The following is a 57,671-nucleotide window of genomic DNA, read 5'->3' on the forward strand; positions in this document are numbered from 1 at the left end:
CTAACGTAGTATCCTTTTCTATCATAGAAAAGAGTATAAAATTACACATTCTTACATACAGTTATAGGATTATTTTTTTCCTAATTAACTAAAAAACTATATAACACATCTGTAACATAACATTCTAAAAAAACCTTGCAGAAAAATTCTACAAGGTTTTTGTCTATACATCCAAATGAATCATTATATTAAAATGAAAGGGTTTATAATTCGTCACAATCGTATTAAATATAAGCTGCTTTAAAGGCTTGTTGAACAGCTTGTACTTCTAATAAATCTTTACCATATAAGTTCGTTGCTACACGAATACAAGCTTCTTTTAATTCTTTAAAATCAGAAGTCATATTTAATTCATCCGTATTTGCATAATAGAAAATATCAAACATTTTATCTTCTCCAATGCCATGTACGTTTACTCCATTATGATTTCCACCACTAGCAATCAAATAAGCTACTTTATTAATAATGCTAGAGTTCGTGTGTACACCACCATGATCGTGGTCAGCATCAATAGGTAAGTTATTATAATGTCTATAATCCTCTGGATATCTAGAAGAGATAGATGATGGGTTTTTCATATCTCTAAATATACGACCAGATTGTTCTCCCATTGTCCAATTGAACTTTCCGTTATTAGCATACTTCTCAACTGCTACCCCTAAAATATCAGATAACGCTTCATTAATTGCACCAGCTTCTCCTGCATACTCAAGTCCAGACTCATTTCTTGTAACCGCATGTGTAAACTCATGACCTGCCACATCAAATGCTCTAACAATTGGATCTCCATAAACCAGCATAGCTCCATTACTAAATGCATTAAACCACTGCTTAGGATTTCCTTTATTCGTACCATTTGTGTTCCAGCCATGAACGACAGAAATTACTTTTTGTCCGTTATTATCAAAGCTGTTACGGCCATATTTTTCTTGATAAAAATCATATACTTTCGTTGCTAAATAATGTGCACTAACCGCTTTAGGATCTGTAAAATTTGTAGAATTACTTGTTACTAAATCATCCAAATAACCCCATACATTTCTTCTATAATTGTTATAATCTTTATAATTAGCAGTATACGTTTCAATCCCCTTACCACGAGAATAATCTGCAAGCATGTACGTTCCATCATTTCGTTGTGAAATTCCAAACGTACGATTCATACCTAAGTCATCTTTTCCTGTTCCTGTTAATTTTGAAGGATCTTGTGATTTATTTGATGTCGCGGATTGGACAATACTACTATCTACTTGTATACCCAATTTTTGAACAAGTTCTTTTAATAGATTACCTCCAAAAGCATCAATTAATACTGTACCAGATACATATTCAGGTGTAGATGCACTAAAAGTAATTTGGTATGCGTTTGTAGCTTTATTTGTATCTTCATCTACATATACCACTTGTTTAATTTCTGGTTCTTCAATAAATGTGAGATCATCCCCATAAATGTTAAAAAGCTGTTTCTTTGCATCCTCTTCTGATAGAATGATAGGTTGTTTCAAATCTTCCTGTTGTTGTAGGTCTTGGGCACTATCTCCCGAAACACTCGTAAGTACACCATCATCATTAATATGTGCTGTTAGTTGATATCCGTATACATCACGTCCTTCATATGTTTGTTGAAGACGTACCAATGTAGTACCATCATAAGATTTACGACTTTGCGTAACATTATAATTAACTTTGGATTCCGTATTAACTTGCTTTGATGATAATGCTTGTTCTGTTTTTCCTTTTAGTGCATCTTTTGCTACACTTTCTGCTGATTTTTGAGAAGGTGCTGTTAAATTACCTGTTCGGAACGTATCTTCCTTTGTTTCTACTTCTAAATCTTCTGTTGCCGCATGTACTCCTCCATAAGGCATAATCGCCGATAACACCACTCCTGTAGTTAAACCTACCTTTATGAAATTCTTCATATTTTTACCCCTTTACAATCGTATTATTAAATTAAATAAATGTATTTTAGAATTTTAAGCATAGATAAAAATTTTAACTATAGCCAATTGATTTTACATACCTCTACATACATAGGTTAATAGATTGGTTTGCTACTTTTTTAAATTCAATTCATTTCTCAAAAACTACTCATTATATAAGCTATCTTTATATTTATTCATATACGTTATTTTTTGTGGTTCTGATAACATATGTATTGCCATCCACACATTCTTTTTCATTTCTAATTTTTGCATTGGTATCTCTTTTAAAACCGGATTACTTATAATTCCTTCCATTTCCTCATCAATTCTTTGCATAAGATTTTCTTCTGGATTATTTTGCAAATAAGTATTTTTCAATCCCCATTTGGTCATTATAAATTCATTCGTTTTATTTATAGAATTAATAATAGTAGCTTTACTAGTTAATCGTTTTTTTATCTCATCATGATAGATTTTAATTCTATATCCTTCTTTTAGTGGAATGGTATCTTTTACTATCGTTACATTTGTTCCTTCCATTTCCTTCGTATAAATTTTTTCACCTTTTTCATTAAAGACCTCTATCGATGCATATTTTTCACCTGCATAATAGCTATGAGGCGTTTTAGTAGTAACCGTAAAAATAGCTCGATTTTGCTCTACATCCGTATTTAATTCAGCGAATTGGTCATCTCCTAATCCTAGGAATTGAATCGTTTGATTTGTTAACTTGCTCACTTTCATTTCGTTAACATCAATCGTTAGACTATTATCTTTTTCTTTTACATAGGCATAATACGAACTAAAATTGTACATACTATCCGTTTCCCCACCTGAAATTTCAACTGTATAAACCCCATTTGGTACGTCTTGTAAATTGATATCTTTTGTTTCAATTGTTTTCTCCTGAATAACTGTATTCCCCTCTTTTAATTTAATTTTTCCTCCTTTCAATGTATCTATTTCATTTGTATGTAAATGAATATGCAAATTCCCTTTTAGCCCAAGTGAAGCAATTTGCTGATTCGTAACTATTTCAAAATTGGAGTTTATCGGAATATCAGGATCAACTAAAGATCTCGCTTTAGCTAATTGTGATTCAGGCACTATATAAGCTAAAGAAGTAACAGCTGGATAACCTTTCGCACTATTCATTTCTATTTGTTTATTATTAAGCTTAAAGCCCCATCTTTCAAAAACGGGTGTGAAATCAACTTTTGCATTCTCACTATAATATTGATTCATTAAATCTGGTAAAGAATGGTCACCTTTTTTGAAAGCAGCATTGCTAGCTAGTTTTCGATAACCTTGATACATTTTTACAAAAGCTTCATCGCCAGCTTTTTGTTTCGCCATCGTTAAAAGAATAAGTTTTTGTCGTAAATCTAAGTCATCATAATTTTTATTTTCTTTCATTAAAGCATTGTATAAATTCCGTTCTACCTGTTCCTTTTTCCCGAAATTAAACAACCAACCAACTTGATCTGCTTTTTTTCCGTATTTACTATATTGATATTGAACACCAAATAGATTATTAGAAACTTCTCCTGTAAATATTCCTTGATTATCAAAGCCAGCTTGGTATCCATGAGCGATTTCATGTAAAGTTCCCCAACTTAGTTTATCTAACCACATTTTTGTACTATCTGAACTATTCGCTGTCCAATTTGAGCCATAATAGGCACCGCCAGCACCAGATATATCTGCTTTTAAAAAATAACGATTTTGACTTTTTTTATTTTCAACCGCTGAACCATCTAAACCAATAATTGAATTATACATCGCAAAAATATCTTCATAATACGCAATTAACTCATCCAATGATTGAAAATCTTTTAAAGATCTTACTAACTCTTTATCTTTTTTAGGTATAAATAATTGGAAACTCTCCCCTTGAAGTAATGCATACTCTCCATCAAATTGATCCCATGTACTAAAAAATTGAGATACGCTTCCTTGTTGTTTATAAATGGGAAGAGGTTTAGTAGCACTTTTATTCCCTACTTGGTACTCAAGCATAGCGTGCTCTTCACCATACGGAGTATCTATTAAAGGAACTAAAGGCGTATCACCTTGAATCGTAACCCATTCATTTCCTACTTGTATGGATTTTTCATTTTTTGAGTCATTAGACAATAAACGTAATGTTAATTTGTCTTTAAAATTAGGATTCGTTTGTCTTACCTTTAATGGTGTATTTCTCTGCAAAATAAACCCTAAATCTTGTCGATCGTGATATTTCCCCTTACTTATGCCCGCCTGAAATATCCAAGTAGGCTCTTCTAAACTAGTAATTTCTTTTACATTTGTTCGTTCATCAGCATGTAAGTGTATATTTCCTATGAGGAAAAACATTGTATACATTATGCCTATAACAAGTAATCTTTTCATTTGCATATCTCCTTTTCTATTTTTTATATACAAAATACAATAAAACCCTCCTTCTTCACTTATAACTGTCGTCAGTAAGTTACTTATCAGTGTAATTATTATAGTTACATTAACTCGTGATTATCAATCATTAAATGTATGTAATTTTACATATATGAATATCCAAAAACAATTCCCGAAGTATCGTATAATTATCAATATTTTTTCAGACATTATTCAAAAAAAACACGAAGACCCTTAAGTCTTCATGTTTTTTTATACATGTTATTAAACTTGTGATTGAATTAATTACTAAAATCTTTTTAATCGCGAAAAATCAATTATTTTTAGGCTGATAGCCATACGTAAACTTTTATGATTTACTCATCTTTTTTGTTCTGTAATATTAAATTTTGAAACCAATTCCGTTAATTCTTCCACCTTTTCTTTCATTTTGTTGGATTGGATTGATATTTGTTCAATTGATACGGCCTGTGATTGAATTGAATTTACTGTTTGAAGAGTCTCCTTTTTCACATCCGTTGCAGTTTCAGAAACTAGCGAAAGAGAAGCATTTACTTCTTCTGTACCAGCAGTCATCTCTTCTGTCGCTGCGGATACTTCTTGAATTTGACCTGTAATCTTATCAATATCTCTCATAATAGACAAGAAGGTTTGGTTCGCTTTGTAAGCAGCTTCTTTTCCTTCTACTGCCTTTTGTTGTCCTTTTTGCATGACATTAACTGTATCTTGGGTATCTTTTTGAATCGATTTTATTAAATGATTAACCTCTTTCGCAGATTCTTTAGATTGTTCAGCCAAATCTCGAACTTCTGTGGCAACCACTGCAAACCCTTTCCCATTCTCTCCAGCACGTGCCGCTTCAATAGCGGCATTTAAGGCAAGTAGATTCGTTTGTTCGGCAATATTAGTAATTGCAGCGAGAGCTGTATCAATCTGTTGTGTACGTGTAACAAGTTTATTTATTACTTTTGATGTTTCCTCGACAACATCATGCACACTATTCATTTGAAGAATAGAGTGATTTATCACTTCACTACCAATATTTATTCGTTCTGTAGTCGTTACTGCTACCTCAGCGACTACAGCTGAAGATTCAGCTACAGTTTGCACCCCGGTTGTAATTTCTTCCATTGAGGATGAGCTCTCTTGAATACTAGTTACCTGTCCTTCTATTTTTGTTTTTACTTCTAAAACAGTCTGTACAACCTCATTTGAAATACTAGACGCTCGATTTGTATCTTGTAATACGCCCTCCGTAGTAGAAATAACCTCTTGTGTTGTCATCTTAACATTCGCAATTAATTGTTGAAGGTTATCTAACATACTGTTAAAAGACTGAACAATATGCCCTAATTCATTATTTGCTTTATAAGGAGTACGTGTTGTTAAATCTCCAGCTGCTACTTTTTCCATATCACTTTGTAGTAACGCAAGTGGTTTTCGGATAGTTATTTTAATAATATATCCGATTAATATAATTATTAAAATTGCTAAAATCGAAATACTAACAAACATTATCATTGTATTTTGAGCACTATTATTATTTTCCTTCTGTAAAAGCTCTGCATTATTACTATTATATAAAATCAATTCACGAATTGATTTTATTGATTTTTGCATATTAGGTTCAATCTCTTTTAGGTAATATGCATATGCTTCCTCATTATTAGATTTCCCTAATTCTTGTGCTTTCTTCATTTGAGTCCTTAATTCATTAAATGTTTCATGAAACGTGTTATATAATTCTTTTTCTTTAGTAGAAATAACTTTAGCCTCAAACTGCTTTAAAAGATGATCATTTTCCTTACGAATTCCATCCATTTCTCTTATTAATTCGTTCATTCTTTTTTCATCTTTTGATAACATTATTTCCATAAAGTTCATATTAACGTGATAAAAATTAGATTCTACAATCCCAATCCACTCAATTGGTAGTAAATTATCCTCATACATATTAGAGGAAGTACTTTTCCCTCTTTCTAATCCCCAAAACCCTATTAGGGATAATACTATACATGCAATACTTGATATAGTTATTAATATGTTTAGTTTTGTACCAACTTTACTGTTTCTTAATAATTCCAATTCCATTTTCTCCATTCTAATATATAGTTTAAGTAATGTATTTTATAATAAGAATCCAAAAATTACGATGTTTATTTTGCGATATGCAATTTTGCATATCATCAACTACTAAATCAAAATAATCTAACATTGTAATTTTAGTTTTCCAAAAATTCATGATTATGAACACACCCCATTAAATCTTGAACTTCTCATCCAAAATATCCACAAATATTGTGGCACCAGTGGAACCCATCATTGATATATAAATTATACTTCCATACAAGACTAGTTTAAAAATATTTTTCTTATTGCTCATTTTTGTATTTCCTCTCTATTAGAAGTACTCCTAGCACATCACACTAATAAAAACGATAGTATTAAAAAAATAAGGAAAGACATAACACCTATGTCTTTCCTCTAAAATTGTAACACTCAATATGCTCTTGGCTCTATTTGATTTTCCAGTTAAATCCTCACATTTCTTTCTTTATAATATTTCCTAACTCCGTCCAACTTGTAATACGCGGGATATTGAGATGTTGATTGTAAGAAGTAGTTTTTGCATACACATTTATCGGCTTTCCTATTAACGTTTCTAAGACTGCCGGCTTATCATCAAAGAAATAGTTTAATTTTATTTCTTGTATGAAGTGTATTTTTTCTTCATCCTTCATTCCATAGAAAAAGCGATCTTCATGTACCGGAAAACCTTTTTCTATTAACCATTTTTTTGTTTGCTCTCCATGTTTTTTAGGCCGAGCTGTTATATAGTATATTTCATGTCCCTGTCTTTCTAATTCTTGTAATGTCTCTACTGCATATGGAAACGGTGAACAAGAAGTATAATAAATCTCATCCAGCAAACTATTCCACATATGACTGCCTTCCTCCGAAGTCATGCCAAATGCTTCATGAATTTCAATTGTTTTTAAAGAATGAAATACATCCAATCCTACTTTTTTGTTTAATTTCTTATTATATAAATGAAAAGCATGCTGCCTTAAATCAATTAATGTATCATCGATATCAAATCCAAACTTCACTCTTCATCGCTCCTTTCTGCAATTCATTTATCGGAACATATAAGTAGTTTTTATTCTCCTTATTTCTCATCTTTCCGATATGCTGGATAGCCAATAAATCTATAATCTTTTCCAACCTGGGTAAATGATATATCCTTAAATTCAATTGCATCTTTCATTTTAGTAATACCAGTCCCCTCTACAAAACTAGGTGCCAATCTGCCTCCAATAATTTTAGGTGCGAAATATAAAATAATTTTATCCATTAGTTTATTTTCAATAAACGAAGCATTTACTTCTCCTCCACCTTCAATAAGCAGGGAGGAAACTCCTTTTTGTCCTAAAACATCAAGCATTTCATGTAAGTTTATATGCTTTTCTCCGCTAGTAACAAATACTTTAACTCCTGCATTTTCTAATGCTTTCTTTTTTTTCGCTGCATGATTACTTGTTGTAAATATCCAGGTAGGAGCTTCTCCATCTGTAACAACGTTAGCTTCCATCGGTATGCGTAATGTCGAGTCCAATATTATTCGAATTGAATTTCGTCCATTTGGAATACGCGTTGTCAATGATGGATTATCCTTTTGAACAGTATTGGCTCCTACTAAAATAGCCGCATTTTCGTTTCGTATTTGGTGTACTTCTTGTCTTGCTTCTGTAGATGTAATCCACTTACTATCCGATAAAGACGTAGCGATTTTTCCATCTAATGTAATTCCTGATTTAATCGTTACAAATGGGCGCTTTGTCAAAATATATTTATTAAAGACTTCATTCATTTTTTTAGATTCTTCTTCACACACTCCTACAAGTACTTCAATACCTGCATCTTGTAGAATTTTAATTCCACGTCCAGAAACAAGCGGGTTTGGATCAAGTGTAGCAACTACTACCTTCTTAATTCCTGCTTGTACAATTGCTTCAGCACATGGCCCTGTTCTACCATGATGAGAACAAGGTTCAAGAGTTACATAGATTGTACCACCACGTGCCTGTTCTCCAGCCATACGTATCGCATGTATTTCGGCATGTGGTTCTCCGGCCTTCATATGTGCTCCGACCCCTACAATTCGATTATCATTTACAATTACAGATCCAACCAATGGATTTGGAGTCGTTTGTCCCTTCATAGCCTTGGCATTTTCTAGTGCTAGCTTCATATACAATTCATGCTCAAGCATGTAAGTGTCCCCCTTCAAAATGTCCAGAACGCTGAATCTTCGTTTGCAAATATTTCTCATTAAACTCTGAGACATCACCCCATAACGGTTCACGACTCGTAACATTTAATCCAGCTTTTTGTAAAGCTTCTAATTTTTTCGGATTATTTGTAATAAGTTTTACAGGTTTTGAGCGTAACGCTTTTAATACTTCAATTGTATCATCATAGTTTCGAACATCATCTTCAAAACCTAGGTTCAGATTAGCTTCTACTGTATCTAACCCATTTTCTTGCAAGAGGTACGTCATTGCTTTACTAAACAAACCAATTCCTCTTCCTTCATGATTCGCTAAGTAAAATAAAGCACCTGAACCATGTTCTGTAATCATTTGTAAAGACTGCTTTAATTGGAATCCACAGTCACAACGTTTACTACCAAAGATATCACCGGTGTGACAAATACTATGCATACGAATTAGGGCATCTTCAGAATTCTCAAAATCACCATATACAAGCACACTAGATTGCTGCATATCAGCTAAATTAATAGATGAGAGTTTTTCGATAATTCCTTCTACACTATTTGTAACCTCATTACATTGTAACCAAGAATACCATTGGAAAACTTTAGTCTCCCCATATAAATTAATTGGCAATTTGATAGGACCTACTAAATAAATATCCTTTTCATCTTGATGTATAAATTGAATTGTATCTTCTAACATATGAATTGTATCTGTTGTAACCATTAGGTACCTCCTAGTATAGAGAATCTCTAAAAATTCTCTTCCATTGTTATATTTTTTATTGTTTAACTTACACAACGTAAGTGTTTTTACAGATGCTATTCTTTTTCTCTCAGCTTATATGCAATATGTATCATTACAACTTTGGCCATTTAAAGAAAAGAGTTTTAGTTACATAAAACAACTTAATTACTTTATGTAAGTGAGTATACATTCGTAATTAATTTACGTCAAGTAATTAATTATAAAAACATTTGTTACTAATAGTAAGATGTTATATAATTTGTTTTAGGAGGTGAAGGAAAATGAATGATTCTACATTATGCCCTCGCTTTGAAAAAGGAATGAAATTTTTTAGTCAACGATGGACAGCACTAATTATTTACCAACTTTTCTCTGGACCTCAGCGCTTTTGTACGCTTGAATCTTCTCTTCCTGTTAGCGGAAGATTACTTTCAGAAAGATTGAAAGAATTAGAACTAGAAGGAATTGTCGAACGTAAAGTCTTTCCTGAGACACCCGTTCGTATAGAATATTCTTTAACTCAAAAAGGGTTTGCCTTAGAAGCCATTATTCGCGGAATAGAAGAATGGTCACAAGAATGGATAGAACTTGAGGAATAACATAAAAGCTTTTTCGTATATAGTTTTAAGTAATCAAATTACAGATACCTATAATTAAAACGCTAATTTTTAAGGATTTATGAAAAGTTAGCGTTTTTTAATGAATAAAATAATTATTGATATCCCCTTAATTATTTTTACTTTTGTATAAAATTATTATTAATAAAATAAAACAAGGTGATCAAAACGATCACCTTGTTCCTTTAAAGATTAAAATAGTGTTTTTAACGCTTTTTATTAATACATACTCGATTAATAAAAAGAATGAATAAAATTTTTGTAATTAAACAGTTTTTTTCACAATACGGTTATCTTATCCCGCTATTTGTGGACAGTAAGACCACTACCGATTAAAGTTCTATTTTTATTACATTCAAAGATTATTTATGAAATTTCACACGCTCTTCAAGCGGTTGGAATTCTTTTTCACCTGGGGCAGCTGTTGGATTACCAAATGGCATTTGTGCAATTAGTTTCCAGTTAGCAGGAACATTCCATTCTTGTTTTACCTCATCATCAATTAATGGATTATAATGTTGTAAAGATGCTCCTAATCCCTCTGCTTCTAATGCTGTCCACACAACTAACTGGTGCATACCTGATGCTTGGTGTGACCAAATTGGGAAGTTTTCAGCATATGCAGCAAATTTTTCTTGAAGCGATTTAACGATAGCCTCATCTTCAAAGAATAGTACTGTTCCATAACCAGCTTTAAAGGAATCCATTTTTTGTTGCGTTCCTGAAAAATCTCCATCTCCAACTACTTTTCTTAATGTTTCAGTTGTAATATCCCATAATTTATTATGAGCTTCACCAAATAATACAACTAATCGCGCAGTTTGAGAATTGAAAGCTGATGGAGTATATTTCACAGCAAACTCCACGATTTCTTTAATTTTTTCATCCGATACTTGTACCTCTTTGTTAATTCCATAGTAAGTACGTCTTTCTTTCAGTGCAGTATAGAAATCTTTTGTCATAATTCATTTCCTCCTAAGTTTTAATATTCTTCAAAATGATACATTGCGAAGATAATATGAGTTGAAATGAGTTCATTTTTGAACCATTGAACTCCATAACACCAATTGCTAGTCATTCTGAATCTAAACCACTGCTTCTTGCTTCAGTTTTCCTAAAAAAACTCTTATAGCATCATTGATACAATCTAGTGATCATTCGGTATTATTTTACCCATTCTCTATTCATGTATCCTGCTTGTTTCATATTTACACAAATATGAAAATAACCTTAAATTGCTGGTCAAAAAAGCCAGGTAGCATGAATAACACATTACCTGGCTTTTTACATTTTTAATTTAAATTCAACTAAACATTACCAATGAATAGTAGTAAAAACTATACCCGTCACTTATTTAATAATTAACATCTCATAAGGATGTTGTTCCATAAATCTATTCTCCCAAGGAATCTCTAATGATGTCCAATTTGAACCACCGTCTACTGACTGATACACTCCTTTATTGCTAAATAGATAGAACGTTCCATCACTTGTTGCCTTTAATACTGGTATGATTGTCCCTTTAGGAGTTGGTAAACCTGCATTCATTTCTGCCCAAGACTGATTTTTTTCTTTCTTATAAATAAATGATTCACAATTTCCATTATTGTAATCATGCGCTACGTGTGGATTTGAAGATGTCGCAATGATAATATTTTCTGGATCATTTGGGTTAACTGCCATTTGATATGCGTAATGATGCTTTAGCCCACTACACATATAGTTCCAAGTCTTACCTCCATCATTACTCTCCGCATACTCTTGACCTGGTTCTTTCAAGAATGAATCACCTAACACCCCGTATAAACGATTTGGGGCATTGCGATGTGATTTAAGAATGTGAATATCTTGAGGATAGTTCCCCTCTTTTTCCTCAGTCCATGTCTTACCTCCATCTACACTTTTAATTAATCCGCCTACCTCAATAGTCGTATAAATAGTTTCTGGATTATTAGCATCAATTTCAATATGTTTTACGTGGTGCGTATATGTTCTTTGAGGAAAGAACCATGATGAATATGATGGCATTTGTCGATAATCTGTTAGCAACTCAAAACTGTCTCCTCCATTTTTGGATACGAACATTGCGCTCGGTTCAGTTCCTACATATACAATCCCGTTACCGTCATCCCCCTTCGCTGGAGATACAGAAACTGCTGTAATAGCTCTCATATGAATAGCATTAGCTGGGAACACTTCACCAAATGAAGGTAACGCACCAATTGCTTCCCATGAACTTCCTCCATCTTTACTTCTCCATAATCCCCTATCAAAAGTACCACAATACATTCTTTCTGGGTCGTATGGATCTAAGGCTAACGCAACTGGATTCGCACCTACAAACTGCGATTGGACGCTCCATGTTGAGTCTTTTTTTTCTGCAATTACAAGTTCTCTATCAAACGCTAATATGAATTTTTCCATAACTAAAATCTCCTCATTTCATAAATTCCCTACTATATTATTTAAATTTTGAACATTACCAGTTAAGAAATGTTTTTATATGCTATAGCATATAAATGATAAATTTTATAAGGAATATGTGATTAATAACTTACATTATATAATTTGTACACTTCATATCAGTAAGATGAACAAGATATCCTGTTAAATCATATAAGCCCATATGCCACCTCCAAACAACTTATCATATACATGCTATAGCATATATATTATAGAATGCATTATTTTATGTCAAACTTTATACTATTTTAAAATCAGTTTTCCACATAGCCTAAATCAATTCAAAAGTCATAAACAGAAACACTTTATTGAATAGAAACTAAAAAAAAGAGTGCAATTTTTTGCACTCTTTTTACTCATTTTTATTAGAAATCAAAGTTATCAGGATCTGGACCAACGCGGTGATTTTCATTTAACGCATCGATTTTGTCCATATCTTCTTTCGTTAATTCAAAGTTAAATACATCAGCATTTGCAATAATGCGGTGTTCTTTCGTTGATTTTGGAATTGTAATTACTCCATTTTGAAGATCCCAACGTAAAATAACTTGTGCTGTTGTTTTACCGTGTTTCTCAGCAATTGTTTGTAATGTTTCATTATCTAATAATTGACCTTGCATTAATGGTGACCATGCTTCCATTTGAATACCTTGTTCTTTACAGAAAGCTTGTAATTCTTTTTGTGTTAAACGAGGGTGGTATTCTACTTGGTTAATCATTGGCTTAATTTCTGCATCTTTTATTACATCTTGCAGATGATGGATTTGGAAGTTACTTACGCCAATTGCACGTACACGCTTTTCTTTATAAAGGGTTTCTAACGCTCTCCACGTATCTTTATATTTCCCTTCTACAGGCCAGTGAACAAGATATAAATCTAAATAATCTAGTTTTAATTTTTTTAAACTTTCTTCATATGCAGCAATTGTTTCTTCGAATCCCTGATCTGCGTTCCATACTTTTGAAGTGATAAATAATTCTTCTCTTGAAATTCCAGTCGCTTCAATACCAGCACGGATTCCTTCACCTACAGCTGTTTCATTTCCGTAAATCGCCGCTGTATCGATGCTACGATATCCTGCTTTAATTGCTGCTTTAATCGCTTCTACAAGTTCTGGTCCTTCTTCTACTTTAAATACACCTAAACCGAACCAAGGCATTTCTACGCCGTTATGCAATTTTGTTTTACTTTGTAAGTTTTTCATTTTATTTTCTCTCCTTTTATTTTACTTGATCTCGTTTTTCTAATGACATACTCCATGCTGTTAAAATAACAGCACCTACTACCATAATGCCGCCTACCCAAGCCGTATGAATTAACCCTAACGAATTCGTTACAATACCGCCTAAATAAGCACCAAGAGCAATCCCAGCATTAAACGCTGCAATATTAATTGCCGATGCAACATCGACAGCACTCGGTACAAATCGTTCAGCTAACATTACGACATATACTTGTAACCCTGGAACATTCATAAATGCGAATAGTCCCATGAAAATAATTGTGATTAACCCAGCTACCTTAAATGGTGCTGTAAATGTTAAAACAAATAATATAATCGCTTGAATAAAGAACATGTAAAATAGCGCTCGAATTGGATTATGATTCGATAATTTTCCGCCAATCACATTCCCTATTGCAATGGCGATTCCATACACTAATAAAATGATAGTAACCGTATTAGCTTTAAATCCTGTTACTTCTTGTAATAACGGAGATAAATACGTAAATGTTACGAATGTTCCCCCGTATCCTAATGCAGTAATGATGAAAACTAGTAACAGTCTTCCGTTCGTGATCAATTTAAACTGATCGCGGAATGATACAGATGTACCTTTTTTCATATTAGATGGAATGAGAATACTATTTGCGATTAAGGCAATAATTCCAATTACCACAATTGCTAAAAATGATGTTCTCCAGCCAAATTGTTGACCAATAAATGTTCCAATTGGTGCCCCTGTAATAGTTGCAACTGTTACACCAGTAAACATAATGGCAATCGCACTAGCACGCTTATTTTCTGGTACAAGTGCCGCAGCAATCGTGGAACCAATTGACATAAACACACCATGTGAAAGTGCAGAAACAATTCGCGCAATAAGTAATACAGTGAAGCTTGTTGCTACTGCCGCAATGCCATTACCAATAATGAAAATAATCATAATCCACATTAATAACGTTTTTCGTGACATATTAGCTGTTAATGACGTTAATACTGGAGCACCAAACGCTACGCCTAACGCATATAAAGAAACTGTTAAACCAGCTGTTGTAACCGACACATGTAAATCTTCCGAAATAGATGGTAATAAACCGACACTAACAAATTCAGTTGTCCCAATCCCGAACGCACTAATTGCTAGTGCTAATAACGCAAATATACTTCTTCGATTCGTCCGAACTTCTGAAGACGATGCTGTATATGAATTCAATTGAGTTTCCCCTCTTCCTTACAATTCCTATCATAATAGTGTGATAAAAAGGCCCTTTTATCTTTCAAAAAATATATTTAATCTCTACAAATGCTATTATGAGTGGTTTCATTCTCTTTTTAGTACCGTAAAGCTTGTCTCTCTCCTACATGTACTATTATGAAACATATTTAACATAATGAATAGTACGTACTTTAAAGTGCTGTAGGTACTTTAAAGTAACATAGTTAATTACTAGTGCCATAAAGCTTCTTTCCCACTCACATGTGCTATTATGAATGATATTTAACATAATAAAAAGTACGTACTTTAAAGTACTATAGGTACTAAAAAGTAACATTTATATAACCTAGCTTATTTTGCTCAAAAATTGAAATCTCCATTCCATGAAGAAGGCTTTCAAATGAAGGAATACCCTTTTCCCGTAGAGGCAACTTTAGAGGACATTGCTTAAAAATGTAAAGGACCATGTTCATTACCACAGTCAAATAATAAAAAGGCAAAAACGAACAGAAATATGTTCATTTTTTCCTTTTTATTTAATCATTAAAATGTACGGCTTTTGGAAAGAAAATCTGCATTAACTCACGGATAAGAATTAGTACTTTATCCAAAGGTGCATGAGTATATTTAGATGTTACTTGTGTAAGTTCGTTTACCCACTTATCCTTTGTATCTTGATCAAATGTATTCCATATATCAATCTTAATAATAGCCATTCCATCTACGTTACGACCCGGTGTATCGTAAGACTCTTTTGTCTCCCAATTGGACACCCTACTTTTCTCAGCAAAGGTAGCATCACTTACTACAGCCCGAGCTTTCCCCCAATGTTCTTTCTCAAGTTCCGTTATCAACACTTGAATTTTGTCAGGGACAATTTTTAATAGTTTTATTGTAAATACCGTTACATTATAAATGAATTCCTTCTTTTCTTCTGTTAACATGGTTGGCCAAGTATTTAGCTCAATTAATGGCATAGTATTGCCCACTAAAATTAATTATTCACTCACTACAACTATTGGTTTAAATGATTTTTAACTGCCCTTATAACTAATTCATGATCCTCTTCTGGTGGTAATCCTGAAACTGTTATCATTCCAATAACCCCTACGTCTTTTATTTGGACAGGAAAGCATCCACCAAACGCAGCATAATCCGACCTATCTAAAAGATATTTTTCATTATATGAAATTCCAGTTATTTCACTTTGTATTTGCATATAATACGAGCTATGATTATGCAGGGAAACGACTCGTTTTTTACGCTCAATCCATTTCGTATTTTCCTCATTTGTCCCTGTCATCTTGAAATGAAATAATTGCACACCATTTTTCGTTATATCCACAGCAATCAATTTTCCCTCTCGCTTTGCTGTTTCAACGATAAATAAACCTAATTGCAAAGCATCTTCATTTGTAAAAGAGGAAAATTGAAGTGTTTCCTCCTCTATTAAAATTTGTTTACTGATTTCATTTAAATTTGAAGTACTCATATGTTTATCCCCCTTACTCACTTTATGCCGCATTGATATTTTTGAATTTCTGTGACTCTATCGTACGACCTTTCCATATAACTAATACCGTAAAGCGTATTCTTCTCTTCTTGGTGCTATTATGAATTATATTTAACGCATTAAAAATGTATGTCCTCTAGTGCTAAACATTTCGTATAGAAGTTTTCTTCCTGCTACTACATACAAGCATAAAAAAACCAGTTACTTAAGCAACTGGTTCGCTAACAATTTCATATGGGATATTCATTCAACCAAAGGAATGCTTGTTCATAATCATCGAAAAATTTTACAGATTCTTTTGTATTGGACTGTTGTAAATAATTCAGTATCTCCCCTTCTTCAAAGAGAAAAGCAATTGCCTTACTGTGGTTCAAAATCGTTTCATTGAAAAACTTCTCTTTCCATGCTTTTTGAACAGAAAAATGATCTGGTATGTATCCTTTTCTATCGACCAGCAATTTGTATTTCCGTCCCTCGGAAATGAATTGCTGACAAACCTGCTCGAATTCATTAAACCATTCATACACATCATCTGTTTTAACCTTGCCAATTAGACGGGTAACAATTATATCTCCTGAAACTATCGTGCTAATATTCAGTTTACTCAACTTGAAATCATCTCCCTTAGTTACAATTATGTGGAAATCTCTCATAAAATCAATAAGATAAAATTGTTACGCATTAAAGCAATCTTATTTACGAAAAGAGCCTATGTGAAAGATGATTTTGTGTCGCTAATTTAAAAAGGGACAGACTCTCCAAACGGAGAAGTCTGTCCCAAAATCGTTCTATTTTATTTCACATTAGAACGAATAATCGTGAATTAGAATAATGATTTAATACTTGCTAAGACAGTAAGTACACCTACAATAATAACAAATACGTTACTCATTTTCCCTTTGTATTTAGCTAGTACTGGTACTTTTTGAATCGCATACATCGGTAATAGACATAAGATAGCAGCAACTAATGGACCGCTTAGAGAATCAATAAGTCCAAGAATACTTGGATTTGTATAAGCAACAAACCAGCATGATAATACAACAAAAGTAAGGACGATTGTCTTAATCGTTTTTTCTTCAATTACTTTTCCACGTGATTTACCGAACTTAATAATCATGTCACGCATTACTTCAAATGCTCCGATATAATGGCCAAGGAAAGATTTTGTAATAGCCACAAAAGCAATGATTGGAGCTGCAATTGTAATTACAGGTGAATTAAGTTCATTCGCAAGATATGAAAGGATTGATAAGTTTTGCTCTTTTGCCATTTTTAAATCCTCTGGAGTCAAGCTTAATGTACTACTCCAAACGAAGAACATAACTACAGCGAATGTCATGATATAACAAACTTTTTGTATTTGCGCACATTTCGCATCAGTAGCTTCTATTCCATACGTAGCTCTCTGTTTCACAACAAATGATGAAATCATAGGTGAATGATTAAATGAGAATACGATGATTGGCAGAATCAACAATATCGTTCCAAAATATCCTGTTCCTGTTGAAGCAGTAGAAACAGCTGAAAAGCTAAGCATTGACGTATTCCACTGTGGAATTAAAGATATTGCGATAAACAGTAGAGAAGCTATGAAAGGATACACTAGCATACTCATGATCTTTACAGTAATATCTTGACCAAAATTCAGTATAGCGATAAGACCAAGAACTAATACAAGTGATAAAATAGCCCTTGGAGGCTCTGGCATGTGCAATTGATGCACGATAAAACTACTTGCAGTGTTTGTAAGCGCAACCGAATACATTAATACGATTGTATAAATTGAACCGAAATATACGATGTTAAAAATGATACTCGCTTTATTTCCGAAATACTCTCTAATTGTACCTGTGATCCCCTCATCAGCAGAATTAGAAGCGTATATCATTTTAGCAAGTGCCCTATGTGAGTAATACATAACTGGATATGCAAGCAATGTAATTAGTAGTAATGATAATAAACCACCTGAACCTGCATTAATCGGTAAAAAGAGCACCCCTGCTCCAATTGCAGTTCCAAATAGGCTGAGTGCCCATGTAGTATCCTGCTTATGCCACTTTTTCGGATCTGCATATTGCTCATTTTTTAGTGCGATATTTTCAGCTTGAACTTCTATTTTCTTTGCAGTATTCCCGTTCATATAATAACTCCCCCTTGTATCTATTCCTACATCTCTCTTTATAGATACCAAATATTCCCTTTTTTAGAAAATGAATTCCTTACAAGTTGCCCCACATTGTATGTTCTTCATCATAATGAAACCAAATTGAAATATTCGCTAGTTAGCGTCCTAATATAATTGTTAGCGTTCACAAAAAAGTTTACTCGTAATATCCGCTCTTTATATAAAGACCCCTTAAGAGAACAATATGGAATAGACTTCATAAATACGTTTCAACATTTCTAATAACAGTGTATTACTTTAATGGTTTCTCTTTTTTACTTGTAACAGTAATTTTAGATAAACCAGCCTCTCATAATTTACGAGGCATTTCTTTCTCAATTCTATACATCACTTTAATAGCTTCGGCAGCATTTATGGTATTGATTACACAAGCCACTGAAGCACTTTACATACATTTCGCCTCTAACCACACACCTTTCTTACTAATAATCGCATTTTTTATATTTTCTCCAGAGATAATAAAATTTCTCTCGACGCCCTCATTATAACGTGTATATTTATAAAATTAATATTTTTATATTTTCAGAAATATTAATTGGATATAATTTTACATGGATAATGTTTTACAGTTAGCATGTAACCCTTGTCCCTATCACTTATAACGGAATTAATTAGCATAAAATACAGTAAAATATTGCTTATTTAAGCTACTCATTTTAAAAATATTTATATTCTTCTTCGCCGAAAAATTTTATTTTAACTTAAAAAAGATATTCTAATAAATAATTAACGTGGTTAAAAAGAAATATCTCATTGAATGTACAAACCAAATTTCAGGATATATATTATAGACATTGCATTCATATACATTTTTAGGAAAAAAACATATTTTAACTTGATGGCAACGAGAGAACCGCTAACATTTTGCAAAACCTACGCGAAACAAAAAATAAAATAAGCTGCCCATACGGACAGCTTATTTACATCATTATCGTTATCAGGAGTGTGCAAACAACTCACTTCCATGTCATCTTAATTCGAGTTTTTTTAACTCTTCTTCAGGAATATCTCTATGTTTGTAATGAATCGTTTTTACATCATTTCCTTTTATACGAAAAGTAATTGTGTCCTCTCCATAAGGTGGATTGTGCGCACCCTCAAAAGTTTGAATTTGAACAGTTACATAGAAAATAATGTAATCTTTAAAATCCCCCATTAACTAGCTCTTTTATCGAGTTCAGTTTTGCAGAAAGCTCAATAAACCATTCTTCATCTCCTGTTAATAACGCAAGGTCTATAAGATAAAGGATTTGCTCCTTATTGATTACCTTTGATTCAGGGAGTTTGTTAACGTGTTTACTAAAGAGTAAAATCGCTTCGTTTATTGTGTACTTGTCGTCACGTTTCACAATACTAACTGTAACCACATCTTCCACTTCATCAAGTGATACAATGTAACCAACTATGAATTCACCCTCATTTGATATTCCACGAACCCAATCTCCCACTTTTAAAACATGATTATTATTTGACATCATACTTTTTCACCTTCTTATAAATATTTTTTGTGACGATAAAAGAGATATAAAAACCAACTCAAACTGTAATGTTTTTTATTACATTTAGATATTAAGAACTCCACGGCTATATAGCGATTAAGCCGCTTAACGTTCTTGATTGATAAGATCAACAACTTCTTTCATTGTATAATTCTTTAAATATTCACCTAGATGTTCTTCCGCACCTAAGAAAATAGCAAAAAGAACTTTTCGCATATTCGAACCTACAATACACTGGTCATTTGACTCTGGACATTTAGGTTGCAGAGCACCTTCTGAAGTTATTTGATAAATATGCCAAAGGTTCACTTCACCTAAATCTTGAGCAAAAATAAAACCTCCACCAGTTCCCTCTTTTGATTGTATAAACTTATGTTTTTTTAACAAACTTAGCACTTTACGAATACGTACTGGATGAACACCTGCACTTTCTGAAATGGCACTACTTGTTGACATCCGGTCTGGCTGTAAAGCTAAATAAGTTAAACTGTGAATGGCCAAGGTAAAGTCACTGTTCATTGTTTTCCTCCTACGATAAAAAATATGATTTCTCGCTTAGTAACATACTGTAGCCATAAATATTACAGATAGGTTGGTCGAATGTTAAAATATATATAAATAATTCTTACCATAAAAAATAAATTCCTTTATATTTTATCCGAACTCGCCTATATTCCATAACTTCATTTAGCTTTTTAAGTTAAAAATTCATTTAAAGACTCCATTGTTTCTTCACTTGTTCTTCTGCCAATTGTTTAATTTTTGTCCATATCGTATCTTTGCTTACAATAACATTTGTTTGATAATTTCTATCGTTATAATTAACTGTTACGCATACTTCTATCACCTTCTGTTTCCTCCTTTCAAAAAATTTCTCTTTCATACTATTTCTTATTAATTAGCCAACTTTTGCAGTTCAATATTTAAGAATGTTCGAACGCTACGTGGTAAAAATTTACGAATTTCTTCATCATTAAAACCAATCTGTAATCTTTTCTCGTCCAGCATAATTGGGCGACGCAACATTAGCGGATGCTCAATTATTAATTTATAAAATTCATTCAGCGAAAGCTCATCTATATTTATATTTAAGTCTTGAAAAGTTTTGGATCTAGTTGAAATAATTTCAGTAGCACCCTCTTCAGTTAAACGAAGAATGGATTTAAGTTCATCCACTGTCATAGAATTGGATACGATATTTTTTTCAGTATAATCAATTTGATTCTCTTCAAGCCATGCTTTTGCTTTTCGGCATGAACTACAGCTTGCTGTCGTATATAAAATCACCATATTTCACTCACTCCTTTAATTTTCTTTATGAAACGTACATGTTAAATATCGGTTATTGAAATGTATTAAAAAAGGTTACAGTTCAAAAACAAATACACGTAATATTATTTATTCGGCAATGTTTCGTTTATTTCTACTATTCGTTTCTTTTCATGCTTCTTTTATAAAATTATTGAAACTCCATGTTACAGACGATGACCACTCACTTTTAAAAATCTTACTGTAATTTTAAACATTACAGTAAGATTAATCAACTGTTAAGTCTTGGAGTAATGAATCATTTTTTGTGTGAATTTCCCCATAGCGTTATAGCGAACCAATTTCCAATGCACTTCAAAATACATTTTATTCATTTCTTGCTTACATGTGCTATTATGAAATATATTTAGCATAATAAATAGTACGCACTTTAAAGTATTATAGGCACTAAAAAGAAATAATTTTAGTATGTGAATCCAAAACTATAATCTAAATTTATCAAAGGAGTTTTTTATGAAGACATATAATATTCCTGTCGAAGCAACTTTAGAAGTTATTGGTGGAAAGTGGAAAGTCGTTATCCTTTGCCATTTAAAGAAAGGAACAAAAAGAACGAGCGAATTAAAACGTTTAATGCCTGGTATTACTCAAAAAATGTTAACACAACAATTACGTGAATTAGAAGAAGATGATGTAATTCAAAGAAAAGTATATGATCAAGTACCACCGAAAGTAGAGTATTCTTTAACTAATTACGGTTCGTCTTTAGGAGCCATACTCGATTCCCTCTGCACTTGGGGCGAAGTTCATCTTGAAAAAAACGGAAACACATCCATGCTTATTACAGCCGATGAATAATAACCATTCCTATTATAACTATATTGAAGACAAAAAATAGGTCGAGGCATTACTTGCCCCAACCTATTTTTTATGCCTCTTTATAACTTTTTGCGGTAATGACTGTTTCGAATTCAAAAGTTTCCGGCAAATGATCGGCGTAAGAGTACTCAAAAGTGCGTCCATCCGTTAAGTAGGCTACTTGTTCCACTCTCATTAGGAAATCTTGATTTGTTAAGTTCATACACTGCTTTTCTTTATCATCTGGGCGAATTCCTTTGACCCTAACAACGGATGTTCCCACTTCAAGACCTAGTTTATTTTGAATGTGCGAGTAGATCGACTCCTCTAAAACCGAAGCTTCAACACCTGGGATGACCGAAATAGGCATCCATGTATGTTCCATAATCGTTGGGATACTGTGAATGATACGGAGGCGAATGATTTTATATACAAAATCCCCTACTGAAATGCCCAATTTTTCAGCAATGATTTCCTCGGCTCCGACAATCGTAAACTCGATAATTTTACTTTCTACCTCGCTGCCATAAACAGCTTTCGTACCTGTTAAAGTTTGAATCATTCGTGCCTTTTCCTGCTGACGCCAATCTTGAACGACTGTTCCACTTCCGCGCCGGCGGATGATGTATCCGTCTCTAACTAACAAATCCAGCGCTTTTTTAATAGTAAGAGCTGAAACCCCAAATTCTTCAGCAAGGACGGGGCTACTTGGAATTTTTTCGTTAATTTTATATTCACCGTCTAAAATTTGCTGTTTAATTTTTTGATAAATGCCGAGGTATTTTACTTGTGTTGATCCGCTTGCCATTTCCATACCTCCTTTAAGCTGTATTCCCTCTTCTATTCATTCAAATGTAAAGCCTCAAGTTTGTAAACTGAAGGTGATGGAGCAGCAAATCCATTTTCCAAGATTTCAATATTCGTTACTGCTTCTTCGTCTTTCACAAGCTTTGGTGCACCATTTACGATTGTTTCATATGCTGCATCATAGAAACGACCGTAATCACCAAGCGGCGTTTTAATTTGTTTTTCAATCCAATCACCATTTGCATTGCGATATTTAGCAATTCCATAATACATCGGTGAATCTTCACCAAATCCTGCACTCTCAGGCATAATACCTGCTTTCAAATCATTCTCTTGCTGATCTTCACCATATTTAATAAATGATCCGTTTGTTCCATGAACGATAAAACGTGGATAATCTTTCGCTACAACATGGTTCGTTTTTAGTTTAATTTTCAGCTGATTTCCGTAATGTAGACCAACATCGAAATAGTTATCAACCGCACCTTCCTCTTCATTATTGCGAATATCGTATGTCACCGTATCTGGACGGCCAAATAGTGAAATCATGCGGTCCATCGTATGAATACCTAAACTATAAAATGAACCTTCTTCTTTTGGACCTTCGTGAGTGATTGAACCAGGACGGAAGTAATCAATATGTGATTCAACCTCAACAATATCACCAAGAAATCCTTGTTCAACAACTTGCTTCACCGCTAAAAAATCACCATCAAAACGACGGTTTTGATAAGGCATAACTACTACACCTTTTTCTCGGCCTAAAGCTAATAATTCTTTAGCATGTTCTACTGTATCGCAAAATGGTTTTTCAACGATAACTGATTTTCCAGCAAGTATAACTTTTTTTGCTAATTCGTAATGCGTATGTGCTGGCGTACAGACCGTCACCACTTGAATTTCTTTATCATTCAACAATTCATCCAAATTAGTAGTAAAACTAACACCTTTTTCCTCATACGAAGCCGCTAATTCTTCATGAATTTGGCGAGCAAAAATCGTTTTTACTTTTATATTTTTACGTGCATTTACATAAGGTAAATGATAGCGGTTAGCTGATTTTCCAAATCCAATAAAGCCCATTGTTAATGTCATATTCTTCAACTTCCTTGCTCATAAAATTTCGTTTCTATTTTTATTATATATTTTTATTATTAAAAGTATATAGTTTTGTTTTTAAATATATATACTAAATAAAAAAGTCAGGATACAAATCATTTCGATTTTCATCCCGACTTTTTACTTTAAGTTATGGATTTATAAATTTAAACATTGTTTAAGAGCTATTAGATCACACTCTTATTCATACATATAAGAACGTGTCATCGGAATTGTATCGTTAATACCTTTTGTAAATACAAATTGATGTAAATCAATATTACCTGTAAAGAACGAAGCTGCACATGCATTTAAATATAAGCGCCACATACGAATGAATCGCTCATCTTTCGTTTTGCGAACTTCCTCCAGTACGTTTTCAAAATTTTGAGCCCAATGTTGTAATGTTTTCCCGTAATGTCTACGTAAGCTTTCCACATCAACAATGAAAAATTGTTCGTTTGTCATGTTCGTGATTAATTCATTAACAGCAGGAACATATCCACCAGGGAATATATACTTTTCAATCCAACCATTCGTAGCACCACCATTGGCTGGAGAAGTAATACAATGAAGTAGAGAAATCCCACCATCATTTAGTAGTGTATTCACTGTTTCAAAGTATTGCGTAATGTTGTCTTTTCCTACATGTTCAATCATACCTACACTAACAATTTTATCAAATTTACGATTCTTAATATCGCGGTAATCAAGTAAAGATACTTCAACTAAATCCGTAAGTCCCTCTTGTTTAATTCGCTCGGAAGTCTTAGCATATTGTTCCTCACTTAACGTTACTCCCATAGCCTTCACACCGTACTGCTTAGCGGCAGCTGTAATGAGCTCACCCCACCCGCAACCAATATCTAATAACGTATCACCTTTTTGAAGGTTCAACTTTTTCAAAATATGATTCACTTTATTATGCTGGGCTATCGTTAAAGAATCTTGCTCATTTTGGAAATATGCACAAGAATATGTCATTGTTTCATCAAGCCATAATTTATAGAAATCGTTCCCAATATCGTAATGATGAGCAATATCATCTTTATTTTTTTGTTTTGAGAAATTCCATTTACTTTTGAAATATTGCAACTTACTATCACCTAAAAAGCTATCCTGCCTTCTATAAATAGATTGAATTGCTTTTTCAAGATTACCCTCTATTTCAAGGTCCCCATTCATATATGCTTCGCCGAATGCAATAGAAGGATCCTTAGCTATCTCTTTTTTTGAAAGCGGCTTATGGAATGTTACATGAAATTGAGGTTCTCCTTCGCCATATTGTATTGTTTCTCCATTCCAAAGTGTAATTTGAACTGGATCTGAAAAAAGATTTTTAAGTATTTTTTTATAAAAAATTTCTTCAACCATATAGACATCTCCTACTAAAGAAATTGAACAAAAAACTATACTAGTTAATAAGTCTTTTTGAACATAGCTTAAAATCATTACGACTTCTTGCTACGAGTGTCATTATAAAACGGTTATATTATGAAGCATAGTACGTACTTTAAAGTGATGAAGGCACTTTTAAGTACCTATTAAAACTTTAATCAATTATTCATCACAGCTAAAACAGTTGTTAATATGGTATAGATCCTTACTTTTACTTTCTAAATTTTTATACTAAAAAACACCACCTCTTCATTAGGTAGTGTTTTCAATATTACATATAGAGATTTCACTTAACTTTACTATTTTTTCTATCTATGCATCGTTCTCCCCATACGGTCAATTGATTTAATACATTTTGCAAAGACCACCCATAATCAGTTAAGGAGTATTCTACTCGGGGCGGAATTTCTTTATAGATTTCACGTGTAATCACACCATCATCTTCCAGCTCACGTAATTGTTGCGTCAACATTCTAACTGAAATTTCAGGAATTAGACGCTGCAACTCGCTCGTTCGCTTCGTTCCTTTCGTTAAGTGACATAAAATGACAACCTTCCATTTTCCCCCGATGATTTCTAAAGTTGCTTCTATCGGTATATTATATTGTTTCACGCAATCTCCCTCCTTCTTTCTAAATTTCTTCTCTATTGTTACGTAAAAATAACTAATTTTCTATACGGCACATTTTAGTTCCTACAGCACAAAAAAGTACCTATATTACAAAAAAGTAATTATGCTGCTTAAAAATCTCCCTCTATACAAAAAGAAAAAACGAACGTATTCTCGTTCGTTTTTTTCTTGTTTATTCTGCTGCTGTAATGAGCAAAGACGTGTTGCCATTCTTTTCAAGATGATTTTCTCCCCAGTTACAAAGAGTATCAAGTATAGAGTCTAATGAATGACCGTAATCCGTTAAGGAATACTCTACTTTTAGCGGCACTTGATTATACACTTTTCTCTCGATTACACCATCTTCTTCTAATTCACGTAATTGCTGTGTTAACATCTTTTGTGTAATACCAGACATTAATTGTTTTAATTCGCACGTTCTCTTTTTGTCTTTCTTTAAATGACAAAGGATAACGACTTTCCACTTCCCACCGATAACCTCTAAAGTCGCCTCTACAGGAATATTGTATGTTTTCATATAAAAATCTCCTTTAATAATGTTATAAGGCAATTAAGCTAAATATTTAAATATTACTTTTAAGTATCTATAGCACCTTAAAGTACGTACTTTTTATTGTATTAAATATGTTTCATAATAGCATACGTAAACAGCAGATGAGTAGTACGGCACTAAAAAGTACCTGTATTACTTTTTAGTATCTATATTACTTTAAAGTACGTACTTTTCATTATGTAAAATACATTTCATAATAGCATTTGTAAGAGTTGAGTAAGTCATGCAGTATTAGAAATTACCCATGTTACCTTTTAGTGCTAACGTACTTTTTTAACTGTTTATATACTTTTATCATGCCTTTTGTCAGACGATGAAATGACATATATTGATTTTCACAATCATTAATTAATTTTCAAATACATTTTAGGAGGATATCTATAATGAGTAAATTACTAAAAGAAAAAATCGGTTTTGGTACAGCACCACTAGGAAATATGTACCGTAATATCCCAGAAGAAGAAGCAATCGCTACAGTGGATGCTGCTTGGGAGAATGGCGTTCGTTACTTTGATACAGCTCCCCTTTATGGATCTGGCTTAGCGGAGATTCGTCTTGGCGAAGCACTATCAAACAGAAATCGTGATGATTACTTTTTAAGCACAAAAGTAGGTCGAACGATTTCAGATGAACTAGAAGATCCATCTGCACGTGATTTAGGTGAAAAAGGCGGACTGTTTGAATTTGGTCGTAAAAATAAAATGATCAATGATTATAGCGCAGATGCAACACTTCGTTCTATCGAGCAAAGTTTGAAACGTCTAAAAACAGATCGTCTAGACTTTGTTTTCATTCATGATTTAGCACAAGACTTTTATGGTGATGAGTGGATTTCACAATTTGAAATTGCTCGAACAGGAGCATTCCGTGCACTCACACGTTTACGTGAAGAAGGAGTCATTAAAGGCTGGGGACTAGGAGTAAACAAAGTAGAATCAATTGAACTTATGCTTGATTTAGAAGAAGCGAAGCCAAATATATCCTTACTAGCTGGTCGTTATTCATTACTAGACCACGAGCGTGCATTGCAACGAGTAATGCCTGCAGCTGTTAAGCATAATATGGATATTGTTGTTGGTGGCCCATATAGCTCAGGTATTCTCGCTGGAGGTGCTCACTTCGAATATCAAAAAGCATCACCAGAAATTATTGCAAAAGTTGAGAAAATCCAAACTCTTGCAGATCGTCACGAAATTAGCATCAAAGCTGCAGCATTACAATTTTCACTAGCGAATCCAGCAGTTGCTGCTGTTGTTCCTGGTGCAAGTAAACCGGAACGAATTGTAGAAGATCAAAACGCCTTAAACACAGTAATTCCAGCAACATTCTGGGAAGAAATGCGCGAACAAAAACTAGTAGCACCTCATGCACCACTACCTATCAATGTGAAATAAAGTGAAACTTTAATCAGTGGGAGTATCCCCCACTGATTATTTTCCCGCAAATAGCGAGTTAAAAAGGAGCATAATAAATATGGCACATACTACTACATCTATGACAATTTTCGCTTCAACTGAACAAGTATGGCAATTAATCGGAGGATTCAACTCCCTTCCAGACTGGTTACCTTATATACCTAGCAGTAAATTAACTGAAGGCGGTCGTGTACGTCACCTAGCTAATCCAGATGGTGATACGATTATAGAACGCTTAGAAGTATTCAATGAGAAAGAACTCTACTACACGTATTCAATTATGAATGCACCATTCCCAGTCACTAATTATCTATCTACAATCCAGGTGAAAGATGGGACTGAAAGTAACACATCGTTAGTAGAGTGGTCTGGTACGTTCACGCCTGTTGAGGTTAGTGATGAAGAGGCAATTAATCTGTTTCATGGCATCTACAGCGATGGACTGAAAGCATTGCAACAAGCATTTCTAGACTGACTACTAAAAACAATGAAAAGCAAAGTGATATCGCTTTGCTTTTTTCTATCTGCTCTTTTTGGGGGGCATGAAATTATATCGACGATTTTTCAAATATATCGATCACAACTTGAAATATATCAAGGATTTTTTCATTATATCCACTTACCGACGAATAACGACATTTCAATACTATAAAAACAGCAAAGCATCCAGTGCTTTGCTGTTTATCAAATTACTTTTTACGTATGAAATAACTTACCTTCTACCGCCTTAATATATCTTTCAGCAGAACGTTCCACTGCCTCATTTGCATTCTCTTTTACTACGCGATGAAAAGCGTTATATAAACGATTAAACTGTAACGGCTTCACTCGATTCACCATTTCTTCCACTTTTCTCGCCGGTAATGGAATTAAGTTTGGATAGCTGTACATAAAGCTTACCCATCGCTCATCCGCTACAACTTGAATAATATCACCTGTTAACAAAATTCCTTTTCCATCATTACCTTCTTCCCAATGTAAGACAGATCCTCCTTTAAAATGGCCTCCTAAACGATAAATGACCAATCCATCAGCTAATTGTAAAGACTCACCAGACCAATAAATAATACGACTACTCGGGCGCATGACCCACTCTTTATCATCTTCGTGTATATAAATTGGTACATCAAATGTCTCTGCCCATTCTACTTGCGTTGAATAATAATGAGGATGAGACAATGCAATTGCATCTAATCCGCCAAGCTCTTTTATTTTCGCAATTGTCATTTCATCTAAATAAGTAATGCAGTCCCATAGTAATCGATATGATTCTGTTTTCACTACAAATGCCGTTTGACCGATCGCAAACCCTGGTTTTGTCGTAATACTATAAAGTCCATTTTCCTCTTTGATTATTTCATTTTTGTATGTATCATCTGTTTGCAAGTTTTCTAAAGTCGTCCAAGACTGCCCTTTCGGATTAACATATTGCCTTTCTTCATCACAAATATGACAACTCACCGGTTCCTCTACACTCGCTGCATACTGTACGCCGCACGTTGTACAAACGAAATTTTTCATAATAATTCCCCCATCCCTATATTTTTATTAAGCTGATTTTTGTTGATAGTGATCTAATTTTTTATTTTCAATTACTAAACCTATTAGAGTCAGTAAGTAGACAGCTGTAACTGACAATGGAATTACAGTAAATCCATTGTCTGCAAAAAGAAACCCGCAAACTGACGTTACGAATACAGTCCCTACTGACAATACACCATAACTTTTACTCTCATAAATCCATACGTACGGTACAAAATGAACACCTATTAACATCGCTACTACAAAAGGTAACCACTCTGGAAATTGAAAATATGCAAGTAATACAAACGGAATATTTAATACATTTATCCCACCAATTATTCCAGCTAAAGTCCCTAGCGGATTTCCTTTCGCAAACATATCAATTTTCAATATGGCAGCTACCATTAAGCCGAAAGGAAACACACATCCCATACCGATTAAATATACCCACACAACTTGCTTTTCTGAAAGAAGAACACCCGCTATACTCGCTACAATCCAAAATAAAATACCAGCTATTATAACAGGAAATCCCCTCTTCGTTTTTTGCGCTAAATCTCTTTTTGCTTCTGAAATGTTCATTTCACTATCTCCCCCAAACTATCTGTACTATAAAGCCGGCTCAATTTTGTCCATCCAATAACGCCAAGCTACTAAATAATGTTCTAAATCTTTCGGGTGGTGTCTTACACATGCATCTATACGTAAATATAAGCCTATGACTATTTCTTCATATAAATCACGGTCTTTTTTATGAACTACACATTGTTCCATCGCATAATCAATTGTTTCTTTTGTTAAGTCTTCCGGGGTTGAACAGAACGCATAAATTAAATCGTATATAGGATCTCCTAGCACCGGTAAGGGATCAATTACACCGTGCAGTTTATTCTCTTGAAATATAAAATTATGAAATCCGAAATCACCATGCAATAAAAATGGCTGATTTATTCCAGTCCCCCTACTTGGACTATTTGCTAACTTAAGAACCCTTCTATACTCTTCCTCACTTATGTAACGTCTTACATTTTCATGAGCTTCCATCACATTTGTCGTTAAAAATTCATGCCAAGATTGAACCTGACTTTCTTTCCATCCCCAGCCACCTGCCTCTGGAACAATTTTATACTTATTGATAACTTCTTTTACAAGTGTATGAAGCGTACGTCGTTTATGTCCTTGTCCGCACGAAGTACTACCTTCAAGAAAAGAATACACAATATACGTATGTAAAGGTTCCTTATACAAAAGCTTTGAAAACAAAGTATTTCCCTCATAAAAAGAAAGAAAATTAGCTTCTTCACGTATTACTTCCGCTTCATTCAGCTTTACAGCATATTTTTCGTCCAACAAATATACAGTACTTGTCGTTCCTCCGTTCAACGCTTTTACGCTATTTGGATAATGTGAAATCACTTTCTCCTTAACTAGTTGTGCAGCGATTATTGAAATGTCCATTCCCTCACCCTTTATTTCCGAAGATTCCCTTAATTCAAAAGACAACTTTACTATTATTTGACAAACGAATAGGAAACACCTTCCAAAATCATAATATAACAAAAATTCATTTACTTTTATATTTCAAAAATAAGGAAACACTAACAACAACGTTACATACATATAGGAGGACAATATGAAACCTGAATTTTTAAAAGCTGTATATGATGCAATCGGAAATGTCGAACATATTCATATAGAAGAAAGTGGTGCAGACAGTTTAATTATTCATCATGATGATGCCCAGCAATTAAAACAAGTTGCTGAAACGTTAGAAAATAATAATTTCCGCTCCGCTTTAAGAACAACTGGAGATGCTTCATATATTGAAGTATTGAACAGATAATGAAAGTCCGGATGTATGCCGGACTTTCTTTTTTATCCCGCTATTCGCCGGGCAGTAAGAGCCCGATTGGTGTGGGCTAATAATCAGTGGGGATGAACAAAACCCCCACTGATTAAAGTTTCACTTTATATTAAAAATTCAAACTCTTTCACATATACCGCTGTTCCAGCAATATCTATTTGTAACTTCTCATTTTCTACATTTTTCGTTACATATACCGTTACACGGCCATCTTTATTCATTTCCTGTCCTTGTTCAACAATTAACTCTATTTTCTGGTCGAAACCTTTCTCCAAATACGTCGCATAATATGCCCCCATTACACCTGAAGCTGTTCCTGTCACTGGATCTTCAATCGTTCCAGCATTAGCTGATGAGAAATGACGTCCATGCATTTGTACCTTTTCGTCATAAGTTTCTAGACAAACTGGGTGAATAGAAGCATTAGGTATTTCTTTTAATACTGAGGGAAATACATCATTATTAGGTTTCATACTCTCACATGCATTAAGATTTTTAATCGGTACAATTAACGTCCAGTTCCCCGTACTTCCATATACAATCGGTAAACTTACATCTAAATCGTTTACGTTCAAACCAACACTATTAGCTAATTCTTCTTTTGAACCGGTAAATTCTTTAAACTGAGGTGCTGCCTGCCTCATTTTAATAAAGGTTTCTCCATTTTCTTTTACATCTATTTTTATCGGTAAAATCCCGGCCTTCGTTTCAATCGTAAGGTTATTTTTCTCTTCTAGTAACCCTTTTTCACGCAAGGCAAATATTGTTGCAACTGTCCCATGACCACATAAATCCATTTCAAAACCAGGTGTAAAGTAGCGCATTCTTATATCCGCTACTTCTGAAGAAAGAACAAAAGACGTTTCGTTAAATCCAACTTTTTCAGCAATACGTTGCATTTCTTCTTCCGTTAATCCATCTGCATTTAATACAATACCTGCTGGATTCCCCATACTTGGTTTATTTGTAAATGCATCGTAATGAAATACGTTTATAGTCTTCATTCTCTTTTCCTCTAACTTTCTTTAAAAATTTTATAATAAAGCTCTATCTCCGTTTTCAACGAACAATTATTTCTCCAAAATATCCTCTGCATCTTTTCATTTGAAGTATGTGTGCCTCCGATGTAATAAGTGGCCCCCATTTCCTCTAACATATGCAACGATTGAAGATGCAGCTGGGAAGCAATTCCTTTCCCGCGACAATAAGGCATTACCCCAAAATAAAATAACCGTCCTTCCCCTTCTGTTCCAGTTTCTATATGCGGTATGGACATACCAATCGGCTCATTTTTATCATAAAAAACAATACATGACTTTTCCCAGCCCTTACCTAACTCTGTTTGCACTGAATAAAAATGCTCATCGATAGTTAAAATTGAAGTTTGATTCCCTGAACCCGACATACATCGTTCCCAAATATATTTAAATTCTTTTTCCGATAACGTTCCTTCTGCTATTGATCGATATGTATATTGTCTTTCAAGCTCTTCTATATTGTTCAATTCTCTACATACTTCTATCTTTGCGGCATACAAAGAAAAACCGGCATCAAGTAACACTTTTGCACTTGAGTTATAACTACTAAACCTCTTGTTTAATACAATACTCGCTCTTTTTAGCTCCCAATTAAAACAAACCTCTTCAAATCTACTTATCTTTTCTTTATATGTTTGTACGTTATAAAAAACATCTTCTATCTCTTCAATCGTTACTGCATTTGGTAAACCATTTAATATTTTTTTCGAAGGACCAAATAAATTTTGAACTACTGTAAGATCGTACTTCACCACTTTATTTCCCCCACACCCGGCTCAATAAACTTCCCTGAAGCACCCTCATTTGAATCCATTACCCAATCATATATATTTTTTGCTCCTTCAGCCGGAGTCATATTCGCATCAAAAGCACCAATGTCAGTCTTTAATTTCCCAGGGTGAATGGCAGTTACACGAATTCCTTTATCCTCAAACTCTTGTTGTAAGCAGAGCGTTAACATATTTTGTGCAGCTTTAGCAATTCGATATGAATATGAGAACTGACCTTGCGGAAACTCTTTGTTCGCCATTTTATGTAATGATCCTAATCGAGAAGATACATTTATTACTCTCGGATGATCCGATTTCGCTAACGCTACATATGTACCTTTTACAGCTCGAATTACACCTAAGCAATGAATATTAAATAAGTCCGTTAACTCTTCTGAATTTGTATGTAAAACCTTCGTCTCCTTTCCAGTAATTCCTGCGTTATTTATAACTAGATCCATATACTGTGTATGTTGATCTAGTTGTTTCTTAATTTGTTCCGTACTCTCATCACTCGATAAGTCTGCCAATATAGGAAAACATCTACAACTAAACATTTGCTTCAATTGTGTTACCGCAACCTCAGTTCTAACTAGCGGATAAACAGTATGCCTATTCTCATGAAATACTTTGACTAACTGTAACCCTAAACCGCGATTTCCACCTGTAATTAGAACTCTCATATATCCATCTCCTTATTTTTAAAATAAATAAGAAAATCCATCCACTTACCATTCTCTAATGAAAACGCCTCTCTCTTGCATTCAAAAGAAAAACCTGCTCTTTCCGCAAGACGAACGGATGGCTCATTATCAACACGTATATGTAATTCAATTCTATGAAAATGAAGACTATTAAAAAATAACGATAACGCGTTTTTCACACTTTCAACACCATATCCATTTTTCCAGTATTGATTATGTATGGAATACCCCATCATCGCCCATTGATAATCTATACGTAAAATTTTTATTAGCTCTAGCTTTCCAATATTAGCTCCGTCTTCTTTACGAAAAATACCTAATACATACATCTCATCTCGATGTGCTGCTTCATCAAAACCTCTTATCCATTCCGTGAACCATTCTTTTGTTGAAGACGACATGTCATGATAACCATCATCGTATTTATATTGAGATGGCAGTCTCTTATTAAATCCATCTAACCAACTTTCATAATCATCTTTTTGGAACGGACGGATCATAAGTCTCTCTGTTTCTACTTCTAATAATGGTAGCTTCATTTGCCTCTCATCCTCGAATTATTAATCGAATATTCTTTATTATCTTACACAAAATACAAAATCCAGTAAATTATTATGTTCCTTACAAACAAAAATCCAGTCATGCTCACTGCATAACTGGATTCCTTATCATCTAATAACTTTTTATTTTACAAGTACATCTTCCCTTAATTCCCTCTTCAGCACTTTTCCTAAAGCATTTTTCGGTAATTTGTTCATAAATACAACTTTGGGTATTTTATAACTTGCTAGTTTTTCTTTACAATGCTGTATAATTTCTTCTTCCGTAAAAGACGTTTGCATGTCTTTTACAATGTACGCTGTCGGAATCTCTCCCCAAAAGTCATTTGGAATTCCAACTACTGCAACTTCTAAAACACCATGTATTTCATGAATAACATCTTCTACTTGATCTGGATATACGTTGTCACCACCGCGTATGATAACGTCTTTATATCTTCCCATAATATGCAGGAATCCGTCGTCATCTATCATGCCAGCATCGCCCATGTTAAACCAATTATCTTTTACTACCTTCTTTGTCGCCTTTTCATTATTCCAATATCCTTTAAACATGTATGGACTTCTTACATGAATTTCGCCAACTTCATTTGTTGTTAGTTCATCACCTGTTTCTGGATGAACAATTTTCAGCTCTACATGTTTAAGCGTTTTTCCTACAGAAGACATCTTTTCTTTCCCCATCATTGGATGCCAAGAAGTTACAACCCAACCTTCTGTACTACCATAGCCTTGCACCATATATATTCCTTTTTCCATATATTTTTGAATGAGTGTTTCTGGCACTTTTGTACCACCACTTTGCGCTACTTTAAAAGTCGAAATGTTACGTTCTTTTTTATTTAGCTCATCAAGCATGTAGCTATAAACGGCTGGGAACGCCAGCATCGTCGTAATTTTCTCTTCTTCAATCTTATCCCAAATAAGAGTAGGATTCGGATCAGCTAAGAATATCATCGTAACGCCATGATAAATACAATTTAAAATAGAAAGCACGCCACTCATATGAAACAATGGATGCACGGATAAAAAGCGTTCACCTGCTGGAATTTCTCTTTGTCCTGCAATCTCAGCAAAATAATGATGTAAGTTTTTATGTCCAATAACACATGCTTTCGCCTGTCCAGTCGTTCCTGAAGTAAATAAGTAAATCGCATCATCCTCTTCATGAACTTCTACGTTCGGTTCTGTCATTGGCTGTTCTTGTAATGTTAATTCAAATGAACCAAAACCTTCTTCTGTCGTTTTAATTACATAAGAGATTTCTTTAACAGCATCAATCTTTAATAAAACTTCTTTAAATTCTTCATCAATAACTAACACTTTTAATTTTGCTTCTTTTACAATCGTTTCTAATTCAAAAGCAGTAAGCTGATGATTTAGCGGAATACATACAGCTCCAATTTTTAAACTTGCCATCATAACGGTTGGAAACGGATGATTATTTTTGCATAGTATTCCAATACGATCCCCTCTTTGTACACCGTTATGTAGCAAATAGTGTGCAAGCTGATTTACTCGTTCATTATACTGCTGAAACGAATACCTTTTCTCTCCCCCTACAAGCGCTTCCAAATTTGGTGATTGCATTGCTCTTTTTTGTAATAATTTTTGCATCGTTCTCAAGTAAAACTCCCCTTTATATATGTTAGGTTTTTTATTTTACCAGATTAATTATTAATTTACTAAAGATTACACTTAGTGAATATAAAACGAATAAAAAACAGCCATTTACTTCACAAGTAAATGGCTGTTTCTCCTTATATATTAGAATACTGCTTATTCATCACATATCGTACATACTCAGGTGCACTTTTATCAATCTCTTCATCACTTAATTTATATTCGGCACCATATAAATAAAATGAAGGTATAAATTTCATGTCTGTATATAAGCACGTAGCTTGAAATGGTTTCGTTAACTCATCCATCGTAATTCCGCTATTTTCATAGTCTTTTTCTAATCCACCTATAGAAATAGCTAGACCAAATTCTTTCGCTTTCACTTTATCTCCTTTTGATCCGTACGCAAATCCATATGTTAATACATCGTCAAACCATTTTTTCAATAATGGTGGTGTGCTGTACCAATAAAGCGGGAATTGAAATATATATCGGTCATGTTCTACTAACAGCTTTTGCTCTTCCTCAATATTAAACTCCCAATTCGGTGCCACTTTATATAATTCATGCACCGTTATTTCATCCGAATGTTTTTCAAGTTCTTCAATCCATCTTTTATTAATTTTTGATTTTTCAATATGAGGGTGTGCTACAATTACAAGTGTTCTCATCATTTCCCATCCCCTTTTTAAATTATTCAATCCTTTACGTATTAGTATGAGTGAGTCACATATAATTGAAAAGTACGTACTTTAAAGTGCTATAGGAACCTTAAAGTACCTTTGGAGGTGTAATATGAATCAAAATGATGACTGCCCAATTGCAACGACACTCGATGTTATCGGTGGAAAATGGAAAGTTCATATTTTATGTGTTTTGATGGATGGAAAAATGCGGACAAATGAAATCCGGCGAGAAATCCCAAACATTACGCAAAAAGTTCTGACACAACAACTTCGGCAACTTGAAGCTGACGGGATTATCCATCGTACTGTATATCAAGAAGTACCACCAAAGGTTGAATACACAATAAGCGAATACGGGAAATCTTTAATGCAAATTATGGATGAACTATGTGAATGGGGAAAAGATCATCAAATCAAAAGATTACATGACTAAAAAAGCCTACCCATTTCTTTACATACTAGTGGGAACGGCACATCACTATCAAGCTAACAAAAAGACCTTAATAAGAAAACTGTCATTTTTATAGTCCGTTTAAACTTTAGCTTGATAGTGATACGGCAAGACCCAAATAAAGAAATATATTAAACAAATTAAAAGCAACAACGCATACGACTAACGTTAATAAGAAAATTTCAATCGCTGAATTTCTTACTTTATTTTGAAGTCTAAACAATCACCCATTAAGCCAAGCTTAATAATATCGCTTTTGTACGATTATCCGTTACTTCATAATAAATTTCTAACCCTTTCCGAGTGCCTGTAACGACTTTAGTAGCTTTTAGTTTAGATAAATGTTGACTAATTGTACTTTGAGGCATTTGTAACATTTCATACATTGTCGTTACATTAATAGGACCTTTTGCAAGCATTATTTTTACTAATGATAAACGAACAGGATGTGCTAACACCTTTAATACTTCAGTGATTTCTTCATACATTTCTTTCATATTTTTTCTCCCCTTTTATATAACTATTAATGATATCCATATATATAATTCGAAAAGATATACCATTTTATGTCCGTCATTTTTAAAAAATATTAAAAAACCTCTTCAGATAGAGGGAATTCTCCCAATTCTATAGATTTTTCTTTCACTCTATATTATGTGATAGGAACTTTCCTTACTGAGACCCTCTACCATTGTTCTCTTGTTGATGCCCATTATTTCCTTGAGACCCTCTTCCGCTATTCTCTTGCTGGTGTCCATTATTCCCTTGAGACCCTCTTCCGTTATTCTCTTGCTGGTGTCCATTATTCCCTTGAGACCCTCTTCCGTTATTCTCTTGCTGGTGCCCATTATTTCCTTGGGAGCCTCTTCCATTGTTCCCTTGAGACCCTCTTCCGTTATTCTCTTGCTGATTTCCATTATTCCCTTGCGATCCTCTACCATTGTTCTCTTGTTGATGCCCATTATTTCCTTGGGACCCTCTTCCGTTGTTCTCTTGTTGATGCCCATTATTTCCTTGGGACCCTCTTCCGTTATTTTCTTGCTGATGCCCATTATTTCCTTGGGACCCTCTTCCGTTGTTCTCTTGCTGATTTCCATTATTCCCTTGCGAGCCTCTTCCGTTATTTTCTTGCTGGTGCCCATTATTCTCTTGCGATCCTCTATCGTTGTTCTCTTGCTGATTTCTATTATTTTCTTTTATTCGCTTCGGTTGTTGTTCCTTAGATTGCTTTTGTTCTATATACTCTTTCTTCTCGTACCTTTCTTCTTTTACAGGAGTCACATCTTCTGATGCATCAGAAGATGACTTTTGTTGTTCTTGATTAGAAGGCGGTACAGGTGGGGTAAGCAATTTTTTCTTCTCATTCTCTTGTTTTATGTAAACGCCTGTTCCAATTCCTGCTTTCTTAGCATTCTCCCGTATTTCCATCGTACTGCTTTGATATTCGATTGTAATATGTTTTATCTCATACTCTTTCTTTAATTCCTGCATAGCCTCTTCCAACTGTGGTTCTAGCGAATTGTCCTTTGCAACAGCCGTTAGCATAACTTGCTTATCACTCGTTAAGTACTTATCATCTTCACTTTGCTTTATTATAGTACGTATTACACCTTGCAATTGTTTATCTTTCCATTGCTTCAATTCTTTTAAAATACGCCTTCCATCATCATTACAAGCTCGCAAATCTATAACTCGAAGATCCTTTGTTACGCTCACCTCTAAGCTTGGATTTATATCAACTGAGACATAAGCAAACACTTTTTCTTCTGGTTGATTGTAGAAAAATAACAACGCACATAGAAAACAAGCAACAAGTAATGAAGCCGGCTTTAAGAAAGAAGGGATCGAAAAATACGATACTCTTTGTTCTTGTTCTTCAAACGAGATTTCCTCTCCAATCATGCAAGAGTTCTCTTTTCTTTCACACGTAATAAACTCCCCATTTGGAGTTAAAACAACTACGCTATGTTTTTTTATATCCATCACAATTCCTTTATTCATCATGCTTTTCCCCTCTTATATAATCAAGAATATATGTATAGTTGTTTGCAAAAATAATACACATTGCAATAATGTATTTTCTATGTCGTTCCAACGTTTTACGACTTACCCTAACACGTGGTTCAATATGTTTAAGCGGTAACTTTTTCTTTCGGAACAGCTCCTCCATCATTTCCTCTTCTTTTATAATAATCTTCACAATTTCTATTAGGTGCTCACGCGTATCACGATGCTTCGGGGATTCTTTCGCAAGCTCTGAAAATGTGATTTTAAACTCAGCTAACACACTTTGAAAATGAAGAATTTCCTCCTTACGGTTACTATTGTCCATCTCTTTCATATACTCCGTAAGCGATACTTGCATTTCTAACATTTCCTCTTGCTCATCTTCTTTTAAAAAGACACGGTTATGCTTAGATTCCTTGCGTATATAGTCAATTACATCTCTTTTTATAAGAAGATCAGCAAACGCTAGAAAAGATTTTCCTTTTTTATATGAATACTGTTCAATTGCTTCGTTAAACGCAAACAGTCCAATACTATATTCATCATCCTGTTCTGTAATATATCGGCGGCAGACAGATGAGATTGATTTTCTAATAAACGGCTGATACTGAACGATAAAGGCTTCCTTATCTTCTCCGTTGTTTTGTATGTTACATACGATATCTTCTATTTTCGGTTTTCTTAAGACCTTCATTACTAAACTTAACACTGGTAATCTCTCAGCCTCCTTCTGCTTTAAATAGAAAAATGGTCACTAAACAAGTGACCATTTAACCACATTTTGTTAGTACTTTTCTTTGGTCTTGTCTTCTTGCTGTTAGTTATATTTTTCGAGACTAACTTTTTTCACCGTTTTCTTAATGACCTTCCTTTTCTCTCGGCACTAAAGTTAAGTTTGTATTTTAATGTACGTTCTTATTTTCTTCTGCTTATTTTGCTTGCTCTTTTTCTATTCTATCTGCAATCTTTGAATAACTCTTCTCTATATCATTGGTAATTTCAACCTTTTATTTCAGATCCCTAAATTTATCTAGCAATTTTATTAATGCTTCAATATTGTTTCATGACCATTTTTCTTCACTATATATATTCGGAGGAATACATAGTTTTATGGGGGTCAAAAAATATTTTTTATAAAATATTTATTTATTAAGTTGATTGGTATATTTGGCAGACACAAAGCAACAAATACATGCTTTCACGATTTGTATTAGTTAAATTAATCTTTTATCCGTTGTTGTATTTCTTTAAAACGAGCACGTATAAATTTTTTGATATCCGGGTGATCCTTATATAAAGTAACAGTATACATGATGGAAGATGCAAGAATAGTAGACCATATTAACCAATCTCCAGCATGCGAAAGAACTCTAATTACTTCACTCGTAAATTGTGCATGTCCCGCATGAACTGTTGATATGAGAGCATTAAGGTTGAATAACAATAAAATAACAATCCTTCCCAAAAGCAGAATAATCCATCCGATAATATACGAATAGCCTCCAACACTACATAATTGATTGTTATGATGAAAAACTTTTACTCTCTTAGCTTGCCAATAACCAACTATCGCTCCTACTATAAGCAAGCTAATTAATTCAATTGTAATAATAAAGTCCAAACTACTTGGAAGACCGATATAAGTTCTAATTATAGCCATGATGGGTATACCAAGAAGATCAAAACTATCTACTTTTTTAGGGATAAGCTGCCTAATGATCAATACGATAACGACTACAAGAATAATAATGAAAACTTTATTCATGCGATCAATCCCTCTTTTTTTCTTTTAAATAATACTCAATTAGTTGATCTACTTTCTCTTCTGGATATGATTCTGGTGTTTGAAGGACATGAATTACTAGTCCATCGATAAATCCGTACAGTATCTCCAATTCAAACTCTTTATTATACCCTGGTTTGACGTAGCCTAGCTTCTTCATTAAATCTAGGATCATTCCAATAAGATACCTCGTATGGTCATCCATTTTCTTCCGAAGTTCAATAAGCTCTGGGGAGCTAAAGGATATACCGAGAAATGTAATCCAAACCTTTCCTTCCAACATTTCTTCTTTATTAATAGGAATAATAAACTTCATTAATCTTCTAAGTGCTTCTTCTTTCGTTCCTTTAAATTCATTTGTACGAGTATTTGCCCGCTCTTTCATTCGATTCAACACTAAATTCATCGCATAATGAATTAATTCATTTTTAGACGAAAAATGATGCTGAACAAGCCCGACCGAAATATTTGCTTCATCAGCGATTTGCTGTATAGAGGCTTTATCAATACCTTTTTCTAATATTACACGCCAAGTAGCAGTGGCTATTTGATTCTTCCTTTGTATTTGATCAACTATTTTAGGCATTCATATCCTCCTCCCTTTTTATAATATGATCGTATTATAAAAAAAGTACCTAAAGCAATATGATCATATTGCTTTAGGTTTTACAGTGCTATCAAGCAATACAAAATAAAATTCCCATAAAACAAAAAAAAGACGGCATTCCTGCCGTAACATAAAAAAGATTTTCAAATTTTTTTGATATTATTACTGTCGACGTTCAAAAGCAAGACGTACTGCAAGACCCGTTAAGACACTTGCCATAAGCCAACGCTGTACTCGTAGCCACGTCGGGCGTGTGCCAAACCATTTTGCAATTTTACTTGCTGTAAATACGATTAAAAGGTTAACTATAAAACTAACAGTGATTTGCGTAAGGCCTAAAACTGCACCTTGTAAAAGTAACGATCCTTTCTCAGGATCTTCAAATTGAGGTAAAAGTGACACATACAAAATAGCAATCTTTGGGTTTAGAAGATTAGTCATAAGTCCCATCAAAAATAACTTCCGTGGTGGCTCATTAGGAATCGTACGAGGTTCCATAATAGATGTAGCACCCGGTTTTATCGAATTCCAGGCAAGCCAGAGTAAGTAAGCAGCACCTGTCCACTTGACTGCTTCGTAGATTGCGGGTACTGCAAGGAATAGAACTGTAAGTCCGAACATTGTTGCGATTATATAAATGACAAATCCGAGCATAATGCCCAAGAGAGAAATAAATCCTGCCATACGTCCCTGCGTAATGGAACGGGAAATGAGATAAATCATATTAGGCCCAGGTGAACAAACCATGCTAAGTGAAACAATTGCAAAAGCTAACAAAGTACTAAAGCTGACCATAAACCTTCCCCCTTACCAAGTTCTTCTAAATAATTTTACGGTAATTTCTTTAAATCATTTTATTACATCCTATCCTTGTAAATCTAATTATTTGAATGTAAAATTATAAATAAGTTTTAACATTTTGAATCGAGGTGAAAATCATGAGAAGTTTTAGCTCATTAATGATCTCTACTGTCTGTTCAGTACTTCTTATAATTTGGAATGTCTATTCCTTCTATAACGGATTCACAACAGGGCGCACATACTACTGGATTAATGGCATCGCAGCTGTTATCTTCCTTTTATTCTTTATCCTCAACATGCGCGATTTTAAAAAGAAAAACTACAGAACCTCATGACAATAGGAGTTGATACATATGTGGAAAAGAATTAAGAATTATAGATTGAGCTTAAAAGATTTAAAGTTCATGTTATGGTTGTTCGGTATAACTTGTTTTATATACAGCTACAATTTCATTATAGGATTAGCTTTTGACCACAAATTCCAAGTCTATTATTTAGGTGGTGCTATAGCTACATACGCCGCATTTATGGATACTAAAAATAGGATTAAAAATAAAATTTATAAGACAGCGTAATGTACAAGGAATCCTTTATGGTTTCCTTTTTTCTATGTAAAATAAAAAGAAACGAATTCGCCACTTTTATTTGTTCCAATCTTTAAAATCGGTATATTTACTATAAGCTGTTTCGGTTGTATTTCCGTGCCAACAATTCTTAGCGTTTTCTCTTTCACATTAAGTTCGCTTATATCTCCATTTTCACTTAGCCATTCTGGATTATCATGAGCGTATTTATTGTTGAACATCCTTGCTTTAACGTTTTGAATCCTTCGCCAAAAGGGTGTTCAATTCCATCTTTATGTCTAACAACTATATAGATTTCATTTCGTCCGCCTAATGTCTCAAAATAAGGTTCAGTACCGCGTTTTATTTCCTTCACATCAACATCCCCTTTCAATTCGCCTAAAATTTATTATACAAAATAAAAATAGCTACTTTTGAAAAGTTTCACATTTTATTTTAAATTAAATGCAATATAATGAAATACAACTCTCATACATCGCTGTTTTTTCGTTTATTGAGTCCGTTTGTTTTGTACAAAAAAAGCACTTAAATAGGCGCTTTTTACCGAATCATCTTTTTCTATATCTTTTTCTTCTGCTTCTTTTTACTTCCTTCATTTCTTCTTGCACAGCTAATTTTTCAAGGTATAAACGTACTAGCTTATCATCACTCTCTTTTCGCTGCTTTTCTTTCTCTTCTTTTTCTTTCTGCTCCCTTCTCTTTTCCTGCTCTTCCTGCTCTTCCTGCTCTTCCTGTTCTTTCTCTTTCTGCTCTCTTCTCTTTTCTTCTTGCTCTTTTTTCTGTTCTTTCTCTTCAATACATATGTCAACCAGTTTACTAAAAAAAATAATCTTACTATGCTTCTTTTTCCCAGGTCTCAATACAAAAAGAATAAAAGTTATGATTGTAAAAATCCAGAAACCTGTTACGGTAAATCCACTAACCTGCATAGAATTAGTGGATCCATTAATCATCTTTGCATTAACGAAAAATCCAGTTGCAAGTACAGAAAATAAAACCGTAACAGCTGGTAGAATCATTGAATCCATCTTAAGTGGATCATGGTACTCAGATAAACTTTCTATTCTTGCTTTCACATACTTTAAATCATTTTTTTCTAACTCCATTAATTTATCCTTATTAGATAAACTATCAGTATCGTTAGAAAACTCTTTGGTATGTACATAACTATCCACGATAAATTCAACAAATTTCTTATCTTTTTTATAAAGCAGATTTTTTTTAAAATCCTTTTGGTCCTGTTGTGTAAATTTAGACACTAGCATTCACCCTCAATTTCGACATTTAAAATTAATCAAAAGTAATACTATCTTTTTATCTAAATTTTAAAGTAACATTCAAAAAATGAATAGCAAAATCTTCACTATTACACTATTCTCGTATCTAAAGTTAGAGAGAAGTAACCTTTTTTCATAATTTCCTTTATGTCACTTATGAATCTAGTAAAAAAATACTAAACTCAATAAGAAACTCAAAAGCCACGACACTCAGGCATCGCGGTTGGATATATAAATTCCATTTTTATCATACGGTTTCTGCCTACTCCATCCATTCCGACCGAGTAACGTTTTGGTGCAAGGGCTATGATCATCAGTTATGAGCGCATAGATATGTTATGCTCTTATCAAAGAACAAGTAACTGTAGGAATATCGTATCGTCGATTCCAATGTAAAAAGGTACCTGATTTAGTGCCCTAAATGGCACCCTAAAAATTCCATTCTTATGTCATACTAAGCGCTTTTGCAAATCATAAAGCACCAGATTTCCTTTTTCTATAATACTTTCCTCTTTTCATCCCAAACACTGTATAAATGTAGCCATCATTTAACTCTTTACGATTCATATACTTCATTTTAAGCATTTCTTGCTCATCTTCATCCAAAGCTTCTTCAAATGCTGCTTGCTCTTCTATATTTTAAAATTTCACTTTTAACACGCGGTATTCTTGTAACTCTTCTATCCCGAAAGGCCGTATTTCCTTTTCATTTACATGCCTAGACGGTTAATTCATACGATACGGTTCCCTTCCGTTCGATCTACTTAATTGAATGGTTTTCCCTATTCTTGACTATACTATATTTATGCATCCAGATTGTCACCTTTAGAACGAGCAGTTAACGTTTGCTAGCTGCTCTTTGATTTACGAAAAAATAAGATTCTTTATAATGAGTTTTCTTTATTTTTCAATATAAAGAGCCTTGGATTTTCGCTATCAATCCTGTACTATACGAACAAAGAGTAAGGTAAGAGTTACTCTTTGCCATTTTAGGAAAGATTCTGTTGAGACAACGGGGCCTTTTTTTCATAAAAGGATTATTTTGTTAATTTCCTTGTAAATTATTTTCTTCTATCTCTTGGCTTTCTTCTCTTATTTGACCGATTAATGAAACTACTGAGCCAACCGCTTGGACCCAACTCCCCGTAATTACTATAAGCTGTCCATCCTCCTCATCATCACCTTCAAAAACCCCCTCCACTTTACCCCGACTAGCTTTCAATTCATCTATCCCGCCTATTGCCTGCAATGAATTACCCGTTGCTTGTAACAGATTCCCGACAATATTATACGATTCATCTATATTTGAACTATCCTCTACTTCCTCACCTATTGCTGTAACACCACCTAATGCCTGTACCCAGTTCCCTGCAATCACTAATTTTTTTTGCATTTCATCTTCAAAATCTATAATGAGTCCTGTTAGAACCGTTACATTACCAATTGATTGAATTCCGTGACCAATAAATTCAAGGGATACTTCTCGTTGTCCATCAGCTTCCAGACCATTCCCCGTCGCCTGTAATACATTTCCCCATATGCTCAAGTCTTTTCTTATTTCGCTGTTCAATCTTTTTAAAGGTGTACTCCCAATCGCAGCAATAATTGTCCCTACTGCAACAAACCAAGCTCCAACTATCTCCTTAATCGGATCATCCATTCTCAACCTACTCCATCATTAATTTATTACTTATAGAATATGAAATTGCACATATCCAGGTTAATATCCTACTTCTCTCACCACCCGAATAAAACTTAATATTCCGTAAATAGTATAGACAAGGCTTTAAAAAATCTGCTTAAATTCTTCACACTCTAACTCTCTTGGTCGTGAATCAAGCAGTTAGCTTTTTCTAGCTGTTCTTTTATTTGTAACAAAGTTAGACAAGCTTTCATATAATGTAGTCATTCCTTTCTTATGAATTAAGCTCGTCACTTGAGTTATAAAAATAGGGTTTATAAAAAGGTGATTGTGAAAACAATCGCCTTTTTATTTATGACAAAATGAAATTTTTATATTAATGGTCCCACCAATAAAACACGAATTTTGTACACTAATGAAAGAAATTTAACTGCTACAGTAATTAACATTTAAAGTTTAATTACAACGTTAATTTATTTATCTTTTACGACTTTTAGTTGTGCCCTTATGCTAGAAGAAATCCTAATTTTTTTGTTCACCCCAACATAATCTTACAGTAATGTCCTTTTATCAGAATGTAGCGTGTAGCTGACTATAAATATTATGTTCATAGGAAAAAGGCCAACAATCCAAGATTGTTAACCTCTACTTTCCATATTCGTACCTTTTATCACTTTACTTTCTAACAACTGGAATCCACATTTCACCAAATACTAAGCCGTTTCTTTGCCCCATCGCAACCGTTGTATTTGGTCCGCCAACATAAGCAAAATCCGTTGCTTCTCGTAAAGCCTGACCGAAGGCGATGCCAGTCAGCTTATTACTTAGCTCCTCAGCCGTTTTGTCTTCCCCTTTCACTACTAAGTATTCTCCCTTTGGAAACTGAATCACTCTAGATTCTCCTTCTATTTGTGCTTCTGTCATGACACCAGCATAATACATCATCTTATTGTTCACCGCTTCGCTCACAGAAAAAATGTATTCGTTTGTGGCTAAAGCTTTTAAAGTATCCAGCCTTCCATCTTCTTTAACAGCCGACCAAAAGTCTTCCTTTTCTTTATTTATTCCAGCAAAGTCTGTATAGTCACTCTTCATTTCAGTTCCAATACCTAACACAATAAAGCTATCTTTTTCTTCAATCGTATAATTTTTCATATTCAATACCTTCCTTTTTTTAAAATGAATCAAACGATTTATCTTTTCATCTGATGAGTTTATAATATCTTTAAATCATGTCAAAAAATGATACTGTTTAGGAGACTCAAATGAAAAAAGTTGAACGGATTAATACCATCATGCGATATATCAACAACCGCTCCCATTTTACAATTTCTGAAATCATACAAGAATTTAACATCTCACGTTCGACAGCTGTTAGAGACATTAGAGAAATTGAAGCTATGGGGATGCCACTTGTAGCTGAAGTCGGAAGAGCTGGGGGATATTCTGTTATGCATAATTCTATCTTACCCGTTGTTCGCTTTACTGATAATGAAGTGAAAGCTCTTTTTATTGCCTTTATGGCTACAAGAAATCAACAACTTCCCTATCTAAAGAGTCGTCAATCTTTAGCCGAAAAACTATTAGGACTTATTTCAGAAACCCAGCAAGATGATCTCGTTCTTTTAAATCAACTCTTGCTTTTTGAAGGGACTAACCCTCATAATCCCGATCTACTTGAGCTTTCTGACCTCCCCCACCCTATGTTAGAAAAACTCATCCTAATCCTTCTTTTGGATAGACATTTATTGATTACAACCAAAGAAGAGAAAGAAGTTAAGTCTTATTCCATTTATCTATTACACCTTTATCAAGAAAAAAGCCATTGGATTATTGAAGGGTTTGACTTAAAAGAAGAAAAGAAAATAACGTTTCCTGTCGATGACCTCATCAATATCGAACCGTACACGACGAAAAAACGGTTAAATAAGAAAAAGATTTTAGAAAAACTCAGTAAGAAGGACAAAGAAATTAACCTTGTACTTGAACTTGGTCCAAAAGCGATTGTCCAGTTCAAAAAATACCATCCTTTCAAAGTTTCAATATCTTATACAAATCCTTACCAATCTACAGCCATTTTAAAAACATTTATCGATATTAACAATCCCGATGAAGTGACGGAAATAATAAATTGGCTACTTTTCCTAGGGAAGGATATTACAATTAGAGAAATACCCGATGAAGTATTAAAAGATTTACAAGAGCGATTATGTTTATATTCCCCATAAGCAGTAATCAGTTAAACCTCACAATATTGAGTTTGATTCGTTACCAGTTGTCCCATATTTTCTACCATAAGTGCGCAACAAATAATAAAAGCACGGAAAATCTTCCCGTGCTTTTTCAAATATATATTATTTCAGAAGATTTCATTCACTTACCCTAACTGACGTTTAAATGCTTTACTAGCGAAAAAGTAAGAGATAATCATGATGACTACGCACCAAGCGAGCGCAATCCAAATATCGTTGCCAACAGTTCCTTCATATAATAGAGCACGAATCGCATTTACGATTGAGGTCACAGGCTGATTCTCAGCAAACGCACGAACAATTTTTGGCATCGTTTCGGTAGGTACGAAGGCTGAACTAATAAATGGAAGAAAAACGAGTGGGTACGAGTATGCTGTCGCCCCTTCCATAGACTTTGCTTTCAGCCCTGGAATGATAGCTAGCCATGTTAGCGCCAACGTAAACATCCCTAGTATACCAGCTACCGCAAGCCAATCTAGAATATTAGCACTTGAACGGAAGCCCATTAAGAGAGCAACGAGAATAACCACCACAATAGTAAGTACATTAGCAACAAGAGAGGTTAAAACGTGAGCCCACAATATTGATGAGCGCTTAATAGGCATCGTAATAAAACGTGCCATAAGCCCGCTTTTTACATCCGTAAATAATCGCACAGAAGTGTAAGCTACACCAGACGCGATAGCCATGAGCAAAATTCCCGGCAATAAATAATTCACGTAGTTATCCGTTCCGGTCTTTATTGCACCGCCAAACACGTAAACAAACAATAGCATCATCATAATCGGTGTAATCGCTACAGTAATAATTGTATCTGGACTACGCATAATATTGCGCATTAAGCGCCCTAGTAATACCCCTGTTTTGCTTTTCATTTACATCTCCTCCTTTTTACCGATAATCGCAAGGAAAATTTCTTCTAATGTCGGCTGCTTCTCGATATATTCTACTTTTGCTGGCGGGAACATCTCTTTTAGTTCAGTAAGAGTACCTGTCGTAATAATTTTTCCGCCATGCAAAATAGCGATACGGTCAGCCAGTTGTTCTGCTTCCTCCAAGTACTGGGTCGTAAGCAAGATCGTTGTACCGCTACCGGCAAGTTCCTTGACTGTATCCCACACTTCGATCCGCGCTTCAGGATCAAGTCCAGTCGTTGGTTCGTCAAGAAAAATAACTGCTGGCGCCCCGATCAAACTCATCGCAATATCAAGCCGACGCCTCATCCCACCCGAATATTGATCTGCCCTCTGATTTGCGGCATCTGTCAGGCTAAACCTTCCAAGTAGATTGTCAGCAACTTGAGCGGAATTGGAAACACCCCGTAACTGAGCGATCATTATCAAGTTTTCCCTCCCAGTAAGCATGCCGTCTAAAGCTGCGAACTGTCCGGTCAAACTGATGCTTTGACGAACATCATCCGGTTGACGCTGAACATCAAAATCGCAAATAACTACTTCACCGTCATCTTGCTTCAACAGCGTTGATAAGATGTTGACTATTGTCGTCTTGCCTGCTCCATTCGATCCTAGTAGTGCAAAAATTTCACCACGCTGCACATCAAAATCTACTCCTTTTAAGACTTCTTTATCTTTAAAAGATTTTTTTAATCCTTTTACAGAAATCGCTGCATTGCTCATACTTTTTCCCCCTTATAAAATTAGATTACCTACACCCTCTATTTAGTATCACTGATAATCTGTATTACTTAGTACTGGTTTAAAAATATAACTGAATAGCGATGGCGGCAATTCACATTTGTAACCAGCTAATCAGTCGGTATTTCGTATTACATTTATTTTTTTCTCAATTGCTTCATAATACTTTCATTCAAATCTTCACGATACTTGGAGACATACGTTTTAGCGTTTGCTACTAGTTCGTCAGCAAAGGATGCCACATCTTCCCCAGTAATGTCTAGCACCTGTCTACCTTCAGCTGCACCGGCTTCAAACAAATCGATTAATTCATACTGTATGTGCAGCATATCCATCCCGTTGCCGGTAGAAAAATTCCACATGTAGTTTTGAATTTTCTTAAACACAAACTGATAGTCCTCTGGCAGTGCCCCAACACGTGCCATCATCATTTTGTACTCTTTTTTATCACCAATTAATTTTTTGAACATTTCCAACATCTTATCTTCCTCCTTTTTTATAAAGCAGAACAAGAAACTCTCCAAATATGAGCCGGAACATTTTATATTATGAGGCTAGTTTGACTTCAAGACGTTAATTTTTGACGATACAAAATCCCATTTTTCCCAAAACAATTCAAGCTCCTGACGGCCATCCTCATTTAATGAATAAAACTTACGAGGCGGCCCCATATCTGATGGTTTCTTTTCAATATTCACAAGCTTTTTCTTTTCTAATCGTACGAGGATAGTATAAACCGTCCCTTCTACGACTTCGGTAAACCCAAGATCATTCAGGTAGCGAGTAATCTCATAGCCGTACGTTTCACGGCGGCTAATGATTTCCAGAACACACCCTTCCAGTGAACCTTTCAGCATTTCAGTTAAATTTTCCATGTTATGATCCTCCTTTACCCCCTATTCTGTCTGACTTATATTCAGTATTACAGAGTACTAAGGCGAATTTTTACTGAATAGCTTTTGAGTAAAATCACACTATTCAGTATTACTTATTACAACTACATTGTATGGCTAAGTAGTGATGGATGTCAACTGATTTTTAAAATTTTTCTAAAATCAGCTATTACCCATTGTTTACTGAAAATATTTTGAGAAACAACACTACTCAGTATCACCTATTACAAGTACATTGTATGACTGAGTAGTCGTGAATGTCAACTTGATTTTTATATTTTTCTAAAATCAGCTATTCCCTATTAGATACAGTCAATTTTTTTTGAATAAATTTCGCCACAAACCTATTCCACTAAGAAAAGAAAATACCCCAAAGCAAACATTCTACATTTTTGTTTTGGGGTGCTATATTATACCGAAATTAATAAATCGAATCATATTTTTGTTACGATAACATCATATCCATATCTTCCGCTGCAGTTGTAATCAGTTTCAAACCAAATGCTTCTTGTAATACATCAAGCACGCCAGGTGAAATAAATTCAGGCGCCTTTGGACCAATGCGAATATCTTGAATACCAAGACTAAATAGCCCAAGTAAAATGGCAACCGCTTTTTGTTCAAACCATGATAAGACAATACTAACTGGCAATTCGTTCACTTCGCACTGAAAAGCATCTGCTAAAGCGACCGCTATTTTCACTGTAGAAATTGAATTATTGCATTGCCCTAAGTCAATGTAACGTGGAATCTCCGTACCAGGTACAACACCATAACTCACATCATTAAAACGGAATTTCCCGCAAGAAGTTGTTAAAATAACCGTTTCTGGTGGAAGTGACGTTGCTAGTTCACGATAATATTCTCCGCCTTTCCCTGGAGCATCACAACCTGCGATAACAAAGAAACGCTTAATCTTTCCTTCTTTTACTGCTTCAATAATTTCTGGAGCTAATGATAATACTGTATTATGATGAAACCCTGTTACTAACTGTTCATTCGACTCCATACGTACTTTTGGAAGTTCTAGCGCTTTTTGAATCAATGGTGCAAAATCATCATTTTCAATTTTTTGTACACCCTCTAGGCCTGCAATATCATATGAAAAAAATCGATCAGAGTATGATCCTTTAATTGGCATAACACAATTCGTTGTCGCTAATATGGCACCTGTGAATTTTTCAAAAAGACGTCTTTGATCATACCATGCCTTACCAATATTCCCTTTTAAATGCTTGTATTTTTTCAGCTGCGGATAACCGTGTGCTGGTAACATTTCAGAATGCGTATAAATATTAATTTCTTTTCCTTCTGTTTGTTTTAATAATTCTTCTAGTGCAAATAAATTATGACCAGTAACTACAATTGCTTTACCTTCTACATGGTTTTGTGTAATTTGAACAGGCTCTGGAACACCAAAGTGATTCGTATGTGCCTCATCTAACAACTCCATTACTCGTAAAGCTGCTTTGCCAGCTTTCATAGCCATATCAATATGTTCTTGTTCATTAAAGTTAGAATTTGTTAATGTCATATACAACGCTTCTTGCGTCGTAGCATCTACAAATGCATCCGTATACCCTAGCTGAGCAGCATGCGTACGATAAGCTGCAATTCCTTTTAGCCCAAACACAATCGTATCTTGTAAACTTGCAATTGTTTCATTTTTACCGCAAACACCCATTACTTTACATCCGCCTGTTGGCGTTTGTTCACATTGATAACAAAACATGATCATCCCACCCTCTCCCAATCATTGCTTACAACCTAAGCATAATACTCATAGAGGAAAAGGGATGTGATATGAATCACAATAATATGTATAAATTTGTGACAGTTCACATTGTTGACATAATATTTTTACTGTCTTCTGATATTAATACTTCCGTATGATACTTTATTTGCATAATATATCGGCGCACTTTTAAGAAATGCAAATATCATATCCATCTAATATTTCACAAAATTTTCCTTTTTTGATGGTACAATCAAAATTATGGAGGGATAATATGGTATATATGATGTTTTATTATGGGATACTATTTCTTATACTCGGTATTGCAGTATTTCTGTTTATTATGGCTGGGTCACGAAAAATTAGGAATAAAAATCTTTCATTCATAATGATTGGTTTAGGGATAAATATACTTGCAAGTCCAGTGGCACTTTTTATAGGGGTGATGGCAACAGATTCTCCATATAGTACTAGACTTGATTTTTGGAAAGGATTTCTCTTTATTCAAGGAATACCTCTTTTCTTACTACTTATAGCTTTCATTTGGTGGCTTATTCGCCTGCCCAAAGTAAAAGTTCAAACGAGTATTGAAAAAGACCTTGAACAAAATATAAAAAGTACGAAGAAAAAAACGACACGAATCCATCCCGTTACTGCCATACGTATTTTAATTCCAATTATTTTAGTAGTAGGCTGTTTTTCTTACTTTTTGTATGTACAGGACGTTACACTTAAAAAAAGTCATTCTCCAAATAATAAAAATACAATTAAAGTAGTGAAAATAGATTCAGACTCTTCTCTTAGTTCCTCTCCCGTCAGAATTAAATACGGCTTGTGGGAACATTTGGACACGAGTATTGCAAATGATGGGGAACGTCTCGATCCCTCAAACGTTTCAGTAGATTGGAAAAATGATTATGAAGCAACAATAACACTACGAGGAAAAGAAACAGTACCTGAAGTTGTAGAATTTAACATATCAAATAAATCCAGTGGTTCTATTTTTAAGAAAGTACAAAAAGTGGTCAGTTCCTTTACCTTTCAAAAAAGTGAATCTCCAAATCTAATAAATATTATCGAGTTTAGAGAAACAATAAAATCAAAAGGACCAAGTCCCAGTTCAACTGTAAGAATCTATTATGGGAAAAGAGGGAGCATTTTAGAAAAATATAAAGAGGTCACTCTTAAGGACATGTATACGACAGAGAACTTCCATATCAATTGGAGAAACGATGAACAAGTACAGGTAGAAGTATTAGAGGAAAATGTAGTAACAACTACCATCGTGATTGATTTGTCAAAGTAAATCTATTTTTCACATGTTATAACTGTTTTCTACCCCGCACACGAGAGATACATAGTATTTACAAATTAAAAGATTTATAGACATTATGAGCACCCTCTTTCTTTACAATACATTTACACTATCTTAACATTATTTACATTATTTATATGATATATTTATATAGAAACTACTTAAGAAATTTAATGTACATCGTTATCTTTATAATCTCTGATCTGATTGATAAGAGATTATGTTATATTTTCGTACCAGGGGTGAATGAGGATGACTGAAACTTTAAAAACACTTATAATGCTTGATGCTACTTACGTTGTTATAGCAATTATGACGGTACTGGTATTTGTATACTTGGAATTAAAATCTCAGTAACGTATGCAGGCTTCGCATTTAAATATAGTTAGAAGAAAGCGAGGAGAAAATTGTTTCTCCTCGTTTTTATATTCCCACAGTTTCTTATTTCAATAAATCTAATGTATGGAAAAGTAATCCTCTATCCCCTACTTCTCCATGACCAGGCACTACTGCATTTATGTTTCCATATTGCTTCAGCACATTCTCAATTGATGTATACCATTCATTTACATAAGCATCAGCAACGTTTCCTAAATCTTTAGCTTCCGCAGATTTCACTAAACAGCCTCCAGCTAAAATGTTGTATTGCGGTAACCATACGACGATATTATCTTCTGTATGTCCTTTCCCTGGATAAAACGTTTCTACTTTCATATTTCCAAACTTCAAATTCGTAATGGTTTGTAAGTCTCCAAGTGGTTCTTCATATCCATTTTTCTTTGCTAGTTCTGCAGTCAGTGCCGTACTATGTGCTTTAATGCCTCTTTCTTTCAACGTTTTTATTCCGCCAATTCGATCAGCGTGCGCATGTGTAATAATGACATCCGTTACGCGCTTCTTAAATTTCTTTTCTACCATCTCTATTAATTCCTTCGTTAACTTATCGTCCCAAGAAGAATCGACAAGTACTAACCCTTTAGAAGTAGTAAGAACTAGACCGTTCGAAGGAACTGCTTCCCCGTTAAAATAACCTAACTCCGTATGAACCCATACATTTTTGTTTAACTGAGAAATTGAAATGGTTCCTGTCTCATTTTTTATTACGTTTTGCTCTAGCTTTTGTTCCGCTTTCACAGAAGAAATTGCACTAACAAATTGAGTTGTTCCTAGTAAACTAACACATACCCCTAATTTTAATAATGTATTTTTCATTTTCTCCATCCTTTCTTTCAAACGAAATAGTTATTACCTATAATAGACAATTCATCTTCAGTGTTTGTTCCATCTTTTCTTACATATTTTTCATAACATAAATAAAAAGCGCACAACATTTTGTGCGCTTTTTAACTTTTCTTTTACCATTCACGTTTTTTATTCATCATCATTTTTTCTTCAAACGCCTTCTCTAAATCAATTTCTAACTTGTTTGCTAAATCACATACATTCCAAATTACATCAAACATTTCTAAACCGATTTCTCTTTTTGCATCTTGTATTTTATTGCGCTTTAATATAACTTCCGCTAATTCACCTAATTCCGCCATTGCATACATTGTACGCTCTTCAATTGTTGTATCTTGAAATCCTTTTTCTTCACTGAAATTTGATACGTATCTCTGGAATTCCACTATATTCATACTTTATCTCCCTCATCACAGATACTCTGGTTTTCTAATACGTTTAAAATCAAAAATGTATTTTGTTAAATTATAACATTCATACTATAATTTATTTACAGCCCTTTAACGGAGGTGTTTTCAATGACTCTCTTCGCGTATCCATCATTATTCATACTAGCAATCATTTCATTTACACTAGCCTATTTCATCGGAGTAAAACAATACACTTGGCTCTTATCAGGATTCAATGAACGCCGTGTATCAGATAAAATAAAGTTATCAAAAATAGTTGGTCTTTATAATTTAACTACTGGTGTTATCGCCACAATTGGCAGTGTCTTCACTACTCCTAATGCCAAAATCTTATTTCCTATCATAATAATTGGCCACGTTATAATTGCTGCCTATGTAAATACACGTATGGTGAAATGAAAAAGATCACCCAATGGATGATCTTTTTTATAATTTATCGACATATTGCTTTGCTTCTAGTATAGAAAACCCAAAAGCCTCTCTTACTCTCTTAACTGCGGCAACTGTTTTTCCTTCTTCCATAAGCTGACGCAACTCTTTATTAATTTCAGGTTCTCTATCTATAATTCCCATTTCTTTCGAAATTAGCTGTAATCCATCTTCCATCCTCTTTAAACGTGCATCCGTTTTCTTTTCGATTCTATTTAATTTTTCAACGATATAAATAAACCCAAAGACCGCTATCGGTATGATCATCCAAAATTCCATGACTATTCCTCCTCATTAGCTTTCATTTGTTTTATTTCACTAACTTATGTAAATTTTACCACAGGACACATTTAATGTATAATAGTAATATACAACAATGTTGATAAAACCTTTTATTTTAGGGGGACACTTTATGAAAAGATTTTCGAAGACATTACTACAATTTGTAGTTCTTTCAATTGCACTACATTTATTATTTGATATCGTTGGCTGGCTTGTTTTCAATGCACCAATTAAAAACAAAGTAAGCATTATCTCCTTACTAACAGCCTCATGGTTAATATACATGTACCGGGATAAATTTTTTAAAGCATTCACTTCGAATTAACTAAAAAACTTCATCGATAAAAGATGAAGTTTTTTCTTTTTCTCTCATTCTATCTATTTACTACGGTATAATAGAACTAATATTCTGTCTTTTCACAGAAAGGAGTCACTATGAAATTAAAAAGTAACGATATATATGAGAAAATGAGCCAATATTCCGTTGCAGGTTTAAGTCTTGCCGTTATACGTGACGGCAAACTAGACGAAGCGATTGCTTTCGGAACACTTGAATCTGGAACAACTAGAACGGTAACTACGGATTCTATATTCAATTCTTGTTCTATCAGCAAGTTCATCACTGCAATGCTCGTACTAACGCTATCAGATCAAGAAATCGTGCATTTAGATGAAGACGTAAATAATAGACTCACATCTTGGAACATCCCTGCCAATCTATTTACCTCACAGAAAAAGGTCACGTTGCGAAATTTATTAAGTCACCAATCTGGAATTATTGATCCTCCTAATAGTTTTGAGCATTATACACTTGCACAAGGACGACCAAAAATGGCTGAACTCCTTGCTGGTAAAACATCATATTGCTCCGTACCTATTGAAGTAACTTATAAACCAGAAAGTGAATTTCACTACTCTGATGCAAACTTTTGTATTATCGAACTACTACTTGAAAATATTACTGGAAAAACATTTAATCTTTTACTTGAAGAATATATCTTTCAGCCACTGAAGCTACAGAATAGTACAGTATTCTCTGCTGAAGATATAAGTATATTAGATACTTTCTCTTGTGGACATAATAAAGATGGCACCGTTTCAAATGAGAAGTATCCATTTTATCCATTCACTGCTGCTTCAGGCATTTGGACAACACCAACTGACTTATCAACTTTAGTAATTGAACTCATTCATCCCTTACAAGGACAGGGAAAACTAACACTTTCTAAAAAAACAGTACAAGATATGATTTCTCCACAAGGTTGCTCAAAATGGACTGGACTAGGTGTTTTTCTAGATGATTCGGATGAGGACCTCCAAATTCATTCCCTTGGATGGGGCGTTGGATTTCAATGTATGATGGTATGCTATCCATACCGAGGTAATGGTGCAGTTATAATGACAAACGCTGATTTAGGTGTTCATCAAATGGAAGGGATTATTGGTG

The 57,671-nt window shown here is 34.0% G+C and carries 62 protein-coding genes and 2 pseudogenes (1 of these 64 cut by a window edge); 13 read left to right on the forward strand and 51 right to left on the reverse strand.

The features are described 5' to 3' along the window. Positions 1-224 precede the first annotated feature (224 nt). The 6 genes from KZZ19_RS16290 to KZZ19_RS16315 form a co-directional block, all read right to left on the reverse strand. Positions 225-1,922 (reverse strand): M4 family metallopeptidase, encoded by a 1,698-nt coding sequence (locus KZZ19_RS16290; RefSeq protein ID WP_237980808.1) that lies wholly within the window; start codon positions 1,920-1,922, stop codon positions 225-227. Positions 1,923-2,087: 165 nt separating this feature from the next. Beyond that, positions 2,088-4,316 carry a putative mucin/carbohydrate-binding domain-containing protein gene (locus tag KZZ19_RS16295; protein ID WP_237980807.1) on the reverse strand — a complete coding sequence of 743 codons (2,229 nt, stop codon included), beginning with the start codon at positions 4,314-4,316 and terminating at the stop codon, positions 2,088-2,090. Positions 4,317-4,679: 363 nt separating this feature from the next. Then, positions 4,680-6,404 carry a methyl-accepting chemotaxis protein gene (locus tag KZZ19_RS16300; RefSeq protein ID WP_237980806.1) on the reverse strand — a complete coding sequence of 575 codons (1,725 nt, stop codon included), beginning with the start codon at positions 6,402-6,404 and terminating at the stop codon, positions 4,680-4,682. A 455-nt stretch (positions 6,405-6,859) separates the two neighbouring features. Continuing rightward, positions 6,860-7,429, reverse strand: a complete 570-nt coding sequence (locus KZZ19_RS16305) for a 5' nucleotidase, NT5C type (RefSeq protein ID WP_098343943.1) — start codon at positions 7,427-7,429, stop codon at positions 6,860-6,862. A gap of 59 nt (positions 7,430-7,488) precedes the next feature. Next, positions 7,489-8,592 (reverse strand): bifunctional diaminohydroxyphosphoribosylaminopyrimidine deaminase/5-amino-6-(5-phosphoribosylamino)uracil reductase RibD, encoded by a 1,104-nt coding sequence (gene ribD / locus KZZ19_RS16310; RefSeq protein WP_237980805.1) that lies wholly within the window; start codon positions 8,590-8,592, stop codon positions 7,489-7,491. Beyond that, entirely contained in the window at positions 8,585-9,322 is a 738-nt protein-coding gene (locus KZZ19_RS16315; protein ID WP_237980804.1) for a GTP cyclohydrolase II, read from the reverse strand. The genes ribD and KZZ19_RS16315 overlap by 8 nt, the downstream gene beginning before the upstream one ends. A 302-nt stretch (positions 9,323-9,624) precedes the next feature. Here KZZ19_RS16315 and KZZ19_RS16320 point away from each other — a divergent pair, with 302 nt between their 5' ends. Then, entirely contained in the window at positions 9,625-9,942 is a 318-nt protein-coding gene (locus KZZ19_RS16320; RefSeq protein ID WP_001000102.1) for a winged helix-turn-helix transcriptional regulator, read from the forward strand. Positions 9,943-10,322: 380 nt separating this feature from the next. Here KZZ19_RS16320 and KZZ19_RS16325 read toward each other — a convergent pair whose 3' ends face one another. From KZZ19_RS16325 to spxA, 13 genes and pseudogenes are all read right to left on the reverse strand, one after another. Further along, entirely contained in the window at positions 10,323-10,922 is a 600-nt protein-coding gene (locus KZZ19_RS16325) for a nitroreductase family protein (protein WP_071725055.1), read from the reverse strand. Between the two features lie 388 nt (positions 10,923-11,310). Next, entirely contained in the window at positions 11,311-12,384 is a 1,074-nt protein-coding gene (locus KZZ19_RS16330; protein WP_237980803.1) for a WD40/YVTN/BNR-like repeat-containing protein, read from the reverse strand. 404 nt (positions 12,385-12,788) lie between these two features. Further along, on the reverse strand, positions 12,789-13,628 hold the full coding sequence (locus KZZ19_RS16335) for an aldo/keto reductase (protein WP_098344199.1): 840 nt from the start codon (positions 13,626-13,628) through the stop codon (positions 12,789-12,791). A 16-nt stretch (positions 13,629-13,644) separates the two neighbouring features. After that, positions 13,645-14,859 carry an MFS transporter gene (locus KZZ19_RS16340; protein WP_237980802.1) on the reverse strand — a complete coding sequence of 405 codons (1,215 nt, stop codon included), beginning with the start codon at positions 14,857-14,859 and terminating at the stop codon, positions 13,645-13,647. 546 nt (positions 14,860-15,405) lie between these two features. After that, positions 15,406-15,839 (reverse strand): annotated as a pseudogene (locus tag KZZ19_RS16345) (tautomerase family protein). A gap of 38 nt (positions 15,840-15,877) precedes the next feature. After that, on the reverse strand, positions 15,878-16,387 hold the full coding sequence (locus KZZ19_RS16350; RefSeq protein WP_098344201.1) for a heme-degrading domain-containing protein: 510 nt from the start codon (positions 16,385-16,387) through the stop codon (positions 15,878-15,880). Between the two features lie 218 nt (positions 16,388-16,605). Then, positions 16,606-17,028 (reverse strand): STAS/SEC14 domain-containing protein, encoded by a 423-nt coding sequence (locus KZZ19_RS16355; RefSeq protein ID WP_432442717.1) that lies wholly within the window; start codon positions 17,026-17,028, stop codon positions 16,606-16,608. 170 nt (positions 17,029-17,198) lie between these two features. Then, positions 17,199-18,518: an aromatic amino acid transport family protein gene (locus tag KZZ19_RS16360; protein WP_088097113.1), complete on the reverse strand. Its 1,320-nt coding sequence runs from the start codon at positions 18,516-18,518 to the stop codon at positions 17,199-17,201. Positions 18,519-19,530: 1,012 nt separating this feature from the next. After that, positions 19,531-19,695, reverse strand: a pseudogene (locus KZZ19_RS16365) (DUF3888 domain-containing protein); the annotation flags it as partial. A gap of 10 nt (positions 19,696-19,705) precedes the next feature. Next, a complete protein-coding gene (locus KZZ19_RS16370; protein WP_088097114.1) occupies positions 19,706-20,041 on the reverse strand; it encodes an IDEAL domain-containing protein in 336 nt (111 codons plus the stop codon). A 126-nt stretch (positions 20,042-20,167) separates the two neighbouring features. Beyond that, the gene (saiR, locus tag KZZ19_RS16375) at positions 20,168-20,581 is read right to left on the reverse strand and encodes an Rrf2-family transcriptional regulator SaiR (protein ID WP_237980801.1); all 414 of its coding nucleotides are present in this window, start codon (positions 20,579-20,581) and stop codon (positions 20,168-20,170) included. Between the two features lie 193 nt (positions 20,582-20,774). Continuing rightward, positions 20,775-20,909, reverse strand: coding sequence for a BA3454 family stress response protein (locus KZZ19_RS16380; protein ID WP_000573531.1), 135 nt, complete (start codon positions 20,907-20,909; stop codon positions 20,775-20,777). 47 nt (positions 20,910-20,956) lie between these two features. Next, positions 20,957-21,352 carry a transcriptional regulator SpxA gene (gene spxA, locus KZZ19_RS16385; protein ID WP_237980800.1) on the reverse strand — a complete coding sequence of 132 codons (396 nt, stop codon included), beginning with the start codon at positions 21,350-21,352 and terminating at the stop codon, positions 20,957-20,959. A 492-nt stretch (positions 21,353-21,844) separates the two neighbouring features. Here spxA and KZZ19_RS16390 point away from each other — a divergent pair, with 492 nt between their 5' ends. Continuing rightward, complete coding sequence (locus tag KZZ19_RS16390; protein ID WP_071711655.1) at positions 21,845-22,189, forward strand: winged helix-turn-helix transcriptional regulator; 345 nt, start codon at positions 21,845-21,847, stop codon at positions 22,187-22,189. A 70-nt stretch (positions 22,190-22,259) separates the two neighbouring features. On the opposite strand, the gene KZZ19_RS16395 is transcribed toward KZZ19_RS16390, so the two are convergent. From KZZ19_RS16395 to KZZ19_RS16415, 5 genes are all read right to left on the reverse strand, one after another. Next, entirely contained in the window at positions 22,260-22,997 is a 738-nt protein-coding gene (locus tag KZZ19_RS16395) for a GntR family transcriptional regulator (RefSeq protein WP_237980799.1), read from the reverse strand. A 32-nt stretch (positions 22,998-23,029) separates the two neighbouring features. Continuing rightward, a complete protein-coding gene (locus KZZ19_RS16400) occupies positions 23,030-24,091 on the reverse strand; it encodes an oxidoreductase (protein ID WP_237980798.1) in 1,062 nt (353 codons plus the stop codon). A 204-nt stretch (positions 24,092-24,295) separates the two neighbouring features. After that, complete coding sequence (locus tag KZZ19_RS16405; RefSeq protein WP_237980797.1) at positions 24,296-25,468, reverse strand: cyclopropane-fatty-acyl-phospholipid synthase; 1,173 nt, start codon at positions 25,466-25,468, stop codon at positions 24,296-24,298. A 310-nt stretch (positions 25,469-25,778) separates the two neighbouring features. After that, positions 25,779-26,105: a winged helix-turn-helix transcriptional regulator gene (locus KZZ19_RS16410; RefSeq protein ID WP_000816333.1), complete on the reverse strand. Its 327-nt coding sequence runs from the start codon at positions 26,103-26,105 to the stop codon at positions 25,779-25,781. Between the two features lie 190 nt (positions 26,106-26,295). Beyond that, positions 26,296-26,640 (reverse strand): winged helix-turn-helix transcriptional regulator, encoded by a 345-nt coding sequence (locus tag KZZ19_RS16415; RefSeq protein WP_237980796.1) that lies wholly within the window; start codon positions 26,638-26,640, stop codon positions 26,296-26,298. Positions 26,641-27,059: 419 nt separating this feature from the next. Between KZZ19_RS16415 and KZZ19_RS16420 the strand changes: the two genes are divergently transcribed. Together KZZ19_RS16420 and KZZ19_RS16425 are read left to right on the forward strand one after the other, a co-directional pair. Continuing rightward, positions 27,060-28,070: an aldo/keto reductase gene (locus KZZ19_RS16420; protein WP_237980795.1), complete on the forward strand. Its 1,011-nt coding sequence runs from the start codon at positions 27,060-27,062 to the stop codon at positions 28,068-28,070. Between the two features lie 79 nt (positions 28,071-28,149). Then, positions 28,150-28,566: an SRPBCC family protein gene (locus KZZ19_RS16425; protein WP_098344205.1), complete on the forward strand. Its 417-nt coding sequence runs from the start codon at positions 28,150-28,152 to the stop codon at positions 28,564-28,566. Between the two features lie 221 nt (positions 28,567-28,787). Here the strand turns inward: KZZ19_RS16425 and KZZ19_RS16430 are convergent, their stop codons facing one another. Genes KZZ19_RS16430 through KZZ19_RS16440 form a run of 3 tightly spaced genes read right to left on the reverse strand, consistent with a single transcriptional unit; the run spans position 28,788 to position 31,073 of the window. Beyond that, positions 28,788-29,612 (reverse strand): hypothetical protein, encoded by an 825-nt coding sequence (locus KZZ19_RS16430; protein ID WP_237980794.1) that lies wholly within the window; start codon positions 29,610-29,612, stop codon positions 28,788-28,790. A 27-nt stretch (positions 29,613-29,639) separates the two neighbouring features. Next, positions 29,640-30,197 (reverse strand): DUF7010 family protein, encoded by a 558-nt coding sequence (locus tag KZZ19_RS16435; RefSeq protein WP_088097125.1) that lies wholly within the window; start codon positions 30,195-30,197, stop codon positions 29,640-29,642. 27 nt (positions 30,198-30,224) lie between these two features. Continuing rightward, positions 30,225-31,073 (reverse strand): phosphotransferase family protein, encoded by an 849-nt coding sequence (locus KZZ19_RS16440; protein WP_237980793.1) that lies wholly within the window; start codon positions 31,071-31,073, stop codon positions 30,225-30,227. A 175-nt stretch (positions 31,074-31,248) separates the two neighbouring features. Here KZZ19_RS16440 and KZZ19_RS16445 point away from each other — a divergent pair, with 175 nt between their 5' ends. Further along, positions 31,249-31,458 carry a hypothetical protein gene (locus KZZ19_RS16445; protein ID WP_237980792.1) on the forward strand — a complete coding sequence of 70 codons (210 nt, stop codon included), beginning with the start codon at positions 31,249-31,251 and terminating at the stop codon, positions 31,456-31,458. Positions 31,459-31,583: 125 nt separating this feature from the next. On the opposite strand, the gene KZZ19_RS16450 is transcribed toward KZZ19_RS16445, so the two are convergent. The 6 genes from KZZ19_RS16450 to KZZ19_RS16475 form a co-directional block, all read right to left on the reverse strand. Continuing rightward, positions 31,584-32,483 (reverse strand): PhzF family phenazine biosynthesis isomerase, encoded by a 900-nt coding sequence (locus tag KZZ19_RS16450; protein WP_237980791.1) that lies wholly within the window; start codon positions 32,481-32,483, stop codon positions 31,584-31,586. Positions 32,484-32,494: 11 nt separating this feature from the next. Next, positions 32,495-33,268 (reverse strand): GNAT family N-acetyltransferase, encoded by a 774-nt coding sequence (locus KZZ19_RS16455; protein ID WP_098344210.1) that lies wholly within the window; start codon positions 33,266-33,268, stop codon positions 32,495-32,497. Next, positions 33,265-33,969, reverse strand: coding sequence for an SDR family NAD(P)-dependent oxidoreductase (locus KZZ19_RS16460; RefSeq protein ID WP_237980790.1), 705 nt, complete (start codon positions 33,967-33,969; stop codon positions 33,265-33,267). The genes KZZ19_RS16455 and KZZ19_RS16460 overlap by 4 nt, the downstream gene beginning before the upstream one ends. Then, positions 33,966-34,529 (reverse strand): GNAT family N-acetyltransferase, encoded by a 564-nt coding sequence (locus KZZ19_RS16465; protein ID WP_088097131.1) that lies wholly within the window; start codon positions 34,527-34,529, stop codon positions 33,966-33,968. The genes KZZ19_RS16460 and KZZ19_RS16465 overlap by 4 nt, the downstream gene beginning before the upstream one ends. Positions 34,530-34,673: 144 nt before the next feature. Beyond that, positions 34,674-36,176 carry a class I adenylate-forming enzyme family protein gene (locus KZZ19_RS16470; protein WP_237980789.1) on the reverse strand — a complete coding sequence of 501 codons (1,503 nt, stop codon included), beginning with the start codon at positions 36,174-36,176 and terminating at the stop codon, positions 34,674-34,676. Positions 36,177-36,310: 134 nt separating this feature from the next. Next, positions 36,311-36,844 carry an NAD(P)H-dependent oxidoreductase gene (locus KZZ19_RS16475; RefSeq protein WP_237980904.1) on the reverse strand — a complete coding sequence of 178 codons (534 nt, stop codon included), beginning with the start codon at positions 36,842-36,844 and terminating at the stop codon, positions 36,311-36,313. 124 nt (positions 36,845-36,968) lie between these two features. On the opposite strand from KZZ19_RS16475, the gene KZZ19_RS16480 reads away from it, so the two are divergent. After that, positions 36,969-37,292, forward strand: coding sequence for a winged helix-turn-helix transcriptional regulator (locus tag KZZ19_RS16480; RefSeq protein ID WP_088097133.1), 324 nt, complete (start codon positions 36,969-36,971; stop codon positions 37,290-37,292). Between the two features lie 248 nt (positions 37,293-37,540). Here KZZ19_RS16480 and KZZ19_RS16485 read toward each other — a convergent pair whose 3' ends face one another. From KZZ19_RS16485 to KZZ19_RS16510, 6 genes are all read right to left on the reverse strand, one after another. Further along, positions 37,541-37,807: an ArsR/SmtB family transcription factor gene (locus KZZ19_RS16485; protein WP_071736354.1), complete on the reverse strand. Its 267-nt coding sequence runs from the start codon at positions 37,805-37,807 to the stop codon at positions 37,541-37,543. Between the two features lie 175 nt (positions 37,808-37,982). After that, a complete protein-coding gene (locus KZZ19_RS16490; RefSeq protein ID WP_348638001.1) occupies positions 37,983-39,311 on the reverse strand; it encodes an anti-sigma-I factor RsgI family protein in 1,329 nt (442 codons plus the stop codon). Further along, complete coding sequence (sigI, locus tag KZZ19_RS16495; protein WP_237980787.1) at positions 39,304-40,026, reverse strand: RNA polymerase sigma factor SigI; 723 nt, start codon at positions 40,024-40,026, stop codon at positions 39,304-39,306. Before sigI ends, KZZ19_RS16490 begins: the two co-directional genes overlap by 8 nt. 510 nt (positions 40,027-40,536) lie before the next feature. After that, positions 40,537-41,082 carry a hypothetical protein gene (locus KZZ19_RS16500; protein WP_237980786.1) on the reverse strand — a complete coding sequence of 182 codons (546 nt, stop codon included), beginning with the start codon at positions 41,080-41,082 and terminating at the stop codon, positions 40,537-40,539. Between the two features lie 4 nt (positions 41,083-41,086). Then, entirely contained in the window at positions 41,087-41,686 is a 600-nt protein-coding gene (locus tag KZZ19_RS16505) for a TetR/AcrR family transcriptional regulator (protein ID WP_237980785.1), read from the reverse strand. A 183-nt stretch (positions 41,687-41,869) separates the two neighbouring features. Then, a complete protein-coding gene (locus KZZ19_RS16510; RefSeq protein ID WP_088097139.1) occupies positions 41,870-42,502 on the reverse strand; it encodes a LysE family translocator in 633 nt (210 codons plus the stop codon). Between the two features lie 143 nt (positions 42,503-42,645). Between KZZ19_RS16510 and KZZ19_RS16515 the strand changes: the two genes are divergently transcribed. Beyond that, entirely contained in the window at positions 42,646-42,843 is a 198-nt protein-coding gene (locus tag KZZ19_RS16515) for a hypothetical protein (protein WP_082181434.1), read from the forward strand. Between the two features lie 18 nt (positions 42,844-42,861). Continuing rightward, positions 42,862-43,083, forward strand: coding sequence for a hypothetical protein (locus tag KZZ19_RS16520; RefSeq protein WP_016135043.1), 222 nt, complete (start codon positions 42,862-42,864; stop codon positions 43,081-43,083). Positions 43,084-43,115: 32 nt separating this feature from the next. Here the strand turns inward: KZZ19_RS16520 and KZZ19_RS16525 are convergent, their stop codons facing one another. From KZZ19_RS16525 to KZZ19_RS16545, 4 genes are all read right to left on the reverse strand, one after another. Next, positions 43,116-43,313, reverse strand: a complete 198-nt coding sequence (locus tag KZZ19_RS16525; RefSeq protein WP_237980784.1) for a hypothetical protein — start codon at positions 43,311-43,313, stop codon at positions 43,116-43,118. 327 nt (positions 43,314-43,640) lie between these two features. Beyond that, a complete protein-coding gene (locus tag KZZ19_RS16530) occupies positions 43,641-44,351 on the reverse strand; it encodes a hypothetical protein (RefSeq protein ID WP_322349757.1) in 711 nt (236 codons plus the stop codon). 1,063 nt (positions 44,352-45,414) lie between these two features. Next, positions 45,415-46,029, reverse strand: coding sequence for a DUF6944 family repetitive protein (locus tag KZZ19_RS16540; RefSeq protein ID WP_088097142.1), 615 nt, complete (start codon positions 46,027-46,029; stop codon positions 45,415-45,417). Positions 46,030-46,686: 657 nt separating this feature from the next. Next, complete coding sequence (locus KZZ19_RS16545) at positions 46,687-47,166, reverse strand: GyrI-like domain-containing protein (protein WP_088097143.1); 480 nt, start codon at positions 47,164-47,166, stop codon at positions 46,687-46,689. A gap of 110 nt (positions 47,167-47,276) precedes the next feature. Here KZZ19_RS16545 and KZZ19_RS16550 point away from each other — a divergent pair, with 110 nt between their 5' ends. Further along, the gene (locus KZZ19_RS16550; protein WP_237980782.1) at positions 47,277-48,239 is read left to right on the forward strand and encodes a helix-turn-helix transcriptional regulator; all 963 of its coding nucleotides are present in this window, start codon (positions 47,277-47,279) and stop codon (positions 48,237-48,239) included. A 149-nt stretch (positions 48,240-48,388) separates the two neighbouring features. Here the strand turns inward: KZZ19_RS16550 and KZZ19_RS16555 are convergent, their stop codons facing one another. From KZZ19_RS16555 to hcp, 5 genes are all read right to left on the reverse strand, one after another. Beyond that, positions 48,389-49,138, reverse strand: a complete 750-nt coding sequence (locus KZZ19_RS16555) for an ABC transporter permease (protein ID WP_237980781.1) — start codon at positions 49,136-49,138, stop codon at positions 48,389-48,391. Beyond that, positions 49,139-49,900: an ABC transporter ATP-binding protein gene (locus KZZ19_RS16560; protein WP_237980780.1), complete on the reverse strand. Its 762-nt coding sequence runs from the start codon at positions 49,898-49,900 to the stop codon at positions 49,139-49,141. Between the two features lie 155 nt (positions 49,901-50,055). Further along, the gene (locus tag KZZ19_RS16565; protein ID WP_088097147.1) at positions 50,056-50,397 is read right to left on the reverse strand and encodes a DUF1048 domain-containing protein; all 342 of its coding nucleotides are present in this window, start codon (positions 50,395-50,397) and stop codon (positions 50,056-50,058) included. 75 nt (positions 50,398-50,472) lie between these two features. Continuing rightward, the gene (locus KZZ19_RS16570; RefSeq protein WP_237980779.1) at positions 50,473-50,793 is read right to left on the reverse strand and encodes a PadR family transcriptional regulator; all 321 of its coding nucleotides are present in this window, start codon (positions 50,791-50,793) and stop codon (positions 50,473-50,475) included. 463 nt (positions 50,794-51,256) lie between these two features. Beyond that, positions 51,257-52,543 carry a hydroxylamine reductase gene (hcp, locus tag KZZ19_RS16575; protein WP_237980778.1) on the reverse strand — a complete coding sequence of 429 codons (1,287 nt, stop codon included), beginning with the start codon at positions 52,541-52,543 and terminating at the stop codon, positions 51,257-51,259. A 277-nt stretch (positions 52,544-52,820) separates the two neighbouring features. Between hcp and KZZ19_RS16580 the strand changes: the two genes are divergently transcribed. Beyond that, positions 52,821-53,852 (forward strand): hypothetical protein, encoded by a 1,032-nt coding sequence (locus KZZ19_RS16580; protein WP_237980777.1) that lies wholly within the window; start codon positions 52,821-52,823, stop codon positions 53,850-53,852. A gap of 450 nt (positions 53,853-54,302) precedes the next feature. On the opposite strand, the gene bla2 is transcribed toward KZZ19_RS16580, so the two are convergent. Together bla2 and KZZ19_RS16590 are read right to left on the reverse strand one after the other, a co-directional pair. Beyond that, a complete protein-coding gene (gene bla2 / locus KZZ19_RS16585) occupies positions 54,303-55,073 on the reverse strand; it encodes a BcII family subclass B1 metallo-beta-lactamase (RefSeq protein ID WP_237980776.1) in 771 nt (256 codons plus the stop codon). Positions 55,074-55,216: 143 nt separating this feature from the next. Beyond that, entirely contained in the window at positions 55,217-55,498 is a 282-nt protein-coding gene (locus KZZ19_RS16590) for a MazG nucleotide pyrophosphohydrolase domain-containing protein (RefSeq protein ID WP_088097150.1), read from the reverse strand. Between the two features lie 123 nt (positions 55,499-55,621). Here KZZ19_RS16590 and KZZ19_RS16595 point away from each other — a divergent pair, with 123 nt between their 5' ends. Continuing rightward, entirely contained in the window at positions 55,622-55,912 is a 291-nt protein-coding gene (locus KZZ19_RS16595) for a DUF3784 domain-containing protein (RefSeq protein WP_237980775.1), read from the forward strand. A gap of 27 nt (positions 55,913-55,939) precedes the next feature. Here KZZ19_RS16595 and KZZ19_RS16600 read toward each other — a convergent pair whose 3' ends face one another. After that, on the reverse strand, positions 55,940-56,221 hold the full coding sequence (locus KZZ19_RS16600; RefSeq protein ID WP_237980774.1) for a hypothetical protein: 282 nt from the start codon (positions 56,219-56,221) through the stop codon (positions 55,940-55,942). Positions 56,222-56,354: 133 nt separating this feature from the next. On the opposite strand from KZZ19_RS16600, the gene KZZ19_RS16605 reads away from it, so the two are divergent. Then, a complete protein-coding gene (locus KZZ19_RS16605) occupies positions 56,355-56,549 on the forward strand; it encodes a hypothetical protein (RefSeq protein WP_098343098.1) in 195 nt (64 codons plus the stop codon). A 110-nt stretch (positions 56,550-56,659) separates the two neighbouring features. Beyond that, positions 56,660-57,671, forward strand: the 5' portion of a protein-coding gene (locus KZZ19_RS16610) for a serine hydrolase domain-containing protein (protein ID WP_088097154.1). The gene runs 26 nt beyond the window's last position; the window shows 1,012 of its 1,038 coding nt (coding positions 1-1,012); the start codon lies at positions 56,660-56,662; the stop codon falls past the right edge of the window.

Origin of the sequence: Bacillus thuringiensis, from assembly GCF_022095615.2 — a bacterium.
Taxonomy (GTDB): Bacteria; Bacillota; Bacilli; order Bacillales; family Bacillaceae_G; genus Bacillus_A; species Bacillus_A cereus_AG.

Coding starts and splice junctions, on each gene's coding strand:
- KZZ19_RS16290 (WP_237980808.1), bottom strand. CDS start 1,922: ATGAAGAATTTCATAAAGGTAGGTTTAACTACAGGAGTGGTGTTATCG.
- KZZ19_RS16295 (WP_237980807.1), bottom strand. CDS start 4,316: ATGAAAAGATTACTTGTTATAGGCATAATGTATACAATGTTTTTCCTC.
- ribD (WP_237980805.1), bottom strand. CDS start 8,592: ATGCTTGAGCATGAATTGTATATGAAGCTAGCACTAGAAAATGCCAAG.
- KZZ19_RS16315 (WP_237980804.1), bottom strand. CDS start 9,322: ATGGTTACAACAGATACAATTCATATGTTAGAAGATACAATTCAATTT.
- KZZ19_RS16320 (WP_001000102.1), top strand. CDS start 9,625: ATGAATGATTCTACATTATGCCCTCGCTTTGAAAAAGGAATGAAATTT.
- KZZ19_RS16325 (WP_071725055.1), bottom strand. CDS start 10,922: ATGACAAAAGATTTCTATACTGCACTGAAAGAAAGACGTACTTACTAT.
- KZZ19_RS16330 (WP_237980803.1), bottom strand. CDS start 12,384: ATGGAAAAATTCATATTAGCGTTTGATAGAGAACTTGTAATTGCAGAA.
- KZZ19_RS16335 (WP_098344199.1), bottom strand. CDS start 13,628: ATGAAAAACTTACAAAGTAAAACAAAATTGCATAACGGCGTAGAAATG.
- KZZ19_RS16350 (WP_098344201.1), bottom strand. CDS start 16,387: ATGCGGCATAAAGTGAGTAAGGGGGATAAACATATGAGTACTTCAAAT.
- KZZ19_RS16355 (WP_432442717.1), bottom strand. CDS start 17,028: ATGAGAGATTTCCACATAATTGTAACTAAGGGAGATGATTTCAAGTTG.
- KZZ19_RS16360 (WP_088097113.1), bottom strand. CDS start 18,518: ATGAACGGGAATACTGCAAAGAAAATAGAAGTTCAAGCTGAAAATATC.
- KZZ19_RS16370 (WP_088097114.1), bottom strand. CDS start 20,041: ATGATGTCAAATAATAATCATGTTTTAAAAGTGGGAGATTGGGTTCGT.
- saiR (WP_237980801.1), bottom strand. CDS start 20,581: ATGAACAGTGACTTTACCTTGGCCATTCACAGTTTAACTTATTTAGCT.
- spxA (WP_237980800.1), bottom strand. CDS start 21,352: ATGGTGATTTTATATACGACAGCAAGCTGTAGTTCATGCCGAAAAGCA.
- KZZ19_RS16390 (WP_071711655.1), top strand. CDS start 21,845: ATGAAGACATATAATATTCCTGTCGAAGCAACTTTAGAAGTTATTGGT.
- KZZ19_RS16395 (WP_237980799.1), bottom strand. CDS start 22,997: ATGGCAAGCGGATCAACACAAGTAAAATACCTCGGCATTTATCAAAAA.
- KZZ19_RS16400 (WP_237980798.1), bottom strand. CDS start 24,091: ATGACATTAACAATGGGCTTTATTGGATTTGGAAAATCAGCTAACCGC.
- KZZ19_RS16405 (WP_237980797.1), bottom strand. CDS start 25,468: ATGGTTGAAGAAATTTTTTATAAAAAAATACTTAAAAATCTTTTTTCA.
- KZZ19_RS16415 (WP_237980796.1), bottom strand. CDS start 26,640: ATGAAAACATACAATATTCCTGTAGAGGCGACTTTAGAGGTTATCGGT.
- KZZ19_RS16420 (WP_237980795.1), top strand. CDS start 27,060: ATGAGTAAATTACTAAAAGAAAAAATCGGTTTTGGTACAGCACCACTA.
- KZZ19_RS16425 (WP_098344205.1), top strand. CDS start 28,150: ATGGCACATACTACTACATCTATGACAATTTTCGCTTCAACTGAACAA.
- KZZ19_RS16430 (WP_237980794.1), bottom strand. CDS start 29,612: ATGAAAAATTTCGTTTGTACAACGTGCGGCGTACAGTATGCAGCGAGT.
- KZZ19_RS16435 (WP_088097125.1), bottom strand. CDS start 30,197: ATGAACATTTCAGAAGCAAAAAGAGATTTAGCGCAAAAAACGAAGAGG.
- KZZ19_RS16440 (WP_237980793.1), bottom strand. CDS start 31,073: ATGGACATTTCAATAATCGCTGCACAACTAGTTAAGGAGAAAGTGATT.
- KZZ19_RS16445 (WP_237980792.1), top strand. CDS start 31,249: ATGAAACCTGAATTTTTAAAAGCTGTATATGATGCAATCGGAAATGTC.
- KZZ19_RS16450 (WP_237980791.1), bottom strand. CDS start 32,483: ATGAAGACTATAAACGTATTTCATTACGATGCATTTACAAATAAACCA.
- KZZ19_RS16460 (WP_237980790.1), bottom strand. CDS start 33,969: ATGAGAGTTCTAATTACAGGTGGAAATCGCGGTTTAGGGTTACAGTTA.
- KZZ19_RS16465 (WP_088097131.1), bottom strand. CDS start 34,529: ATGAAGCTACCATTATTAGAAGTAGAAACAGAGAGACTTATGATCCGT.
- KZZ19_RS16475 (WP_237980904.1), bottom strand. CDS start 36,844: ATGAGAACACTTGTAATTGTAGCACACCCTCATATTGAAAAATCAAAA.
- KZZ19_RS16480 (WP_088097133.1), top strand. CDS start 36,969: ATGAATCAAAATGATGACTGCCCAATTGCAACGACACTCGATGTTATC.
- KZZ19_RS16485 (WP_071736354.1), bottom strand. CDS start 37,807: ATGAAAGAAATGTATGAAGAAATCACTGAAGTATTAAAGGTGTTAGCA.
- KZZ19_RS16490 (WP_348638001.1), bottom strand. CDS start 39,311: ATGAATAAAGGAATTGTGATGGATATAAAAAAACATAGCGTAGTTGTT.
- KZZ19_RS16500 (WP_237980786.1), bottom strand. CDS start 41,082: ATGAATAAAGTTTTCATTATTATTCTTGTAGTCGTTATCGTATTGATC.
- KZZ19_RS16505 (WP_237980785.1), bottom strand. CDS start 41,686: ATGCCTAAAATAGTTGATCAAATACAAAGGAAGAATCAAATAGCCACT.
- KZZ19_RS16510 (WP_088097139.1), bottom strand. CDS start 42,502: ATGGTCAGCTTTAGTACTTTGTTAGCTTTTGCAATTGTTTCACTTAGC.
- KZZ19_RS16515 (WP_082181434.1), top strand. CDS start 42,646: ATGAGAAGTTTTAGCTCATTAATGATCTCTACTGTCTGTTCAGTACTT.
- KZZ19_RS16520 (WP_016135043.1), top strand. CDS start 42,862: ATGTGGAAAAGAATTAAGAATTATAGATTGAGCTTAAAAGATTTAAAG.
- KZZ19_RS16525 (WP_237980784.1), bottom strand. CDS start 43,313: ATGTTCAACAATAAATACGCTCATGATAATCCAGAATGGCTAAGTGAA.
- KZZ19_RS16540 (WP_088097142.1), bottom strand. CDS start 46,029: ATGGATGATCCGATTAAGGAGATAGTTGGAGCTTGGTTTGTTGCAGTA.
- KZZ19_RS16545 (WP_088097143.1), bottom strand. CDS start 47,166: ATGAAAAATTATACGATTGAAGAAAAAGATAGCTTTATTGTGTTAGGT.
- KZZ19_RS16550 (WP_237980782.1), top strand. CDS start 47,277: ATGAAAAAAGTTGAACGGATTAATACCATCATGCGATATATCAACAAC.
- KZZ19_RS16555 (WP_237980781.1), bottom strand. CDS start 49,138: ATGAAAAGCAAAACAGGGGTATTACTAGGGCGCTTAATGCGCAATATT.
- KZZ19_RS16560 (WP_237980780.1), bottom strand. CDS start 49,900: ATGAGCAATGCAGCGATTTCTGTAAAAGGATTAAAAAAATCTTTTAAA.
- KZZ19_RS16565 (WP_088097147.1), bottom strand. CDS start 50,397: ATGTTGGAAATGTTCAAAAAATTAATTGGTGATAAAAAAGAGTACAAA.
- KZZ19_RS16570 (WP_237980779.1), bottom strand. CDS start 50,793: ATGGAAAATTTAACTGAAATGCTGAAAGGTTCACTGGAAGGGTGTGTT.
- hcp (WP_237980778.1), bottom strand. CDS start 52,543: ATGTTTTGTTATCAATGTGAACAAACGCCAACAGGCGGATGTAAAGTA.
- KZZ19_RS16580 (WP_237980777.1), top strand. CDS start 52,821: ATGGTATATATGATGTTTTATTATGGGATACTATTTCTTATACTCGGT.
- bla2 (WP_237980776.1), bottom strand. CDS start 55,073: ATGAAAAATACATTATTAAAATTAGGGGTATGTGTTAGTTTACTAGGA.
- KZZ19_RS16590 (WP_088097150.1), bottom strand. CDS start 55,498: ATGAATATAGTGGAATTCCAGAGATACGTATCAAATTTCAGTGAAGAA.
- KZZ19_RS16595 (WP_237980775.1), top strand. CDS start 55,622: ATGACTCTCTTCGCGTATCCATCATTATTCATACTAGCAATCATTTCA.
- KZZ19_RS16600 (WP_237980774.1), bottom strand. CDS start 56,221: ATGGAATTTTGGATGATCATACCGATAGCGGTCTTTGGGTTTATTTAT.
- KZZ19_RS16605 (WP_098343098.1), top strand. CDS start 56,355: ATGAAAAGATTTTCGAAGACATTACTACAATTTGTAGTTCTTTCAATT.